At 62.6% G+C, this 56,096-nt stretch carries 54 protein-coding genes and 1 pseudogene (2 of these 55 cut by a window edge); 27 read left to right on the top strand and 28 right to left on the bottom strand.

Annotated features, from left to right (window positions below; all coding sequences use genetic code 11):
- On the top strand, window positions 1-1,065 hold the 3' portion of the coding sequence (gnd, locus tag NKI08_RS06360; RefSeq protein WP_352767855.1) for an NADP-dependent phosphogluconate dehydrogenase. Its footprint begins 360 nt before the window's first position; 1,065 of the gene's 1,425 nt are visible here — the last part of the coding sequence; its start codon lies off the left edge, out of view; it ends in the stop codon at window positions 1,063-1,065.
- 187 nt (window positions 1,066-1,252) lie between these two features.
- Window positions 1,253-1,483: a hypothetical protein gene (locus NKI08_RS06355; protein WP_352767853.1), complete on the top strand. Its 231-nt coding sequence runs from the start codon at window positions 1,253-1,255 to the stop codon at window positions 1,481-1,483.
- A gap of 178 nt (window positions 1,484-1,661) precedes the next feature.
- Here the strand turns inward: NKI08_RS06355 and NKI08_RS06350 are convergent, their stop codons facing one another.
- From NKI08_RS06350 to NKI08_RS06320, 7 genes are all read right to left on the bottom strand, one after another.
- Window positions 1,662-2,294: a hypothetical protein gene (locus NKI08_RS06350; RefSeq protein ID WP_352767851.1), complete on the bottom strand. Its 633-nt coding sequence runs from the start codon at window positions 2,292-2,294 to the stop codon at window positions 1,662-1,664.
- A gap of 49 nt (window positions 2,295-2,343) precedes the next feature.
- Window positions 2,344-2,634, bottom strand: a complete 291-nt coding sequence (locus NKI08_RS06345) for a DCL family protein (RefSeq protein WP_352767849.1) — start codon at window positions 2,632-2,634, stop codon at window positions 2,344-2,346.
- 9 nt (window positions 2,635-2,643) lie between these two features.
- Complete coding sequence (locus tag NKI08_RS06340; RefSeq protein WP_352767847.1) at window positions 2,644-4,590, bottom strand: AAA family ATPase; 1,947 nt, start codon at window positions 4,588-4,590, stop codon at window positions 2,644-2,646.
- Complete coding sequence (locus NKI08_RS06335; RefSeq protein WP_352767845.1) at window positions 4,577-5,098, bottom strand: ABC-three component system middle component 5; 522 nt, start codon at window positions 5,096-5,098, stop codon at window positions 4,577-4,579. Before NKI08_RS06335 ends, NKI08_RS06340 begins: the two co-directional genes overlap by 14 nt.
- Window positions 5,095-5,676 (bottom strand): ABC-three component system protein, encoded by a 582-nt coding sequence (locus NKI08_RS06330; RefSeq protein ID WP_352767843.1) that lies wholly within the window; start codon window positions 5,674-5,676, stop codon window positions 5,095-5,097. The genes NKI08_RS06335 and NKI08_RS06330 overlap by 4 nt, the downstream gene beginning before the upstream one ends.
- Before the next feature lie 26 nt (window positions 5,677-5,702).
- Window positions 5,703-5,873, bottom strand: coding sequence for a hypothetical protein (locus tag NKI08_RS06325; RefSeq protein ID WP_352767841.1), 171 nt, complete (start codon window positions 5,871-5,873; stop codon window positions 5,703-5,705).
- Window positions 5,874-6,206: 333 nt separating this feature from the next.
- Window positions 6,207-7,256 (bottom strand): LacI family transcriptional regulator, encoded by a 1,050-nt coding sequence (locus NKI08_RS06320; RefSeq protein WP_352767839.1) that lies wholly within the window; start codon window positions 7,254-7,256, stop codon window positions 6,207-6,209.
- Window positions 7,257-7,650: 394 nt separating this feature from the next.
- On the opposite strand from NKI08_RS06320, the gene NKI08_RS06315 reads away from it, so the two are divergent.
- From NKI08_RS06315 to mgrA, 7 genes are all read left to right on the top strand, one after another.
- A complete protein-coding gene (locus tag NKI08_RS06315) occupies window positions 7,651-8,889 on the top strand; it encodes an ABC transporter substrate-binding protein (RefSeq protein WP_352767837.1) in 1,239 nt (412 codons plus the stop codon).
- Between the two features lie 107 nt (window positions 8,890-8,996).
- On the top strand, window positions 8,997-9,890 hold the full coding sequence (locus tag NKI08_RS06310) for a carbohydrate ABC transporter permease (protein ID WP_352448363.1): 894 nt from the start codon (window positions 8,997-8,999) through the stop codon (window positions 9,888-9,890).
- Window positions 9,883-10,812: a carbohydrate ABC transporter permease gene (locus NKI08_RS06305; protein WP_023675222.1), complete on the top strand. Its 930-nt coding sequence runs from the start codon at window positions 9,883-9,885 to the stop codon at window positions 10,810-10,812. Before NKI08_RS06310 ends, NKI08_RS06305 begins: the two co-directional genes overlap by 8 nt.
- A gap of 5 nt (window positions 10,813-10,817) precedes the next feature.
- Window positions 10,818-11,930, top strand: coding sequence for an ABC transporter ATP-binding protein (locus tag NKI08_RS06300; protein WP_352448362.1), 1,113 nt, complete (start codon window positions 10,818-10,820; stop codon window positions 11,928-11,930).
- Between the two features lie 85 nt (window positions 11,931-12,015).
- Window positions 12,016-12,762, top strand: a complete 747-nt coding sequence (locus NKI08_RS06295) for a sugar phosphate isomerase/epimerase family protein (protein ID WP_023675224.1) — start codon at window positions 12,016-12,018, stop codon at window positions 12,760-12,762.
- Window positions 12,763-12,774: 12 nt separating this feature from the next.
- Window positions 12,775-13,923, top strand: coding sequence for a Gfo/Idh/MocA family protein (locus NKI08_RS06290; protein WP_352767835.1), 1,149 nt, complete (start codon window positions 12,775-12,777; stop codon window positions 13,921-13,923).
- 129 nt (window positions 13,924-14,052) lie between these two features.
- On the top strand, window positions 14,053-15,099 hold the full coding sequence (gene mgrA / locus NKI08_RS06285; RefSeq protein WP_352767833.1) for an L-glyceraldehyde 3-phosphate reductase: 1,047 nt from the start codon (window positions 14,053-14,055) through the stop codon (window positions 15,097-15,099).
- Between the two features lie 129 nt (window positions 15,100-15,228).
- On the opposite strand, the gene NKI08_RS06280 is transcribed toward mgrA, so the two are convergent.
- Window positions 15,229-15,594: a hypothetical protein gene (locus tag NKI08_RS06280; protein WP_352767831.1), complete on the bottom strand. Its 366-nt coding sequence runs from the start codon at window positions 15,592-15,594 to the stop codon at window positions 15,229-15,231.
- A 535-nt stretch (window positions 15,595-16,129) separates the two neighbouring features.
- On the bottom strand, window positions 16,130-16,429 hold the full coding sequence (locus tag NKI08_RS06275; protein ID WP_352767010.1) for a DUF2934 domain-containing protein: 300 nt from the start codon (window positions 16,427-16,429) through the stop codon (window positions 16,130-16,132).
- A gap of 190 nt (window positions 16,430-16,619) precedes the next feature.
- On the opposite strand from NKI08_RS06275, the gene NKI08_RS06270 reads away from it, so the two are divergent.
- A complete protein-coding gene (locus NKI08_RS06270; RefSeq protein ID WP_352767829.1) occupies window positions 16,620-16,970 on the top strand; it encodes a hypothetical protein in 351 nt (116 codons plus the stop codon).
- Between the two features lie 67 nt (window positions 16,971-17,037).
- On the opposite strand, the gene NKI08_RS06265 is transcribed toward NKI08_RS06270, so the two are convergent.
- Window positions 17,038-18,126 (bottom strand): S1 family serine peptidase, encoded by a 1,089-nt coding sequence (locus tag NKI08_RS06265; protein WP_352767827.1) that lies wholly within the window; start codon window positions 18,124-18,126, stop codon window positions 17,038-17,040.
- A gap of 390 nt (window positions 18,127-18,516) precedes the next feature.
- Here NKI08_RS06265 and NKI08_RS06260 point away from each other — a divergent pair, with 390 nt between their 5' ends.
- On the top strand, window positions 18,517-19,599 hold the full coding sequence (locus tag NKI08_RS06260) for a trypsin-like serine peptidase (protein WP_352613081.1): 1,083 nt from the start codon (window positions 18,517-18,519) through the stop codon (window positions 19,597-19,599).
- Window positions 19,600-19,683: 84 nt separating this feature from the next.
- On the opposite strand, the gene NKI08_RS06255 is transcribed toward NKI08_RS06260, so the two are convergent.
- The 3 genes from NKI08_RS06255 to NKI08_RS06245 form a co-directional block, all read right to left on the bottom strand.
- Window positions 19,684-20,286 (bottom strand): DUF4760 domain-containing protein, encoded by a 603-nt coding sequence (locus NKI08_RS06255; RefSeq protein ID WP_352767825.1) that lies wholly within the window; start codon window positions 20,284-20,286, stop codon window positions 19,684-19,686.
- A gap of 97 nt (window positions 20,287-20,383) precedes the next feature.
- The gene (locus NKI08_RS06250) at window positions 20,384-20,764 is read right to left on the bottom strand and encodes a hypothetical protein (RefSeq protein ID WP_352474870.1); all 381 of its coding nucleotides are present in this window, start codon (window positions 20,762-20,764) and stop codon (window positions 20,384-20,386) included.
- A gap of 102 nt (window positions 20,765-20,866) precedes the next feature.
- Window positions 20,867-23,068 (bottom strand): caspase family protein, encoded by a 2,202-nt coding sequence (locus NKI08_RS06245; RefSeq protein ID WP_352767822.1) that lies wholly within the window; start codon window positions 23,066-23,068, stop codon window positions 20,867-20,869.
- A gap of 211 nt (window positions 23,069-23,279) precedes the next feature.
- On the opposite strand from NKI08_RS06245, the gene NKI08_RS06240 reads away from it, so the two are divergent.
- Window positions 23,280-23,684, top strand: a complete 405-nt coding sequence (locus NKI08_RS06240; protein ID WP_023675234.1) for a Fur family transcriptional regulator — start codon at window positions 23,280-23,282, stop codon at window positions 23,682-23,684.
- A 67-nt stretch (window positions 23,685-23,751) separates the two neighbouring features.
- Here the strand turns inward: NKI08_RS06240 and NKI08_RS06235 are convergent, their stop codons facing one another.
- Window positions 23,752-24,033, bottom strand: a complete 282-nt coding sequence (locus tag NKI08_RS06235; RefSeq protein WP_352448351.1) for a type II toxin-antitoxin system RelE/ParE family toxin — start codon at window positions 24,031-24,033, stop codon at window positions 23,752-23,754.
- A 292-nt stretch (window positions 24,034-24,325) separates the two neighbouring features.
- Window positions 24,326-27,274 carry a DNA polymerase I gene (polA, locus tag NKI08_RS06230; protein WP_352469411.1) on the bottom strand — a complete coding sequence of 983 codons (2,949 nt, stop codon included), beginning with the start codon at window positions 27,272-27,274 and terminating at the stop codon, window positions 24,326-24,328.
- Between the two features lie 442 nt (window positions 27,275-27,716).
- Here polA and NKI08_RS06225 point away from each other — a divergent pair.
- The 6 genes and pseudogenes from NKI08_RS06225 (at window position 27,717) to NKI08_RS06200 (ending at window position 35,008) form a co-directional block, all read left to right on the top strand.
- A pseudogene (locus NKI08_RS06225) lies at window positions 27,717-29,092 on the top strand (M20/M25/M40 family metallo-hydrolase).
- Window positions 29,093-29,195: 103 nt separating this feature from the next.
- Complete coding sequence (locus NKI08_RS06220) at window positions 29,196-29,816, top strand: ribonuclease D (RefSeq protein WP_254816792.1); 621 nt, start codon at window positions 29,196-29,198, stop codon at window positions 29,814-29,816.
- Between the two features lie 202 nt (window positions 29,817-30,018).
- A complete protein-coding gene (locus NKI08_RS06215) occupies window positions 30,019-30,270 on the top strand; it encodes a hypothetical protein (RefSeq protein ID WP_352767819.1) in 252 nt (83 codons plus the stop codon).
- A gap of 479 nt (window positions 30,271-30,749) precedes the next feature.
- The gene (locus NKI08_RS06210; RefSeq protein ID WP_352767817.1) at window positions 30,750-33,002 is read left to right on the top strand and encodes a transglycosylase domain-containing protein; all 2,253 of its coding nucleotides are present in this window, start codon (window positions 30,750-30,752) and stop codon (window positions 33,000-33,002) included.
- 438 nt (window positions 33,003-33,440) lie between these two features.
- Window positions 33,441-34,193, top strand: a complete 753-nt coding sequence (locus NKI08_RS06205) for an SDR family NAD(P)-dependent oxidoreductase (protein ID WP_023718933.1) — start codon at window positions 33,441-33,443, stop codon at window positions 34,191-34,193.
- Window positions 34,190-35,008 (top strand): hypothetical protein, encoded by an 819-nt coding sequence (locus NKI08_RS06200; RefSeq protein ID WP_352767814.1) that lies wholly within the window; start codon window positions 34,190-34,192, stop codon window positions 35,006-35,008. Before NKI08_RS06205 ends, NKI08_RS06200 begins: the two co-directional genes overlap by 4 nt.
- On the opposite strand, the gene NKI08_RS06195 is transcribed toward NKI08_RS06200, so the two are convergent.
- On the bottom strand, window positions 34,989-36,797 hold the full coding sequence (locus NKI08_RS06195; protein ID WP_352767812.1) for a cation:proton antiporter domain-containing protein: 1,809 nt from the start codon (window positions 36,795-36,797) through the stop codon (window positions 34,989-34,991). The genes NKI08_RS06200 and NKI08_RS06195 overlap by 20 nt on opposite strands.
- A 227-nt stretch (window positions 36,798-37,024) precedes the next feature.
- Window positions 37,025-37,474 (bottom strand): baeRF12 domain-containing protein, encoded by a 450-nt coding sequence (locus NKI08_RS06190; protein ID WP_352767810.1) that lies wholly within the window; start codon window positions 37,472-37,474, stop codon window positions 37,025-37,027.
- A 440-nt stretch (window positions 37,475-37,914) separates the two neighbouring features.
- Here NKI08_RS06190 and cysG point away from each other — a divergent pair, with 440 nt between their 5' ends.
- From cysG to NKI08_RS06160, 6 genes are all read left to right on the top strand, one after another.
- Window positions 37,915-39,366 (top strand): siroheme synthase CysG, encoded by a 1,452-nt coding sequence (gene cysG / locus NKI08_RS06185; RefSeq protein WP_352539422.1) that lies wholly within the window; start codon window positions 37,915-37,917, stop codon window positions 39,364-39,366.
- Window positions 39,363-39,668: a DUF2849 domain-containing protein gene (locus NKI08_RS06180; RefSeq protein WP_352469417.1), complete on the top strand. Its 306-nt coding sequence runs from the start codon at window positions 39,363-39,365 to the stop codon at window positions 39,666-39,668. Before cysG ends, NKI08_RS06180 begins: the two co-directional genes overlap by 4 nt.
- 73 nt (window positions 39,669-39,741) lie before the next feature.
- Complete coding sequence (locus NKI08_RS06175) at window positions 39,742-41,412, top strand: nitrite/sulfite reductase (RefSeq protein WP_352767807.1); 1,671 nt, start codon at window positions 39,742-39,744, stop codon at window positions 41,410-41,412.
- Window positions 41,387-42,151, top strand: coding sequence for a phosphoadenylyl-sulfate reductase (locus NKI08_RS06170; protein ID WP_352448339.1), 765 nt, complete (start codon window positions 41,387-41,389; stop codon window positions 42,149-42,151). The genes NKI08_RS06175 and NKI08_RS06170 overlap by 26 nt, the downstream gene beginning before the upstream one ends.
- A gap of 202 nt (window positions 42,152-42,353) precedes the next feature.
- Window positions 42,354-42,890 carry a DUF934 domain-containing protein gene (locus NKI08_RS06165; protein WP_352767805.1) on the top strand — a complete coding sequence of 179 codons (537 nt, stop codon included), beginning with the start codon at window positions 42,354-42,356 and terminating at the stop codon, window positions 42,888-42,890.
- Window positions 42,891-43,027: 137 nt separating this feature from the next.
- Complete coding sequence (locus tag NKI08_RS06160) at window positions 43,028-43,648, top strand: DJ-1/PfpI family protein (RefSeq protein WP_352539419.1); 621 nt, start codon at window positions 43,028-43,030, stop codon at window positions 43,646-43,648.
- Between the two features lie 147 nt (window positions 43,649-43,795).
- Here the strand turns inward: NKI08_RS06160 and NKI08_RS06155 are convergent, their stop codons facing one another.
- Window positions 43,796-44,818, bottom strand: coding sequence for a fatty acid desaturase (locus NKI08_RS06155; protein WP_352469420.1), 1,023 nt, complete (start codon window positions 44,816-44,818; stop codon window positions 43,796-43,798).
- A 126-nt stretch (window positions 44,819-44,944) separates the two neighbouring features.
- Window positions 44,945-45,148, bottom strand: coding sequence for a hypothetical protein (locus NKI08_RS06150; protein WP_023675249.1), 204 nt, complete (start codon window positions 45,146-45,148; stop codon window positions 44,945-44,947).
- Between the two features lie 236 nt (window positions 45,149-45,384).
- Here NKI08_RS06150 and grpE point away from each other — a divergent pair, with 236 nt between their 5' ends.
- Complete coding sequence (grpE, locus tag NKI08_RS06145; protein ID WP_352502644.1) at window positions 45,385-46,020, top strand: nucleotide exchange factor GrpE; 636 nt, start codon at window positions 45,385-45,387, stop codon at window positions 46,018-46,020.
- Window positions 46,021-46,130: 110 nt separating this feature from the next.
- On the opposite strand, the gene olsB is transcribed toward grpE, so the two are convergent.
- From olsB to NKI08_RS06110, 7 genes are all read right to left on the bottom strand, one after another.
- Window positions 46,131-47,006: a l-ornithine N(alpha)-acyltransferase gene (gene olsB / locus NKI08_RS06140; RefSeq protein ID WP_023675251.1), complete on the bottom strand. Its 876-nt coding sequence runs from the start codon at window positions 47,004-47,006 to the stop codon at window positions 46,131-46,133.
- Window positions 47,007-47,155: 149 nt separating this feature from the next.
- Window positions 47,156-49,444, bottom strand: a complete 2,289-nt coding sequence (locus NKI08_RS06135; protein ID WP_352767802.1) for a PAS domain-containing hybrid sensor histidine kinase/response regulator — start codon at window positions 49,442-49,444, stop codon at window positions 47,156-47,158.
- An 88-nt stretch (window positions 49,445-49,532) separates the two neighbouring features.
- Complete coding sequence (acuI, locus tag NKI08_RS06130; protein WP_352767800.1) at window positions 49,533-50,522, bottom strand: acrylyl-CoA reductase (NADPH); 990 nt, start codon at window positions 50,520-50,522, stop codon at window positions 49,533-49,535.
- Window positions 50,523-50,573: 51 nt separating this feature from the next.
- Window positions 50,574-51,050: a signal peptidase II gene (gene lspA, locus NKI08_RS06125; RefSeq protein ID WP_352454178.1), complete on the bottom strand. Its 477-nt coding sequence runs from the start codon at window positions 51,048-51,050 to the stop codon at window positions 50,574-50,576.
- A gap of 26 nt (window positions 51,051-51,076) precedes the next feature.
- Window positions 51,077-51,940 carry a TrmH family RNA methyltransferase gene (locus NKI08_RS06120; RefSeq protein WP_352767797.1) on the bottom strand — a complete coding sequence of 288 codons (864 nt, stop codon included), beginning with the start codon at window positions 51,938-51,940 and terminating at the stop codon, window positions 51,077-51,079.
- Window positions 51,941-53,002 carry an RsmD family RNA methyltransferase gene (locus NKI08_RS06115; protein WP_352767796.1) on the bottom strand — a complete coding sequence of 354 codons (1,062 nt, stop codon included), beginning with the start codon at window positions 53,000-53,002 and terminating at the stop codon, window positions 51,941-51,943.
- 88 nt (window positions 53,003-53,090) lie between these two features.
- On the bottom strand, window positions 53,091-53,576 hold the full coding sequence (locus NKI08_RS06110) for a DUF1772 domain-containing protein (RefSeq protein ID WP_352539414.1): 486 nt from the start codon (window positions 53,574-53,576) through the stop codon (window positions 53,091-53,093).
- A 107-nt stretch (window positions 53,577-53,683) separates the two neighbouring features.
- Here NKI08_RS06110 and NKI08_RS06105 point away from each other — a divergent pair, with 107 nt between their 5' ends.
- On the top strand, window positions 53,684-54,367 hold the full coding sequence (locus NKI08_RS06105) for a helix-turn-helix transcriptional regulator (protein ID WP_352684488.1): 684 nt from the start codon (window positions 53,684-53,686) through the stop codon (window positions 54,365-54,367).
- Between the two features lie 86 nt (window positions 54,368-54,453).
- Window positions 54,454-54,822, top strand: coding sequence for a VOC family protein (locus NKI08_RS06100; RefSeq protein WP_352469426.1), 369 nt, complete (start codon window positions 54,454-54,456; stop codon window positions 54,820-54,822).
- A gap of 104 nt (window positions 54,823-54,926) precedes the next feature.
- Here NKI08_RS06100 and lhpI read toward each other — a convergent pair whose 3' ends face one another.
- Entirely contained in the window at window positions 54,927-55,895 is a 969-nt protein-coding gene (lhpI, locus tag NKI08_RS06095) for a bifunctional Delta(1)-pyrroline-2-carboxylate/Delta(1)-piperideine-2-carboxylate reductase (protein WP_352767037.1), read from the bottom strand.
- 33 nt (window positions 55,896-55,928) lie between these two features.
- On the bottom strand, window positions 55,929-56,096 hold the 3' portion of the coding sequence (locus NKI08_RS06090; protein WP_352767039.1) for a DUF1049 domain-containing protein. The gene runs 165 nt beyond the window's last position; only the last 168 of its 333 coding nucleotides appear in the window; its start codon lies off the right edge, out of view; the stop codon is at window positions 55,929-55,931.

Below are 56,096 nucleotides of genomic sequence, written 5' to 3'. Positions count from 1 at the left end.
GGCCTGACCTTCATCGGCATGGGCGTGTCCGGCGGCGAGGAGGGCGCACGCCACGGTCCCTCTATCATGGTCGGCGGCACCGAAGAGTCCTGGAAGCGCGTCGAAAAGGTGCTGACCGCGATCTCGGCCAAGTTCAAGGGCGAGCCTTGCGCGGCGTGGCTTGGCACCGACGGCGCCGGCCATTTCGTCAAGACCATCCACAACGGCATCGAATATGCCGACATGCAGATGATCGCCGAGATCTACGGCATCTTGCGCGACGGGCTCGGCATGGGGCCGAAAGAGATCGCTGAGGTGTTTTCCCAGTGGAACACGGGCCGGCTCAATTCGTACCTGATCGAGATCACCGCCAAGGTGCTGGCCGCCGACGACCCCAAGACCGGCAAACCGGTGGTCGACATCATCCTCGACCGCGCCGGCCAGAAAGGCACCGGCAAATGGTCGGTGATCGAGGCGCAGCAGCTCGGCATCCCGGCCACCGCGATCGAGGCGGCTGTGGCGGCACGCGTACTGTCGTCGATCAAGGACGAGCGGCTTGCCGCCGAGAAGGTCTATGGCGGCGGCGTGAGCAAGATTTCCGGAGACAGGGACGCCCTGCTCGCCGATCTCGAGCTGGCGCTGTTTGCCGGCAAGATCGCCGCCTACGCGCAAGGTTTCGCGGTGATGAGCGGCGCGTCGAAGGAATTCAACTGGAACCTGCCGATGCCGGTCATCGCCAAGATCTGGCGGGCCGGCTGCATCATCCGCTCGCAATTGCTGGATACGATGGCGGAGGCCTTCGGCGGCGGCGGCGCAGCCACCAACCTGTTGATGGCGCCGGCTTTCGTCTCATTGATGCAGGAGGCACATCCGTCGCTTCGCCGTGTCGTCGCAAGGGCGGCCGAATCCGGCTCGCCGGTGCCGGCCCTGTCATCTGCACTTGCCTATTTCGACAGTTACCGGCAGGGCCGCGGCACCTCGAACCTGATCCAGGCGCAGCGCGATTTCTTCGGCGCGCACGGCTTCGAGCGCATCGATGGGCAGGGCGCTTTCCATGGTCCTTGGGGAAGTGGGGTGGCGGGTTAGCGCCGCGACTTGGACCTAGAGTCCAATTTTGCGGTTGCCAGAAAGCAGACATCTCCAGCCACCAACTGGGTGTCGGGTCGCGCCAGGAACCTGCTATGCCGGTAGAGACGATTGACGGTCTCATCGGTATCGGCGGGGCCGCGAATCTGTGGTAAGCCGCCGCTCAACCAACCAAAGGACGACACCTGTGAACGAACCGACCGTGGCCCAGGCGACCGAAAGTATCTATGCCTCGCTGCGGGCGGATAATGCCGACATCGACGCACATATCGCGACGCTTAAAGCGGCGCTGACACGAGAAGGGATAAAACACGCGGTGTTCGATCCGACCAAGTTGGCGCAGAACAACCGCTCGGGGCGCAAGTTGATGCAGGCCTATTTTCGGCAGCGCGGCGTGAGCGTGAGGTTTTCGGACTAGTAGAGCCGCGCGCGGGTGATCTCAAGCGCGCCGTTTCTCGGTCCCGGTCCGGCGGTTCGCCATCTGGACGTCGGGACTGCGCCCATAGTCGGTCGTTTGGTCTATATTGAACTTTGTCTTAAAGCAGGCATCACCTACGCGTACCAACTAGGTCTTCGAAAAGTAGGCCGCATCCCCATTAAGCGGCTAGATCGTTAAACTTCCTGATGAAGGCGCGCTGGAGCGATGCGTCGGCCGTCAAAGCCAAGCCGTAATCGTTGATGTAGCCTTCGATAGTGGTCTGGAAGCTATCACGATAGACGATTTTCTTGTTACAATCGACGGGAACTGCGCCGCTAACCCAAATAATCCAGCCGTCCTTCGTTCTCGCCTCGTGCAGGAGCGCGCAGCGAACACTGGTGTAAAAATCTCCTGCGTCTCCTTCCGAGAATAGCTTGTCGAATGGTGCGGTCTGGAAAAGGAAATCGACAAATAGTTTGTGGCTGTTTTGATATTCGTGCGGAGACTGAGCGTTCCTGTGCCTATATTTTTTCCCAGCACGCGTCGCCGCAAGGAACTCGATCAGCGCACACTGAATCGAAACGATGGTGAAGCCTTCGCCTTCCCATTTGCCTTTATCTCGCAGCATCCCTATAGGCCTGAGATAACGGCTCTGCAGTCTGGCGAGAAGATAGGTGTTGAAGGCTTCAGCCCAAACATTGGCATCGCCGCCAGGCACGAGAAGCTTGGCGAATTTAGTCCAATCATTTTTCGTCTTGCCGGGAGCGATAAACTCGGACCGAGCGCTGGCAGCGGCGGCTATTTGGCGCAAGGCTGATCTCCTGACTGGCCGCTCAAGCGCTCATGCCCCGTCATGGCCGCTACACGCAGCTCTTGTAAGAGAACCGCGCCTCGGAGCCGTCTATCCGCAATACCCAAAAGCACTTAGTTCCATAGTCGGCCGACCGCACATCAAAGCTGCGTATACCCGGCCCTATCTTGGTTCTGGCCTCAGGATGACGTTTCAGCGCTTCCGCGAGAAACGCCCCGTCAGCCGCGCTTACAGCTTCCCCCGGGCGATAGCGATTGAGCATGACCTTCATGAATGCCAGCGCATCTGTCTTTCGTTCAAATTGGTGCCCTGCGATATCAATGGGTTGCGCATTCGCCATCGACGTCTCCTAGGCTTCCGTAGAGCCATCGACTTTGCGCGGAAGAAAACCCAGCGTTCCTTGCTCTCGCGTAGAATGTCTCCCGACAAACAGCTCTGGCCTTATACTAGGCCAGGGCATCGCGGTGGCAAGGATGATCTGGTGCTCGACGGGCGCCTGGTCAGAAATCTCGATAACCTGTTTCTGGAAGTTATGGCTTCTTGCCTGCTCAATCCCCTTGTCCTCAGTAATATCGATCATAAGGAATCGAGGGTGGCGGAACTGCCGATCATAAAGAGCCGCCTTGAGGAAGCCGACCAGAAACGCGGCCTTCAGCACAACGCGGGAGCTGGCAGAGAAATAGGTATGCTCGTCTACCGTGATCGTGTTTTTCGCGAAGGAGAATAGCACATGCTCCGGGTTCTCGAAGGAATCCTGGCGTTTCAGATCGCCACGGAGTATTTCGATGATGTTCTTTTCAATACTGGCCTTTGCGGTCCGAAGGCGATCGGTCTGGCTAAGCTGGAGGCCACTGATGCGAGTTCCAAGCGCCTGAATGTCCTGATCCAGCTGCGACTTTCTGGCTGATAGATCGCCGATTTTGTTGGCAAGTTTCACTTGCGCTTCTATGTCCTCGATCGATTTGTCAATGTAACCAAGCCTTCGCTGCATCTCACGAATTTCCTCGCGAGCTTTCGATGTTGGCACTGAGCTGAGATCGGCCAGCTCCTTTGCCTTAAGCCGCCAAGCTGCTTGCAGTGCGTTTAGTTGAACTTGATGGGTTTTGAGACGCTCGGCTCTGATGTCCTGCAGCCGCTCGGACTGTTTTACTTGTATCGAAAGCTCGTTTATTATCCCAACGACCCGCTCTCGCCCACGTTCAGTGTCGATCGGCGTCTTGCAGAGATGACACGCTTCAACCTCATGGTCATGATCAATGACCTCAGCGTAACACGCCGGGCACGTTCCAAAGCGAACGGTGCCGACGACTTCGGCGGCAAGGTCAGCGTCGCGCAAAGCCTCAAGGCGTGCGTTTAGGGTTTTTATAAAAGCAGCTGAATCCGAGAGCTCGAATTCCACGGAATCCACGTCGGCCTGCTTCTGGCCGATGTCCACTTGCAGCTTCTGCACCTGCTTGTAGACGTCCCTTTGAGCATGAAGTGTAATCTTGTCAGACGACTGACTGGAATAGAAGCGTTCCTCGGCTACCACGAGCTGGGCTGAGACAGCATCCCGCTCTTCGAGCAACCCTTTGCGGCGTTGCTCGATCCATTCGAGCGTCATGCTTTCGTCGCCACCACCAACTACCCTGAATATGCTTTTTAACTCAGCGGAGATATCTGTAAATTCGCGTTCCTTTGTTCGTTTCAGCTGTTGCAGTTCGTAGATTTCGGTGTCGAACGCACCGCATAGCAGGTTGCCTACAGCCTCACGTAGGTTCTCAGGATCGTAACCCTCAAACCGGAAAAGGCTCTCGGTCGGCGAGAGCTGATCGGCGTACAGAAGGCGGAGAATCTGATGAATAGTGATACTGGCCGTGCCTTCCACGGCGACGTCCGGCATGTCGAGGAGGCGATAGATTGCCTGAGAGAAACTCTCCTGGTTCTTTGAGCGAGCGTAGGAGTATCGATGCCACGCCTCGATTGGGGCCGAGACAGCTTGCTCATAGCGCCCGCCGAAGATTTCCATTGCAGACTGTGATGAGACATCGATCTGACGGCGAAGGACGGCCGGATTGCCATTGAACTCCGCCTCCAGCCACACATGCTCACACAACAGTGCATGCTCACTCCAAGCCGAGCGGTCGAGATCGCCCCCTAGCCCAAAGAAAACAAAGTTCATAATCGTTGATTTGCCCGAGGAGTTGTCTCCGCGGATAACGTTGACGCCGGTATGAAACACCTCGTCGTAGAGGATCAAGGCTCCGCGCTTCACGATCAGGCGCTTAACGATGAGACAGGGATCATACCGAGTCATATCGGTACTCCAAAAGCCCTGTTCTATCCTTCAGTCCGTCACGGCCTCCGAGAGGGTAACGCGCCTTAATCTGGCACAGGATGTCTACGACATCTTTCATGCGGGTGTTCAGTTCTGAACAGCGCACCTTCACCGTTGCGGGAAGCGCATCAGTAGTGAATTTAATCTCGTTCGAGTCCCATGCATCGGAAGCGAGGTAGCCACTGTGGACGAGGCTGGCCGCCGCCGCCCTCTGGAAAGGTTCCATTCGGGCAAAAATGGTGGTGTCGTCCGGCATCGCGCCGTATGGAGCCTGGTCGTCATAGGATCGGCTTATCTTTCTCCAGCCCGTATCGATCGAGAAAAGCTTCATCGCTTGAAGCCGGAATGGGAAGAGAAGATAAAAGTCCAAGATGCGCAAAGTGTCGAACGGCAATTTGGCGCCGATATCGCAGGCGAGATGAAGTCTTAGGAATCTGAAGACGGCATGGTAAGGGTCAAAAGCCTCGTTGTAGGTGAGCTGCGTCATGCCGCCACCGCGCCCTGATGCCACTTGATGAAACACTGTTCCGCCAGCCAGTACACCATTCCCTGAACGAGGTTATGGTTCACGGACATCAGATCGCCGCCGCATTCTTCAACAATTGGATTCACAATGCGGTCGATCACGAGAGCATTTATTTCTTCGAGAGTCCTCTTCGGAATTTGACTATAAATCACCTGAGTAAACTCGTTCTCGGCCCTGGCGAGGATGTGAACGAAAATCTGCTGTGCCGATGAATATAGAGACCACCTCTCCAGCAGCTTCGCGAACATTTCTTTCTTCTCGATTGCCTCATCATAGTAATCAAAGCGCCCGCTCGCTTTGAGTTTGGCTTCGAGTCCGTGAATCCCATCGGCGGCACGGCGGGTATGGTATCGCGCCAACTCGTCCATAGCCGTCTGGGTCTGTTCGCTGCAGTCGTACTGTTCCTGCAACTTGAGAAGCAGTTTTTCGACCAAACCCTTTTTAGGTTCGAAGTTGTAGTAGTCACGACCTGCAATGTTACCGCCTGCTTGGGCGCCTTGCTGGTTGGAAATCGTGCTGTCTTGGTCCGCGATGTTCATTGATGTGATATCGTGCCGTCAGCAAGCTAGCGCTTGTCCCGGCCCACAATGTCTCCACCAGCACGCGCACCGGACTGGTCGGTCGCCGTACCATGGCGGTCAGCGCGCACGTTCTTGGTGAAACGAAAGGTCAGCAGAGAGCCGCCAATCGTGCCTGCAAGCAAACCGCCAAGAAAATTCCAAATATCAAAAGCCATTTGATTCCCCCAAAATCCGGTCCCTAACCACGTGTGCCCGCCTTTTTGCTTCCTTGCAACAGTTTAGGGTTGTGCACCGCATCACAGTAGTAAGTCGCGGGAGGGCGTCGGGAGCCCTTCATGTGCGTAAAATGAACCGGCGGCAGGGTTCAATGCCGTGACATGTTTCGACAGCTATCGCGTCCATGCTGCCGAAAGCTGCCGTCCGCTCCCGGCACCAAGGTTGCCAGTCAACAGCGCGCATTTTTGCAGCCAAGTGGAATCACTTGGCGTCGCAGAAATGCGGCTAAGACAAATAGATGGAGCGGGATGCCCAGTTCAACGTATCCCGCTCTAGTCGGGACGGCGATAGGCCTGCACTTCGCCCGGCTCGCTCAGGCTTTGCAGGGTGCCGGGTGCGGCGCCGCCGATCCAGCCCAGCACCGAGCGGGCGAGTTCGGCGCCGGCCAGCCGGAAGTTCTCGTTGACGACCAGCAATTCGCTGCGAAACAGGTGCAGAAGCTCCGACGATTGTTTGGACACCACATCGACATCGCGGCCAAGCTTGAGGCCGGCGTCTTCGATGCCGGCGACGATGGCGAGCGTCGCGGCGGCGGCGCTGCTGATGAAACCGTCCGGGCGGCTTTCGCGGCGCATCAGCTGCGCGGTCCGCATTCTGATCTGCTCGATCGAATGATCGATCGAAACGGTGTTGAACGGGATTTCGCTGGCGCCGACCTCGCTCAGCGCATCGGCAAAGCCGGCGAGCGTGTGGCCGTGATAGGTCAGCTCGACCGGCGGCGCCAACAGAGCCAGGCGGCGGCGGCCGAGGCCGGCCAGATGGCGCACCGCCTCGGCTGCGAAAGCGTAATTGTCGAAATCATGGTAGGGATGGATCAGCCCCATATCGGTGCGGCCATGCGTGGCAAAGGGGATGCCGCGCTCCAGCATATAACGGGCCCTCGGATCGTTCGGCTGCGTGCGCGAAATGATGACGCCGTCGGCTGAACCGGTTTCCACGAGGTAGCGGATCGGGTCGAGCGGATCCTGCGAGCGCGAGTAGGGTGTCACGATCAAATGGTAGGGCGTGTCGGCAATGACTTCGGAAACGCCGTAGATGATATCCGAGACAAAGCTCATGATCTCGTGCTCGGTGTTGAGCACCAGGCTGATGACATTGGTCTTGCCGGTGCGCAGGCGGACGCCGGCACGGTTGGGCCGATAACCGATCTGCTTGGCGACAAGCTGGACGCGCCGCCTGGTCTCGGCGCCGATCTCGGGCGCATCCTTCAGCGCGCGCGACACGGTGGTGACGCCCAGCCCGGTCATGAAGGCGAGCGTCTTCAGTGTCGGCCGGCCCGGGCCCGACGCTTCGTCGGCCTTCTCTTTTTGATGCCTGTTCATTCATCCCGCCCCGTCAGGCGCATAGCAGTTGCCGGGCAGGCCGGCAATCGGCGGGCCGCGGGTACGCCGCGGGCCTTCACCGAATGAGACCGCTATATACTGAAACGTTACAGATTGTCACTGCCGTGGCGATATCACTGGTGACAGGCGCAAAACGAGCGGCACTCCGGTCGGCGCAAAAAAGAGCGACAGAAGGAGCTTTTCCGGTTTTCTGGCGTCGCAGCATTGCATTTTGCAGTGCAACCCCTCTTGTTGCGATGCGGTAGGCCGACGAGCCGCGCGATTTTATTCGCGCTTCGAAAAAACTTGATGCCACCTTCGCCTGAGGGGTTGCGCGCCTCAAGCAATTGCCGTATCGAAAATCTGTAACGTTTCAGATTCTGGGAGGAACGAAATGCGATACCAACTCATGACTGCTGCGCTGGCTGCGACGGTCGCGCTGCAATTTGCCGGCCCGGCGGCCGCGACGGATCTGGAAGTCACCCATTGGTGGACCTCCAGCGGCGAGGCGGCAGCGGTCGCCGAACTCGCCAAGGCTTTCGACGCAACCGGCAATCACTGGGTTGACGGCGCCATCGCCGGCTCCGGCGGCACGGCGCGGCCGATCATGATCAGCCGCATCACCGGCGGCGACCCGATGGGCGCGACCCAGTTCAATCACGGCCGGCAGGCGGAAGAATTGGTGCAGGCCGGGCTGATGCGCGACCTCACCGATCTCGCCACCAAGGAAAAGTGGACGGAAATCGTGCAGCCGAAGAGCCTGCTCGACGGCTGTACCCTCGACGGCAAGATCTATTGCGTGCCCGTCAATATCCACTCCTGGCAGTGGCTGTGGCTGTCGAATGCGGCCTTCAAAAAGGCCGGCGTGCCGGTGCCGAAGAACTGGAATGAATATGTCGCTGCGGCGCCCGCGCTTGAAAAGGCAGGCATCCAGCCGCTAGCGGTCGGCGGCCAGCCCTGGCAGGCCTCCGGCGCTTTCGACGTGCTGCTCGCGGCGGTCGGCGGCACCGACGCCTTCCTCAAGGTCTACAAGGACAAGGACGCGGAATTCGCCGCCGGGCCCGAGGTCGCCAAGGTCTTCAAGGCCGCGGACGATGCCCGCAAGATGGCCAAGAACACCAATGTGCAGGACTGGAACCAGGCCACCAATCTGGTCATCACCGGCAAGGCGGGCGGCCAGATCATGGGTGACTGGGCGCAGGGCGAGTTCCAGGTTGCCGGTCAGGTCGCCGGCAAGGACTATACTTGCCTTCCGGGCCTCGGTCTCAACGAGATGATCGCCACCGGCGGCGACGCTTTCTACTTCCCGCTGCTGAAGGATCCCGAAAAATCGAAGGCACAGGAAGTGCTGGCCCACACGCTGCTCGATCCCAAGACGCAGGTCGCCTTCAATCTCAAGAAAGGTTCGCTGCCGGTACGCGGCGACGTCGACCTCAAGGCGGCGAACGACTGCATGAAGAAGGGGCTCGAAATTCTCGCCAAGGGCAATATCATGCCCTGGACCGACCAGCTGCTTTCGCAGGATACGCAGAAGCAGAAGGAGGATCTTTTCTCCGAGTTCTTCGCCAAGCAGGACATGACCGTGGAAGATGCGCAGAAGCGCTTCGCCGCCATTGTCGGTTCGGCCGATTGAGCGATCGACCGACCGCCTCACTCCCGCCCCTGCAAACGCAGGGTCGGGAGCTCGGGTCAAGGCCTCTTGACCCTCCGGCCCTTACCCGATCCAAAGCGGCTGTGCAGATGAGCAAGAGCGAACGCCCTAGCCAACTCTTTCGCAACCTCAATGCGAAGATCGCCTCGATCCCAATGATCCTCACAGCGCTGGTGATCTTTGTCGGCGGCAGCGCGTGGACGGTGCTTTATTCCTTCACCAGTTCGAAGCTCCTGCCACGGCTAAATTTCGTCGGGCTCGACCAGTACTACCGGCTGTGGTCGGTGCCGCGCTGGCTGGTCTCGATCGAGAACCTGCTGATCTACGGCGTGCTGTCGCTGCTGTTCTCGCTGGTGATCGGCTTCCTGCTTGCCGCCCTGCTCGACCAGAAGATCCGGTTCGAGGACACGTTCCGGACCATTTTCCTCTATCCCTTCGCCCTCTCCTTCATCGTCACCGGCCTCGTCTGGCAGTGGTTGCTCAACCCCGAGTTCGGGATCCAGGGAGTGGTGCGCAGCCTCGGCTGGACGAGCTTCAGCTTCAATCCGCTCTATGATTCCAGCATCGTCATCTACGGCATATTGATCGCCGCTCTCTGGCAGGGCACCGGGCTCATCATGTGCCTGATGCTGGCCGGCCTGCGCGGGATCGACGAGGATATCTGGAAGGCAGCGCGGGTCGACGGGATACCGACCTGGAAGACCTATCTGTTCATCATCATACCGATGATGCGGCCGGTCTTCATCACCACGCTTGTCATCATCGCTGCCGGTATCGTCAAGATCTATGACCTGGTTGTCGCCCAGACCAGCGGCGGGCCCGGCATCGCCTCCGAAGTCCCGGCCAAATATGTCTATGACTACATGTTCTTCGCCCAGAACCTCGGTCAGGGGTTCGCCGCCTCGACGATGATGCTGCTGTCGGTGATCATCGTCATCGTGCCGTGGGCCTATCTCGAGTTTGGAGGCAAGAAGCGTGTCTGACCATACCGTTTCCTTGCCGGCCGGCCCCGGCACGCTCGAAGCGTACGGGCCGAGCGGGCCGAAGCCGCGGCATATGTTCTCGCGCCGCAACATCTTCCTCTACGGCACGCTCATCGTGGTGGCGCTCTACTATCTTTTGCCGCTCTATGTGATGGTGGTGACGTCGCTCAAAGGCATGCCCGAGATACGCCTCGGCAACATCTTCTCGCCGCCGATGGAGATCACCTTCGAGCCATGGGTCAAGGCCTGGTCGAGCGCCTGCACCGGGCTCAACTGCGACGGGCTGTCGCGTGGCTTCTGGAATTCGGTGCGCATCACGATCCCGTCGGTGATCCTGTCGATCGCGCTCGCCTCGGTGAACGGCTATGCGCTTGCCAACTGGCGCTTCAAAGGTGCCGACACCTTCTTCATCATCCTGATCGTCGGCGCCTTCATCCCCTATCAGGTGATGATCTATCCGATCGTTATCATCCTGCGCGAAGTCGGCCTTTACGGCAGCCTCAGCGGCCTGGTGATCGTCCATTCCATCTTCGGCATGCCGATCCTCACACTGTTGTTCCGCAACTACTTTACCTCCATGCCGGAGGAGCTGTTCCGGGCAGCGCGTGTCGACGGCGCCGGCTTCTGGGGCATTTATTTCCGCATCATGCTGCCGATGTCGCTGCCGATCTTTGTCGTCGCCATCATCCTGCAGGTGACCGGCATCTGGAACGACTTCCTGTTCGGCGTCGTCTACACCCGCCCCGACACCTATCCGATGACGGTGCAGCTCAACAACATCGTCAACTCGGTGCAAGGCGTGAAGGAATACAACGTCAACATGGCAGCCACCATCCTGACCGGCCTGGTGCCGCTGATCGTCTATTTCCTGTCCGGAAAATTGTTTGTGCGCGGCATCGCCGCCGGCGCGGTGAAAGGATGATGGCGATGAACGCAAACGGCAGCATTGCGGCAAACGGCACCAGCGTCTCGATCCAGAACCTGTCGCTGAATTTCGGTGCGATATCGGTGCTGCAGACGCTCAACCTCGATGTTGCCGAAGGCGAATTCATCGTGCTGCTCGGTCCGTCCGGCTGCGGCAAGTCGACCTTGCTCAACTGCATTGCCGGGCTGCTCGACGTTTCCGAAGGCCGCATCTTCATCAAGGGCAAGAACGTCACCTGGGAAGAGCCCAAGGATCGCGGCATCGGCATGGTGTTCCAGTCCTACGCGCTCTATCCGCAGATGACGGTGGAGAAGAACCTGTCGTTCGGGCTGCGCGTTGCCGGCCTCGCCAAGGACGAGATCGCCAAGCGCATCGCCCGGGCCGCCGAGATCCTGCAGATCGAACCGCTTTTGCATCGCAAGCCGGCGGCGCTGTCCGGCGGCCAGCGCCAGCGCGTGGCGATCGGGCGCGCACTTGTGCGTGACGTCGATGTCTTTCTGTTCGACGAGCCGCTCTCCAACCTCGACGCCAAGCTGCGCGCGGAATTGCGCGTCGAGATCAAGCTGCTGCATCGCAAGCTCGAGAACACCATGATCTACGTCACCCACGACCAGATCGAGGCGATGACGCTGGCCGACCGTATCGCGGTGATGAAGGGCGGCGTCATCCAGCAGCTCGATGCGCCGCAGACCATCTATAACCGGCCGGTCAACCGGTTTGTCGCCGGCTTCCTCGGCTCGCCGGCAATGAACTTCCTCGACGGCAGACTGGAGCAAGCGGCAGGCGACTGGCACTTCGTCGCCGAGGATGTGCGGATACCGCTTGCCACCTATGCTTTCGAGAAGGACCCGGTGCCAGGGCCGGCCGTGTTCGGCATCCGCCCCGAGCACGTGGCGTTCAACAGCGGCACGGGATGGCCGTTCGCAGCCACGGCAAATGTCGAGGTCGTCGAGCCCATGGGTTCCGACACGCTGGTCTGGCTGAAGCTCGCCGGCCAGAATTTCACCGTGCGGGTGACGGCCGAGCGCACGCCAAACAACGCCGAGGCGGTCGGCATCGGTTTTGACCCGATGCGCGCCTCGCTTTTCGACGCCGCCACAGGTAACCGCCTCTAGAGCATGATTTAGCCTCCCAAGACTCTTCTACTCCCGCAAGACTCATCCCCCAAACTAACCATCCACAAGAAAACGGACAGAGACGATGAACTGGTCATTCCAACTTTACAGCGCCCGCAATTTCCAGCCCTGGGAGGGCGTGCTCAAGATGCTGGGGGAGCTTGGTTACAGCCAAGTCGAAGGGTTCGGCGGCGTCTATGACGATCCCAAGGCGTTCCGTGCCGAGCTCGACAAAAACGGGCTCGCCATGCCGACCGGGCATTTCTCGATCGACGCGCTCGAGAAGGATTTCGACGGCGTGCGCAGGACGGCCGACGCGCTCGGCATCACGCTGCTCATCTGCCCGTTCCTGAACGCCGAGTTCAGGCCGGCCGACACAGCCGGCTGGCGCGGCTTCGGCGAACGCCTGGCCAAGGTCGGCGAGACGGCCAGGAAAGCCGGCTATGGCTTTGCCTGGCACAACCATGATTTCGAGTTCAAGGCGCTTGCCGACGGTTCGGTGCCGCAGGACCATATCCTGTCCTCCGCGCCCGACATCGGCTGGGAGATGGACGTCGCCTGGGTGGTGCGCGGCGGCGTCGATCCGCTGCCCTGGATCGAGAAGCACGGCAAGCGCATCGTCGCCGTCCATGTCAAGGACCTGGCCAAGCCGGGCGAGGGCCTCGACGAGGACGGCTGGTCCGACGTCGGCCACGGCACCATCGACTGGCCCGGCCTGATCAAGGCGCTACGCGCCAAAAGCGCCGCGAAATACTACGTCATGGAACAGGACAATCCCAATGATATCGAGCGCTTCGCCCGCCGCTCGATCGCAGCCGCCAAAACCTATTAGGAGCACACCAGCATGGCAACAAAACTTGGCATCGGCGTCATCGGCTGCGGCAACATCTCGAAGGCGTATTTCTCGCTGGCACCGCTGTTTCGCGGCATCGAGATGCGCGCCTGCGCCGACATCAACATGGAAGCGGCGAAAGCGCGGGCAAAAGAGTTCAAACTGCGCGCCGAGACCGTCGAGGGGCTGCTCAAGGCCGACGATATCGACATCATCGTCAACCTGACCATTCCGGCGGTGCATTACGAGGTTTCGAAGCAGATCCTCGACGCCGGCAAGCACGTCTATTCGGAGAAGCCCTTCGTGCTGTCGGTCAAGGAAGGGCTCGACCTGAAAAAACGGGCGGAAAGCAAGGGGCTGCGCATCGGTTCGGCGCCCGACACCTTCCTCGGCGGCGCGCACCAGCTTGTCCGCGACCTGATCGACACCGGCAGGCTCGGCAGGATCACCAGCGGCACCTGTCATGTGATGAGCCATGGCATGGAGCATTGGCACCCCAATCCGGACTTCTTCTTCCAGCCGGGCGCCGGGCCGGTGCTCGATATCGGACCCTATTACATCACCAACCTGATCCAGCTGATCGGGCCGGTGAAGCAGGTCGCGGCCTTCGCTTCAATCCCGATGACGGAACGCATCATCAGCTCGAAGCCGCGCGCCGGCGAAAAGATCCCGGTCTCCACGCCAACGACGATCCACGGCGTGCTGGAATTCGAGAACGGCGCCGTGGTGACGCTCAACACCAGCTGGGATGTCTGGAGCCACGGCCACGCGCCCATGGAGCTCTATGGCGAGGCGGGCACGGTGTTCGTGCCGGATCCGAACTTCTTCGGCGGCGAAGTGCGCTACACCGAAGCCGCCAAACCGGTGAAGAAGCTGCCGAAATGGCCGCATCCGTTCGGCGTGCCCAACGAGATGCATTCGCAAGGCATGATGGCCAACTACCGCACCGCCGGTTTGGCCGACATGGCGATCGCGATCAGGGAAGGCCGGCCGCACCGCTGCTCGATGGAACTGGCGCTGCATGCCGTCGACGTCATGACCGGCCTGTTGCGTTCGGGCGAGACCGGAAAGTTCGTCGCCATGCAGACCAGCTGCGAGCGGCCCGCGGCACTCGGCGTCAAGGCGGCGAAGGAGCTGCTGGCGAAGAAGAAAACCAAGTAGGCGGCGCACCTCCCAAGCACCGCAAAAAGCCTCTCCCCGTTTGCGTGGGGAGAGGCTAAGGGTGGCAAGCTCGACTGCCCCACTGTCGCGGCGGCAGCCGTCGGGCTCGTTTCGATTTGAGGATTTCCCATGCCGTATGTCCCCGCCGAAAACCGCTATGACAAGATGGTCTACAATCGCTGCGGGCGGTCCGGCCTGAAGCTGCCGGCGATCTCGCTTGGGCTGTGGCACAATTTCGGCGACGACACGTCGCATAGAACCAAGCAGGCGATCACGCGCAGGGCGTTCGATCTGGGCATCACGCATTTCGACCTCGCCAACAATTACGGCCCGCCGCCCGGCTCGGCGGAGCGGGCGTTCGGCGAGATCCTGCGGACGGACTTTGCCGGTTATCGCGACGAGCTGATCATCTCGACCAAGGCCGGCTACGAAATGTGGGCAGGGCCTTATGGCGAGTGGGGCGGCCGCAAATATGTGCTGGCCAGCCTCGACCAGAGCCTGAAGCGGATGGGGCTCGACTATGTCGACATCTTCTATTCGCACCGCTTCGACCCCGACACCCCGCTGGAGGAAACGATGGGCGCGCTCGATCACGCGGTGCGCTCGGGCAAGGCGCTCTATGCCGGCATTTCCTCCTATAATTCGCAGCGCACCCGCGAGGCCGCCGACATATTGAAGCAGCTCGGCACGCCTTGCGTGATCCATCAGCCGAGCTATTCGATGCTCAACCGCTGGGTCGAGGATGATGGCCTGCTCGATACGCTGGAGGGGCTTGGTGTCGGCTCGATCGTGTTCTCGCCGCTGGCGCAAGGCATGCTGACCGACAAATATCTCGGCGGCATCCCCGATGGCAGCCGCGCCAGCCAGGGCAAGTCGCTGCGCCCGGCATTCATCAACGACAAATCGATCGCCAATATCGAGGCGCTGAACGTCATCGCCCGTCGCCGCGGCCAGACGCTGGCGCAGATGGCGCTGGCCTGGGTGCTGCGCCGAGGCAGGGTCACATCGGCGCTGATCGGCGCCAGCCGGCCGGAACAGGTCGAGGATTGCGTCGGCGCGCTGAAGGCGCTCGACTTCAGCGATGCCGAACTCGCCGAGATCGACACCTTTGCCCGCGAGTCGGACATCAATCTCTGGGCGGCATCGGCCGAGCGCAAGGGGCCGCCGAGGAAGTAGGCGATGACGGCATCCACGACTCAGACCGGGAACGACGATGCGAGCATTTGAGCCACGCGGTCAATCTACACAACGACAGCCGGGCGAACATAGTAAAGAGTGCACTGTCACCGTAATTTCTGCCGGGCTTCAGGGAAGGTGTTCGAGTGTATCTGGCTTTGTGCGGCGAAAGCTAACTTGCTCCAACTTTCCAATTTCTAGTTCGACAGAGATGCGTACGCCGTCGTTGAGCTCTATTTCGAGGGCGTCTTGATCGAATTTTACGGAAACTATGCTCATACCTATTAATTTCCAAAGAATTGGAAGTGATCCGTTGTGTTTTACGACATCGTACTTTGAGAGCTCATCTGAAATATAGATTTTAAAATCGCTATTTATATCTATCGATATCCTATCTCCCATGTCTAAGGACAAAGCTTCAATCACAACCGAATACAATTCGATTCTAATCAAAGTTACTTCGGTATTCTCAATCCACGATATCCGATTACTCATTACGGAAACCTCAATGAATTGAATGGATTTACAGCATAGTAGGCAAGATCGCTATCATTCAGTACAGTCCGCCCGGTAACTGGTGAAATTTAATTACGGTGACGGTGCACCTTTTTGAGCCGCGACATCCGTGTCGAGCAAATCGAACAGCCCGTCGACGATGGCAGCCGGTCCTTCATCGGTCTCAGATCCACAACGCCGTCGAGTTGATCCGTCAGATGCGCCCGGGCGCTTGACCAGGCCAATCGGCCGCCTGCCTCACCAGTCCCGCGCGCACAGGGTCCAACCCGACATCGCGCACTGCCGACAAGAGGTGGACGGTACCTCAATACATCTTCCTCTACTCTCCAGTACATCTGCAATCCTTATCAAAATTTATTTCGGCATCATAGGCCAGCGTCCTGGCGCCGACCGCGGTCGGCGCATGCGGACGCGGCGATGATGCCGTGGGATACAATAAGTCCGGCAACTCGCGTGCGCGGGGTCAGATTTGCCACTTCAGTTGGCAGCCGTCTTCGACCTCGACAGCCAGCGGCTAGCTTTCGGCTGCCTTGAGGTTCCGCGCGGCTTCCTCCAGCGTCGCCCTGTCGTTGCCAAGCCTGTCGATCAGCTCTTGCGCCTGATCACCGGTTATCCCGGTGCGCATCGCTAGTGCCTCGACCGTCAGAACGTCGGAACTGGCGATCGTTCCCGCCGCAACGCGGTCCGCGTCGTCGAGACCAAGCTCATGTTTTGCCTGCTGCCAATGACGCTCATGTTCGCCGTGCGGACGCCCCTCGCGCACCCAGATTTCATAGGCTCGCTGCCGAATTTTTTCATGCCGATCGTCATCCATGGCGGTTCCTCCCTTGTGGCGTTTTCACCAACGCGGGGAGCGCCGGAACGATCCGATGTTGATGCCGAATTCGCAGACATGCCGGACAAAAGCCGGTTTCTCACCGAACAAACACCGGACATACGCGTTTTGCGGAGGAACCTGCACAGTGGGCCGGCCGTTGAGCCGAGCCTGAGCAAAGGAGATTACCATGGCCGACGAACCGAACGAATCCGCAGCACCGAAGATGACTCAACGTGAAGCTCAGGAAGCCCTGGAGAAGCAGGTCGCGCAGCTGAGGCGCGAGATCAGCAAGATCAATCGGACCTTGGCCGAACGCGCGGAAGAGGCGATCGAAGACGCCGGCGGCTGGTATGACAACGCTGCCGAGCGCGCCTCTCGGACAGCACAAGCCCTGCGCAACAGGGCGCAGACGGTGTCGGGCGTGGTCCAGGAGAATCCCGGCACAATATCGTCCGCCTTCATACTCGGAGCGGCCGTAGGGGCGCTACTGGGCCTCGCCTTGGCCGCCACAGACCAGCGCCGCGATCGCTGGTTTTAGTCCCAACCTAAGGTTCCGGGCAGAAACGGCGGGATTGCTCCCGCCGTCATTCAGCAAATGACACCGGTCAGGGCGTGGCGGGCTTCTGCGCCGTGCCGAGGGCTTTGGGCGCTGCGGGCGCTGCCGTCCTCATCTTCTCCTCGATCCAGCCGGTGTAATTGGCCAGCCGCGTGTAGATGCCGTAGGCGTTCTTGTGGCCGCAGGCGGTGCCGCCGTCGGCCGGCCCTTCGCCCCAGCTGACGACGCCGACCTGCACCGGACCATCGGCGCCGGTCATGAACAGCGGTCCGCCGCTGTCGCCATTGCAGGCGTCGCGCTCGCCGCTGGCCGTGCCGGCGCAGATCATGTTGCCGGTCAGCGGATCGGCCATATCGGCCGCAATCGCGTTGGCGGCCGCCTCGATGCCCCTTTCCGAATAACGCATGCGGCGGGCGAGTTCGCCGAGCGCTGCCTTCAAATCATGCGCATAAATCGCCTTGATGCCGCTGTTGCAGGTTGCGTTCGGCTGGAGGTCCAGGTCGGCGACCATCAGTGCGGTGGGAAACGTTCCGTCCTGCATCTTGCCCCAGCCGGTGACCGTCGTCTTGCCGGCGTCTGGTGTCGGCTCACGGGCAATTTTGATGGTCGGGGCATCGGCCGGCGCGGCCAGCCGGATCAAGCCGAGATCGTTGTCCAGCGTCTGCTCGCTGTAGCCCTCGTTGACGATGATCTCCACCGCCTTGTAGCGCTTGCCCTCGCTCAGATCGGTGGCGCCGGTGAGCACGGTGACCACATCAGGCGAAATCGGCTCGCCGTCGTCATTGAGGCAGTGCGCCGCCGTCAGCACCCATTGCGGCGCGATCAGGCTGCCGCCGCAGAACTGCGCATTCGCCTGCGAGGCCGGGCTTTTGTCCAGTTTGCCGGTGGTCAGCAATGCCACCTGGAACGGGTAAGCGCCCTTCTCGGCCTCTTTGCCGCCGTAGACGCGATCGGCGCCGTCGGGGTTCTCCGCCCTGGCCTTGGCCCTGGCCTCGGCCACGCGTTTCATCGGCGAGATCGCCGCCTCCGGCCGAGCGGCCGCGTCCCTGGCATGAACGGATTTGACGGCCGGCAAGGCCGCCGCGATGCCGAGCAGCGCGGCGGCGGCAATCGGTCTGAACCTATGGATGATCTTCACCTCGAACCCCCTGAGACGATGTTCCCGACAGGTCAGTCGCCGACGCATGGTCCACTGAAATGGAACCGGCCGGTGAGATCATGCTCCACGGCGAAGCACGATCCGTCACAAAGCCGAGCACCATTTCTGCTAGTCGTGCTGTCGAGCCAACCCGCCCAAAATCCTATAGCCCCCCACGGGCTATGTGGAAGCAATTTGTCGTTGCCAATGTTGGATTATTTTAGGCAGTATACCGTTGCAGGCATTTTTGGCGGGGACCTAAACTGGCTGCACTGAATAATGGCCCGGTAAAGGCACCGGTAACCAATTTCATTTTTTTGCGCCACCACGATCTCGACAATATTTCTGTATCTTGATCCAGTCCTTGCTGACTTTTGGGAGAGTCTCACCATGACAAAACTGACACATAGCATTATTGCGTCCGCGTTGCTTTCCACCGCAATGTGGGCGGTTCCTGCCTTGGCTGCCGATCCAGGTTCCGCCAATGCCGGCAACGGCGAAAGCATGCGGGATGTAACATCGGGCGATTACAAGCCCGGCCGGGCGAAACCAATCGCCCCGCCGAAACTGACCGACGACGAGGCCAACCGCGCCGCGCCGCTCACCGACGAAGCAACGGCCGTCAAATCCTATGGCATCGTCGGCCGCTCCGCCGATGGCAAGGACATCAAGATTGACCCGAACGAGGCGCTGAAGGACCTTGTCATCAAGGACATGAACGCGCCCGCCGACGGGCAGAAGTCCGACAATTCCGGACTGAGCGGAGGCGAAGAGGCCGGCCGTCAGGTGTTCGGCACGGACGACCGCGAGCAGATCAAGAATACCAAAACCTACCCGTTCACCGCGATCGGCTATCTCGAAGGCAAATCGAAGAGCGGCAGTTATGGCAGCTGCTCGGCGACGCTGATCGGCCCGCGCACGGTGCTCACCGCGGCGCACTGCCTCTACAGCCACGAGGACAAGGCCTGGCTCGACGATATCCTGTTCGTGCCGGCTCTCAACGGCAAGACTGCCGACGACGCGCCGTTCGGCGCCTTCACCTATGAAAGCGCTTATGTCATCCAGGGCTTCATCGACAATTACCAGGGCTTTTACGGCTCGGTCGTGCCGTGGGATCTCGGCATCGTCACCCTGAAGCAGGATGTCGGCACCAACCTCGGCTGGCTCGGCTATGCCAATTATGACGACCTCGGCGATTTCACCGCCAACATCATCGGCTATCCCGGCGACAAGCCGATGGGCACGATGTGGAAGGCGACCTGCGAAGTGCATGCCGAAAACATCGCCACCGAGTATTTCCAGTACGACTGCGACACCTATCCAGGGTCGAGCGGCAGCTCGGTCTATGCCTATGACAATGGCTCCAAGCAGCGCGTCATCACCGGCGTGAACGTGGCCGAGAGCCCGGATGCCAATACCGCCGTGCGCCTGAACGCCATCAACGTCCAGTGGATCAACAGCCTGTACAAATAGGCCTGCAGAGTTTCCGCCGCGATCGTCGCGGAAAACCGGCCGGCGGCGGAGCATTTCCGTCGCCGGCTTTCGCATTTTCGGGAATTATCTGGACTGGGCCGAGGGTGGCGCCTGGCGCACATAGTTCTCGATCGGCTGGGCGAAAGTCGGTGAACCGGCCTTGCGCTCCTTATCGATATAGCCGGCAAAATAGCTCCAGAAGGAAGCGGCATAGTCGCGGAAATAGGAGTCGGCGACGTCGCGCGAGCACAGCCTGCCTTCGACGCAGAAGGAAAGGCGGTTGAGGAAATAGACGACGCGGTCGAAATTGTCGCTGAAGTCGGCAAGCGGCATGTCGCCGCCGGTAGCGCTCATCGCTTCGATGCCGATGCGCTGTCTGAACACCTGTTCCTCGGTCGGCGTCGGATTGGCACTGAGCAGATTGCCGTATTTGGCGTTGAGCGCCGCCAGGCGTTGCTTGAGGGCCCGTTGCGCCTGCTGGTAATCCTTGCTTTCCCAGAGCTCGACCAGCGACATCGTCTGCTCGACGCGCTTCTGCTCCTGGTTCGCCAGGAACTGGTAGACCGAAAAGATCAAGGTGAAGATGATCGCCAGGCGCACCAGCAATCCGGACCAGGCATAGACGAGCATGCGCCAGTCGCGATCGGTGAATGGGTTCGCCTCCTTCTTGACCTCGTGATTGCTCACCCACGGCAGCCTTCGACGGTTTCCGGCAGCGACACCGGCTTCTTTTGCGGTACCGGCGCCGTCACTGCCTGCTGCGTTGCGTTGCCCCCCGCTTTCGTCATCCGCAGCTGTCCAGTTCTATGGTGGCGGACGGGTCGAGCACGATGCCCGGCGTCTCCAGCTTCTTCTTCAGGCAATCCAGCTGCGTGCGCGAAACGATGAACTGCACGTCAGGCTCCACCTGCGCCTTGCCCGGCGACGGCAACGGCTCGACCACGCCGCGCGACGCGCAGCTGCTGAGATCGACGACAACGGCGGTGTTGCCGGTTTTGGCGATCCGGTCGTACTGGTCGAGAAAGCAGCTCGCCAGTTCGGAGTTGATGACGACCTCCTTGGCGCAGAGGCCGCAAGCCTCGTCCGCCGAAGCATTGGCGGCCAGCAACAGCCCGGCGACAAGGCCGGCGGTTGTTGCGCGCCACGAAAATACGATCCTGTTCACGAACGCCCTCACCCGTTCCGTTCGGCCGCCGACAGCGGTGGTCGAAGAATGTTCCTTATCAGCCGATTAGGCAAGAGGCCCGGCCGGGCACCTGACCGCGCCTCAGGCGCGCGGCACCGTCTCCATCGGAAAAATCATCACGGCGCCCTTCGACCCCTTGTCGTCGGTCAGCCGCATGGCCGACCGCGTCGCCGGGGCCATGCCGATATCGGCCAGCATGTCGGCGAAGCTTGGCTGTCCCAGTCCCCGCGTTACCGAGACAACCCCCTCTTGCGCCAGGAAGCTCAGATCCTGCTTCTCGCTCTGCGGCGGCGCCTCGGTCAAGACGGCGATCATCCGCTCCATGCCGAAGCTGGTGTCGGTGAATTTGAACAGGCCTTCCTCGAGCACGGCGCCTTCGGTCAGGCGCTCGGCAAGAAAATGCTGGATGGAATAGTCGGAGCCGACGTAGAGCACGTTGATGTCGACCAGGTTGGTCGAACCGTTCCTGGCCAGTACGTGGACCTGATCGTCGGGCGAAACACGCGGCACCGTCGACGCTTCGATCGGCTGCAGCGTGTCGCTGTCAAAACGCTTGATCCGGAACTCGACGCTGACCTTTTCCGGCCGATAATCGGAGGCGGCGGCCAGCCTCGACAGGCCGATGGCGCGGAAGATTTTCGTCAGATTCCCTGCGGCGGCCTCGATCAACTTTTCGCGGCCGTCCGGATGAATGACGATCGACGGCGGCTTGCTGCCGTCCTTGAGCGTCATGTCGCCCGAAGCCGGCAGGAACCACAGCGCCGGCGTGTCGGTGGCATCTGCTGCGGTGCCGGCAATGGCGTTCTCGCGCAGCACTGCGAGACGCAGATCTGCGCTCTTGCCCGGCTCGACCAGCGCGATGTGAAACCCTGAGCTCTTCCTGGCCGCCAGTTCGTCGAGAACCGAGTTCGCCAGCGCGGCCTCTTTCTCGAGGCCTTTGGCCGCTGCCGGCCGCGCGACCACGAGCTTGTAGTCGACGGCGAGCTCGGCCAGCCGTGCATAGGCATTGGCGGGGATATCGGCCAGCTTGAGCGCCGGCTTGCCGCCGAACTCGACCGGCTTGACCCGGCTTTCCAGGTTTTTCGCCGACTGAACCTGGAGATAGCCAAGCGCCTCGGACAGCGGCGACGGCGCCGACGGCAATATTGCGAGCCTGCTGCCCAGGGTGAGGCGATGCAGCAACCCGCCGCCAATCGTGGCTTTGTCGTTCTCGATGACGATCGGCCATTGCATGACCGCGTCTGTCTTGTCGGTGCCGAAGACGCGTGCGTCGAGTTCTCCCTCGAACAGCGGCGTTGGCCGGGTGCGGCCGTCCGCCGAATATTGCTGCAGCACGGCCTGGCCGAGCTGGCGATAGGTGATGTTGGGGTTCTCGGCCAGTTTCGACAGGATGGTGAAGGTGAACAGGCCGAAACGCGGTGCATCGGCCGTGCCCTTGGGCAGCGGCATCTCGGGCGTCGTCTCCACCGTCTGCGCCGCGTAGAAGGCGACCAATTTGCCCTTGGTGGTCGGCTCGGCGCCGGTCGGCGTCAGCTTGAAGGCCGGCTTGCGCTGCCCGTCCTCGTCAAAGCCGCGTGGCGCGGCCGACGCAATCTCGTCATAGGCTCTCACCGCAGCCGCCCTGGCAGCGTCGTCGCCGCCGACCAGATCGGCGAACTCGACCTTGCGTTCCAACTCGTCGTCGACCTCGGCGGCGCGCGTCGCAGTGCCGGAATGGCAGCAGTCGAATACGGCCCAGACAAAGGCGCCCTTGTCGCGGATAGCGTCGAGCGCGGTGCCGATCTCGTTGTCGACCAGCGCATTGGGCACGCCCTTTTCGCGGTTGACCCATTTGTCGATGTCGGACGGCAAGAAAATCTCGTCGAGGCCGTCCGTCTCGTCGCCCTTGTTCGCTGCCGGCTGCTGCGCGCCGTGACCGGACAAATGCAGGTAGACGAAATCGTCGCGCTGGACCTTGGCGGCAAGATCGGCCAACGCCGCCTTGATCGCCGCATGTGTCGGCGGTCCGTTGGCGCCTTCGACATCCTTGGCGAGCAGCGTGACGTTTTCGGCCAGGAGTTTTACCGGCGCGGGCGTGTTCCCCAGGAGGTAATCGCGCACCAGGCCGGCATCGTTTTTCGGTCCGATCAGCCAGTTTTTCTTCGGCAGGTTCGGGTAATCGGTGCAGGCAACAAGCAGCGCATGGTAGGTGCGCGCCGCTGCGAATGCCCGAAACGGCACCAGGCCGGCAGCGGCCAGCGCGGACGTGCCGGCAAGCAGCGTCCGCCGCGTCACTTTGATCATGATTGCTTCCCCAAGCCCGATCGAATTTCCAAGCACGGCCAGCCTGGCCGAGGATTTTGTCAGTATTTTGAATATGGCGTCGCCGGCCAGCCGACCACCGGCTGCGAATACAAACAGTAGCAAAAAAGGCAGTTCGTCGCTATCTCAGTGGCAGAGGCCGGTTTGTATGCCTAATGGCAGCGATCGGCACGGAGCGGCTTGGAACGGGATCATGGCGGCAAGGGATGTACTGACGAAGAACCAGCTTTGCGTGCTCGAGAAACTCGAGGCCGCCAGCGGCCCGCTCAGCGCCTATACGTTGCTCGACCAATTGCGCGAGCGCGGTTTTCGCGCGCCGCTGCAGGTCTACCGGGCGCTCGACACGCTGGTGAAATCCGGCTTCGTGCACAGGCTCGAAAGCCTCAATTCCTTCGTCGCCTGTGCCGAGCCGCACGACCACAGCCATTCGATGACGGCGTTTGCCATCTGCGACACCTGCGGCCAGGTGACCGAGTTCTCCGACCACGATGTCGGACACCGGCTCGACGAATGGGTGCGCTCGACCGGCTTCGCCGCCAAGAAGGCGGTGATCGAGTTTCGTGGGACATGTGCGAAGTGTTTGGCCGAGGCGGCTTGAGGCCGGAGCAACGCGGCGAAGGCGGAGCAAGGTTTTCCGAGCCCTCGCCGGGTGTTCCCGGATCGGCTCAGTAGGGAAAGGGTCTCCTTGAGGTATGCCGGATGTGCAGGATCTCAATTGCGTCGGCACGGGCACGATAGAAGACCTTATAAGGGTAGCGGCCTATGAAGAGGACGCGAACGCCAGGGATGTCGGTCGCGTGACCGCTTTCGGGAAATTCGGCAAGTCGCGAAATCCCAGCGTGGATCCGAGAAATGACTGAAAGGGCGCCCTGAGGCGCCCGCTCTTCGAGGTAGTTGAAAATCGCCTCGCGTTCGGCAAAGGCTTGCCGCGTAAATCGGACCTTCATAGCCTGCGGCGGGTGTCGGCCGCGCGAACGGTATCCTCATCTACGAAAGTGCCGTGATCGGCCTCTGCTAGGCCCGCTGTGACCGCGCTGCGCTCTGATTCCGACATCGCATACACGCCAGTCCGCCGCGCCTCGATGACGCGGGCGTAATCAGCAAGCTCCTCCTGGTCTTCGCGAGGCCAAGCTTCCGCATGCCTTACCAGATTCTCAAGTGCCTTGGTGATCATACGGGCACTATAGCATACCGCTGCTGCTCGTGAACCTTGAACCGAACATGGCTCTGTGGCCCGCCCTAATGCGCCTCTTCCCAGTTGTTGGCTGCGCGGGCGTCGACGTGCAGCGGCACCGACATCGATACCGCCGGCATGGCGGCGTTCTCCATGACGTGGCAGACGACCGGGATCGTCGCCTCGACCTCGGCTTCGACCGTCTCGAAAACCAGCTCGTCATGCACCTGCAGCAGCATGCGGGCAGAAAGCCTGGCTTTTTCCAGCGCCTCGTCCATACGGATCATGGCGCGACGGATGATGTCGGCGGCGGTGCCCTGCAGGCGTGCGTTGATCGAGGCGCGCTCGTTGAACGCCCGGACCGAAGGATTTGACGATCTGATTTCCGGATAGTGGATGCGGCGGCCGAAAATGGTCTCGACGAAGCCGTGCTCGCGGGCATAGGCCTTGGTCGCATCGATATAGTCGCGGATGCCGGGGAAGCGCTCGAAATATTTCTTGATGTAGTCGCCGGCTTCCTCGCGCGCGATCGACAGCTGGTTGGCAAGGCCAAAGGCCGAAATGCCGTAGATGATGCCGAAATTGATCGCCTTGGCACGGCGGCGCACTTCCGAAGGCATGCCCTCGACCGGCACGTTGAACATTTCAGACGCGGTGATGGCGTGGATGTCGGCGCCATCGGCGAAGGCCTGCTTGAGCTGCGGGATTTCGGCGACGTGGGCGAGCACGCGCAATTCGATCTGGCTGTAGTCGGCGGAAACCAGCTTGTTGCCCTTGTCGGCGATGAAGGCCGTCCTGATCTTTCGACCCTCGACGGTGCGCACCGGAATGTTCTGCAGATTGGGATCCGAGGACGACAGCCGCCCGGTCGTCGTCGCGGCAAGCGCGTAGGAGGTGTGGACGCGCTTGGTGTCGGGATGGATGAAGCCGGGCAGCGCATCGGTATAGGTCGATTTCAGCTTGGTCAGCTGGCGCCAGTCGACGATCTTGCGCGGCAATTCGTGGCCTTCGGCGGCGAGGTCTTCGAGAAGCTGCGCCGAGGTCGACCACTGGCCGGTCTTGGTTTTTGAACCGCCGGGCAGACCCATCCTGCCGAACAGGATGTCGCCGAGCTGTTTTGGCGAGCCGATGTTGATGCGTTCGCCGACCAGCTGGTAGATCTCGTCCTCGAGCCGTGCGGCACCCTGTGCCAGTTCGCCGGAGAGCCGCGACAGGATCTGCCGGTCGACGGAGATGCCGCGCTGCTCCATCCGTGCCAGGACCGGCACCAACGGCCGTTCAAGCCGTTCATAGACCGAGACCAGGCCCTTGGCGGCAAGCCGTGGCTTCAGCACCTGCCAGAGCCTGAGCGCGACGTCGGCGTGCTCGGCCCCGTAAGCCGTCGCCTTGCCGAGGTCGGCCTGATCGAGGCCGACGAAGCTTCTTCCCGAACCGGCCAGTTCCTTCAGCGGAATGGTCGCGTGGCCGAGCCATTTATCGGCCAGCGCCTCCAGGCCGTGGCCACCGTGGGTTCCGGCCTCGAGCACGTAGGAGATCAGCATGGTGTCGTCATAGGGGCCGATCTCGATGCCGTGACGGCTCATGACGACAAGGCGGTATTTCATGTCGTGCACGATCTTGAGGACGGATTTGTCCTCGAGCAGCGGCTTGAGCAACGCCAGCGCGTCGCGGATCGGGACCTGGTTTTCGACCGCGCCGCCGCCGAGCAGGTCGCCATTGCCGTTTTTGTGGGCAAGCGGCACATAGGCGGCGTGGCCGGGCGCGACGGCCATGGCAAGGCCGATCAGTTCGGCCCGCATCGGATCGGGCGAGGACGTCTTAACGTCGAAGGCGACGATGCCTCTCTCCATCGCCTCGGCGATCCAGGCCTTCAGCGTCGCGGCGTCGCGGATGCAGGTGTAGGCGCCGGTGTCGATCTTGCGGGCGGTGGCAGCCTCCAGGCGAAGCGCCGAAAGCAGGGATGGGGTGTCGCCTTGCTTGGCTGCGGCCGGAGCTTCGAGTGCCGCTTCGTCCGACGGCGGTGCGCTCTCGGCGGCCGCGGGCACGCCAAAACCCATATCGGGGCCATGCGCGGTATCGGCACGCTCTATGGTGACGGGGGTGGCTGGAACGTCGCCCGCGTCGGTTCCGGTCGCTTCGGCCACGCGGCGGGTCAGCGTCGAGAATTCCATGGTCTTGAGGAAGCCGATCAGCCTGGGGCCGTCCGGCGCATGCAATACGAATTCGTCAAGCCCTTCGGTCACCGGCACGTCGTTCTTCAGCCTCACCAGGTCACGCGAAATGCGTGCCTTGTCGGCATTGGCGATGATCGATTCGCGCCGCTTGTCCTGCTTGATCTCGCCGGCGCGGGCGAGCAGCGTGTCGAGGTCGCCGAACTGTTCGAGCAATTGCGCTGCCGTCTTCGGCCCGATGCCGGGCACGCCCGGCACATTGTCGACCGAATCGCCAGTCAGCGCCTGCAGGTCGATCATTTTCTGTGGCGGCACGCCCCATTTCTCGATCACCTCGGGAACACCGATCTGGCGGTCCTTCATCGGGTCGTACATGGCAACCGTTGGGCCGACCAGTTGCATCAGATCCTTGTCGGAAGAGATGATGGTGGTGTCGGCGCCGGCTTCGCAGGCAAGCCGGCAATAGGTGGCGATCAAATCGTCGGCCTCGTAGCCTTCCGTCTCAAGGCATGGCAGGTTGAAGGCCCTGGTCGCCTGGCGGATCAGGCCGAATTGCGGGATCAAATCTTCCGGCGGCGCCGAGCGGTTGGCCTTGTATTCGGGGTAGAGGTCGTTGCGGAAGGTCTTCGACGAATAGTCGAAAATCACGGCGAAATGCGTCGGCACGATGCCGACATCGGTGTTGCGGGCGTCCTGCGTCAGCTTCCAGACCATGTTGCAGAAGCCGAGCACGGCACTGGTCGGCAGCCCGTCGGACTTGCGGGACAGCGGCGGCAGCGCGTGATAGGCACGGAAGATGTAGCCGGAGCCGTCGACAAGGAAGAGATGATCGCCTTTTTTCATGGCACGAGGGAATAGCGCGGCGCAGCGCCGCGGTCCATGCCAAAGGCGGCTTCCGCCAAGGGTTCCGGCAACACCCTGACAAATGGCGTGCGAGCTTGGCCTGCCATGCGGCCTGGCCGGAGCTTTGTTCGCTCACGCCTATGTTACAAAAGTGTAATTTTTGTGCCCTTGAATCGCCACGTTCGCAGACACAGATAAACGCCATCGGCAGTTTTCGCCGAAGTCCGGAGCAAGGCCCGTCCCCCGCCTATCCCGGACACTTGCGGCAGCCTATCCCCCCTCTCCGGGCTGCCGCATCGTTTCGAGTAAAGGCCGCCGTGGTTCCCTCCACCACGGCGGCATTTTTTTGCCTTTGGACAGGAAGCTGTGGCCCAACGGTCGCGGGCTTTCCGTTTCGCAACATGGGCTCTAGATTCGCCGCCAGAATCGAAAGGCCCGCCAGATGTCCGCAGTTTCCCCTGTTCTCGACCGCCTCGACAAGAACTTCGACCAGAGCCTGGAACGCCTGTTCGGCCTGCTCGCCATAAAGTCGATCTCCACCGATCCGGACTACGCCGCCGACTGTCGCAAGGCCGCCGAATGGCTGGTCGCCGAGCTCAAGCTGATCGGCTTCGACGCCAGCGTGCGCGACACGCCGGGGCATCCGATGGTGGTCGCGCATCACGACGGGCCGGCGGGCGCGCCGCATCTGCTGTTTTACGGCCATTACGACGTGCAGCCGGTCGATCCGATCGAGCTGTGGGAAAGCGACCCGTTCGCACCGGCGGTCAAGGAGATCGAGCCCGGCCACAAGGTGATCACCGGCCGCGGCGCGGCCGACGACAAGGGCCAGCTGATGACCTTCGTCGAGGCCTGCCGCGCGTGGAAGCAGGTGCATGGCGGATTGCCGTGCCGAATCACAATCCTGTTCGAGGGCGAGGAGGAGTCCGGATCGCCGTCGCTGAAGCCGTTTCTCGAGGCGAATGCGGATGAGCTCAAGGCCGATTTCGCGCTGGTCTGCGACACCGGCATGTGGGACCGCGATACGCCGTCGATCTGCGTCTCGCTGCGCGGGCTGGTCGGCGAGGAGATCACGGTGACTGCCGCCGACCGCGACCTGCATTCCGGGCTCTATGGCGGTGCGGCCGCCAATCCGATCCGCATCCTGGCAAAAATCCTGGCCGACATCCACGATGCGGATGGTCACGTCACCATTCCGGGTTTTTATGACGGCGTCGAGGAAACGCCGTCGCAGATATTGCAGTCGTGGCTGTCGCTCGGTGAGACGGCCGAGACCTTCCTCGGCCCGATCGGCCTGTCGATCCCGTCCGGCGAAAAGGGCCGCTCGGTGCTCGAACTGACCTGGGCGCGGCCGACGGCCGAGTTCAACGGCATCATCGGCGGCTATACCGGCAAGGGCTTCAAGACGGTGATCGCCGCGCAAGCCTCGGCAAAAATCTCCTTCCGCCTGGTCCACAAACAGGATCCGGAAAAAATCCGCGCCGCCTTCCAGGCATTCGTCAGGCAGCGGGTTCCGGCCGACTGCTCGGTCGAATTCCACCCGCATGGCGGCTCGCCGGCGATCCAGCTTTCCTACGACTCGCCAAGGCCAAGCAGGCGCTGTCCGACGAATGGCCGAAGCCGGCGGTGGTGACCGGCAGCGGCGGCTCGATCCCGGTGGTGGGCGATTTCCAGACCTATCTCGGCATGGAATCGCTGCTGGTCGGTTTCGGCCTCGACGACGACCGCATCCACTCGCCGAACGAGAAGTACGAGATGAGCTCCTTCCACAAGGGCCAGCGCTCCTGGGCGCGCATTCTCGAGGCGCTGACACGCTGAAATTGCGCCAGACTCAAGTTTTTGTTGATTTTTCGCCGGATCGCGGCAAGGACGGGCACGGTCCGTCGCGCATCGCTGCACGGGGCCGCGACCGGAGAAGACGATGAGCGACATACGTTTCCACAAAAACGATCTGCCCGGCCTGCTGCATTACGATGTCGGGGCGGTCGCCATCGACACCGAGACGCTGGGGCTGAACCCGCATCGCGACCGGCTCTGCGTCGTGCAGATCTCGCCGGGCGACGGCTCGGCCGACGTCATCCAGATCGCGCCCGGCCAGAAGAAGGCGCCGAACCTCGTCAGCCTGCTCAAGAACCGCAGCATCACCAAGCTGTTCCATTACGGCCGCTTCGATCTCGCCGTGCTCTACAACGCCTTCGGCGTCATGCCGGAGCCGGTGTTCTGCACCAAGATCGCGTCGCGGCTGACGCGCACCTACACCGACCGGCACGGGCTGAAGGACATCTGCTTCGAGCTTCTCGGGATCGGCCTGTCGAAGGCGCAGCAATCATCGGACTGGGCCGCCGAGACGCTGTCGCCCGAGCAACTCGAATATGCCGCCTCCGACGTGCTCTATTTGCACCGGCTGCGCGACGTGCTGAGCGCGCGTCTGGCGCGCGACAACCGGACCAGGGAGGCCGATGCCTGCTTCCGCTTCCTGCCGACGCGTGCGAAACTCGACCTGATGGGCTGGGATGAGGAGGATATCTTCGCCCACAGCTAATGGCCTTCATGATAATTCTACTCCGGCGGCCATCTGGCGCAGTTTTCTCCGCTTCCGGTGCTCACGGACCCAAATGTCCGCTGCGCTCCGGTTCTCGAAAACCACGCCATATGTCTCGCCGGAGCGAATTCTCCTAAAGGCCTTCGGCCAGGAACCGGACGCTTGTCCCGGCGTTCCGTTCGCTTCACCGGGAGAAATGAAAATGGCTGCCCGAAAACCAATCGAAACGGCACCGAAGGACGGTTCTAAGGTCACCGTCTACTGGCAGGACAGCGACGGCGTGATAAACGAGAGCATCGCGCAATACCGTTCGCTCGACCGGCTGAAGGCGGCCGGCGGCGACTGGGACGAAAGCGACGCCGGCTGGTGGGCCTATACGGACGGCCATACGCAAAGGAAGATCGAGCCGATCAGCTGGCGGCCGGCCTCCGACGATGCGGATGCCGACGACTGAGGGGGCTGGTCTCGGGCCGGCGGGCTCGTGGCGAATTTTTTCCTCCTCAAAGTTTGTGTTGCATAGGTTTTTCATCCGATCTCGGCGCTGCCCCTCAACCCCCTGCCGGGACCTTCTCCCCGTAAAGAACGGGGAGAAGGGGCTTGGCCGCGACGCTGGCGACCCCTCTCCCCGTCCTTCACGGGGAGAGGTAAGGGTGAGGGGCAGCGCCGACCTGAAGTGATTATTCTGAGGCAAAGCGTATTTTGTTCTTGCTTTGTGCCGGCAGCTATGCTACTAATTTCGCTATGGTGCTCATTGGCTCCAACGACCCGCCCGCCGAGGCGGGTTTTTCATTTCTGGCGCTGTCGCGGGCCGCGCCTGCTCCGCAAGCGATTGAATACAGTTTGCTTTGATTTTTCCCGACTTAACCCGCCTTTAAACCGCCGCATCTAGTCTTCAACCCCAACGCCATAGGCATGGGGAAGACAGCACAGCGCATGGCGAACCGGAAAGACAGCCGCATCGAGCCCAGCTTCGAGGCATCGCCGGGGGCGAGATCCTCGGCCGGTTTTTCGGTAAGCGAGGAGGACCGCGTCGTGCCGAGCAACCGAAAAGCCGCTGCAAAGCGCAAATCGTCCAAGGCCAAGCCGCCGCGCGGCGGGCGCGGCAAAAGCCGGCGCGGCGTGTTCGGCGTGCTTGCCCGGCTGTTCTACTGGTGCTTCGTGCTGGCCATCTGGGGCGGCATCGCCACTGCCGGCATCGTCGTCTATTACGGCGCGAAAATGCCGGCGGCCACCACCTGGGCCATTCCCGATCGCGCCCCCAACATCAAGATCGTCTCGGTCGACGGCCAGCTGCTTGGCAATCGCGGCATGAGCGGCGGCGAGGCCGTCGGCCTGCACGAAATGTCGCCCTATATTCCCGAGGCCGTCATCGCCATCGAAGACCGCCGCTTCTATTCGCATTTCGGCATCGACCCGATCGGCCTTTCCCGGGCCATGGTGACCAATGTGCTGGGCGGGCATTTTTCGCAGGGCGGCTCGACGCTGACCCAGCAGCTGGCCAAGAACCTGTTCCTGACGCCGGACCGCACGCTGGAACGCAAGGTGCAGGAAGTGCTCTTGGCGCTGTGGCTGGAGCACAAGCATACGAAGGACCAGATCCTCGAAATGTACCTCAACCGGGTTTATTTCGGCTCTGGCGCCTATGGTGTCGAAGCGGCCTCGCGCCGCTATTTCGGCAAGAGCGCGCGTGACGTCACGCTGTCGGAGGCCGCCCTTCTCGCCGGCCTGCTCAAGGCGCCGTCGCGGCTGTCGCCGGCGCGCGACCCGAAGGCGGCCGAGCAGCGCTCGCAGCTGGTGCTCGCCGCGATGCGCGACGAGGGCAAGATCAGCGCCAAGGAGCAGACCACGGCGATGAGCGCGCCGGCGACACGCGCGCCGTCCTACTGGACCGGCTCGGAAAACTACGTCGCCGATACGATCATGGAAGAACTGCCCGACCTGATCGGCGACGTGCGCCGCGATATCGTCGTCGACACGACTGTCGACCTGACGCTGCAGAAACTCGCCGAGCAATCGATCCGCCGGCTGATCGATCAGAGCGGCAAGAAGCTCAATGTCAGCCAGGGCGCGCTGGTGTCGATCGACAATTCCGGCGCGGTGCGCGCGATGGTCGGCGGTTACGACTATTCGACCAGCCAGTTCGACCGCGCCTCGGAGGCGCGCCGGCAGCCGGGCTCGGCGTTCAAGCCGTTCGTCTACATGGCGGCGCTGGAATCCGGCCGCACGCCCGACAGCGTGCGCAACGACGCGCCGATCAAGATCGGCAACTGGACGCCCGACAATTACGGCGGCAAATATTTCGGCAAGGTGACGCTGGCGACGGCGCTGGCAAAATCGCTGAACTCGGTGGCCGCGCAGCTGACCATGGAAGTCGGGCCGAATGCGGTGGTCGAGGCGGCGCACCGCATGGGCATCCAGTCCGAGCTGACGGCCAACACCTCGATCGCGCTCGGCACCTCGGAAGTGACGCCGCTGGAACTGACCTCGGCCTATGTTCCCTTCGCCAATGGCGGTTACAAGCCGGACATCCATTTCATCCGCCGCGTCACGACGAGCGACGGCAAGGTGCTCTACGAAAACAATGGCGGCGGTGCGCCGCGGGTCGTCAATCCCGATGTTGTCGGCATGATGAACTCGATGATGACCGGCACGGTCGAGATCGGCACGGCCAGGAAGGCGGCGTTCGCCTGGCCGGCGGCCGGCAAGACAGGCACCAGCCAGAACTCGCGCGACGCGTGGTTCATCGGCTATACCGCCAACCTCACCACCGGCGTCTGGTTCGGCAATGATGACGGCAGCGCGATGAAGAAGGTCACCGGCGGCGCATTGCCGGCGCAGGCCTGGCACGAGTTCATGGTCGCCGCGCATGAGGGCGTGCCGGTGCGGCCGCTGCCTGGAACCTGGAAGTCGACGCCGCCCGACACCATCGTCCCGGACGACATACCGTCCGATACGGCGCCGCCGGCGCCGGTCGCTTCCGTCGGCCAATCGGCGCCGCCTGTGGCAGCTACCCAGTCGGCTTCGCGTCCCGTGCGTCCTGCCGAGACGGTCGATGCCGGCGGCCTTGCCATGCCGGGCGTCGATAGCGCCACCGGATCGATCAAGCATCCGGTGCCGCCCGGCAATGTCGGCGGCCCGGTCAAGAAGCGGCAGACTTCGATCCTCGATATTCTGGGCGGAGGTTAGGCAATGTCCGGGTGAACCGGCCAAGCCGGCTGATGTCAAAGGATACAAGCGTCTAGGCACGTGGCAGTGGCTCTTGCTGCTCGGGATGACTGTTTGTGTCGTGGTCATTCGGCATCTGCCATATCTCTATTTCCCCAATCCGGCATACCTCGATCAGGAAAGAATCGGAGCGGTATACGGCTCCGTCATCATGGGGCTTTTGTTGCCTTATGGGGTGGCCTGGGGCGTTGCGCGTCTGGCCGGGCGCTCGCGTGGCGTTCTTAGGGGCTATCTGGACGTTGGCGGCTCTGGTCTTTGTTGTCAATCTCGGCCTGCATGCGCAGTGTCCGACCTGCTATTGAACGGTTGCCATCAGCCACGCGACCGGCCCTGTGATCTTCTGGCGGCCTCTCGTCATTGTAACCATATTCGGCTAGATCACGCGCCGGAGACCGCGACATGGCTGAACCCGACACCAGAAAGACCATCGTGCTGACCGGCGCCAGCCGTGGCATCGGCCATGCCACGGTCAAGCGCTTTTCACGCGAAGGCTGGCGCGTCATCACCTGCTCGCGCCAGGCCTTTGCCGAGGACTGCCCGTGGCCGGCCGGCCCGGAAGACCACATCAAGGTCGATCTCGCCGACCAGGAGGATGTCGGCATCGCCATCTCCGAGATCCGCCACCGGCTCGAGGCGCATGGCGGGCAGCTGCATGCGCTGGTCAACAATGCCGGCATCTCGCCGAAGCTCAAGGACGGCAACAGCCGCATGAACTCGATCGACACGCCGATGCATGTCTGGCGCGACGTCTTCCAGGTGAATTTCTTCGCGCCGATCATGCTGGCGCGCGGACTGTTCAAGGAGCTGGCATCGGCCAAGGGCTCGATCGTCAACGTCACCTCGATCGCCGGCACCCGGGTGCACCCCTTCGCCGGTACCGCTTATGCGACGTCGAAGGCAGCACTCGGCTCGCTGACACGCGAGATGGCGCATGATTTCGGCCCGCACGGCATTCGCGTCAACGCGATCGCACCGGGCGAGATCGACACCGCGATCCTGTCGCCGGGCACCGAAAAAATCGTCGAGACAATCCCGCTGAGAAGATTGGGCACCACGGCAGAAGTCGCCGACATCATCTTCTTCCTGTGCTCGCAGCAGGCGTCCTACGTGACCGGCTCGGAAATTCACATCAATGGCGGCCAGCACGTTTGAGCGAGCAGACCGATCGATATGCGCGTTTCACCGAAACCAACGTGGTTGGATCGCTTATTATCTACGAATGGGCCGCCAGTTTAGATATTTCCGGCGCGCGCGACATACTGGATCGCATAGTCGAGGTCCTCGGCTCTGAGCCTGATATCGCCACGGTCACCGACGAAAAGACGGGCAAGGATTATCTCTACCGAAACTTTGCGAAACGCGACGTCATAACCAAGAAAGATTGGCAGTCGGTCGGGTACTTGTGGAAGAGAAGTCCGGATGTGCTATCGGATTTTTCCATAGACATTGGTTGCTCTGTCGATCGTTTCAGGCTCTTCGAGATTCACATCGATCGAGCTGCTAACGCAGACGCGAAAAAAACCTTCGAAAGAATCATCAAACTGCTCGTTCAAGAGCTTCAGCCGATCTATGGCATAGGATTGTCCATGCTATATTTCTGGGGCCCGAGAGCGTTTGCGCATGGCTCAACGTCTTCCCGCTTCGCGACCGTCGACAAAACGTTCTATGGCCCGCCAGAACAGCTGCGGGCCCAATCCTTTGTTTTCGGCCGGACCTTTCATGCGCGAAGTGATGAACGGCACCTCGACGTAAATCTCCGTGATGTGTTCCCATTCAACTTGCTGTCCCAGGGGCATTTGGAACGTCGGATCGACCGCAAGCGGTTGCAGAATTGGATTCAAGACAACGCCTATGGTGTCTTGCGGCAACTGTCGCCTGTGTCATGGCGGTGGGATGTTCCGCCCGAAGACATTCAAAAAATCAGAAAATTTCTGATCGATGCAGGAATCACGATTGTGAAAGAGTAGCCGTCGTAGCGGTGTCGGCAGCCAAAGCCGGCTCGATCCTGCTCGCCGTCACCACCTCGACGATTCCACGGGCGATCTCGCGTTCGCCCATGATGACGGTGTCGGCACCAAGGTTTTTGAGGTGCTCGACCTCGGCATCGGAATGGGCGCGGGCGATGATTTCGATTGCCGGATTGGCGGCGCGGGCGCGCAGAACGACCTGCCCTGCCTCGAAGGCGTTGGGAATGGCCAGGATCAGCCGCTTCGCCCCCTCGGGATTGGATGCGGCGAACACGTCGCCACTCGCCGCGTTGCCGGGTACGGTTTCGACGCCTTCGGCCTTGAGCTTCGCCAACGTCTTGTCGGCATCCTCGATGACGAGGAAGGGCAGGGCGGCCTGCTTCAGCGCCGTGCCGACGAGGCTGCCGACGCGGCCGTAGCCGATCAGGATGGTGTGGCCGGTCAGCCTCGTCCTGGGCGGTGGGCCATCCTCGTTAGCAGGCGCCGCGACCGAAGCCACCTGGCCGGGCTCGGTCGCCGGGCCGATCGGCCTTGCTTCGCCGGACGGCGCCGTCCTGCCGGCGCGTGCTTCCAGCCAGGGTTTCATCCGGTCGACGGCAAGAAACATCAGCGGATTGAGGACGATCGACAGGATGGCGCCGGCGAGGATGAGGTCGCGGCCTTGTTCGGGCAGCAGTTTCAGCCCGACGCCGAGTTCAGCCAGGATGAACGAGAATTCGCCGATCTGGGCTAGGCTTGCCGAAATCATCAATGCGGTTGCCACCGGATAGCGGAAGACGACGACGATGACGAAGGCTGCCAGCGACTTGCCGACAACGATGATGGCCAGCGTCGCCAGGATCGGCCAGCCATTGCTGATCACGCTGAACGGGTCGAACAGCATGCCGACCGAAACGAAGAACAGCACGGAAAAGGCGTCGCGCAGCGGCAGCGATTCCTCGGCCGCCCGGTGGCTGAGCTCGGATTCGCTCATGATCATGCCGGCGAAGAAAGCGCCGAGAGCCAGCGACACGCCGAACAGCTTGGCCGCCCCGAAGGCGACGCCAAGCGCAATCGCAAGCACCGCCAACCGGAACAGTTCGCGCGATCCGGTATGGGCGACGTAGTGCAGGATCCAGGGGATAAGCCGGCGGCCGACCACCAGCATGACCACGACAAAGGCCGCGACCTTGGCCAGTGTGACGGCGACGACGCCCCAGACGCCGTAGCTCGCCGGCAGCGACAGCAGACCGCTGGAGTGCACCTCCACCTGCTCTTGGCCGCCGAGCACGCCGGCCAACGCCGGCAAAAGCACCAGCGCCAGCACCATCGCCAGATCCTCGACGATCAGCCAGCCAACGGCGATGCGGCCGCGCTCGGTCTCGATCAGCCGCCGCTCCTGCAGGGCGCGCAACAGCACCACGGTCGAGGCCACGGAAAGCGCCAGGCCGAAGACCAGTCCCGCACCGATCGACCAGCCGAGCATCCAGGCAAGGCCGGCGCCGAGGGCTGTCGCGAAGCCGATCTGCACAATGGCGCCGGGCACGGCGATGGCGCGGACCGACAACAGGTCCTTCAGCGAGAAATGCAGGCCGACGCCGAACATCAGCAGGATGACGCCGATCTCGGCAAGTTCATTGGCGAGGCCGGCATCGGCGACGAAACCCGGCGTGTTCGGTCCAACCAGAACGCCGGCGATGAGATAGCCTACCAGCGGCGGCACGCGAAAACGGTTGGCAAGTGCGCCGAAGACGAAAGCCAGCCCCAGACCGGCGACGATGGTGGCGATAAGGGGCGTGTCATGCGGCATTGTCTATGGAGCGCCTTCAGGAATCGCGATGTCGGATATGCGCCGTCCAATGGCCGCCGCCTTGGCAGTATGGAGGCTGGGACAGTCGCGAGACAACCCGCAATCCCCATGAAATCGATGGCAAGGCGGCAAAAAGGCGTTGAGCCGGCAAGCGTTGCCACCCGGCGCGGCCTGCTCCAGGCAGGCTATTGCTACGGAAACGAAAGTTGCGCGCCGCCGATGCCCGATCAGGTCGCCTGCAGCAGGCTCTCGATATCGGGTATGCTGTGGTTGGTCAGCGTCTTTGGAATTTCGGCTGTTATCTTGTCGGTGACCTCCTTGTGCAGCTTCCTGCGCATGTCGCCCAGCACCGGCGGCGGCGCGATCAGCACGATCTCCTTGAAGCTGCCGCGGTGCGCGAGCGTGTAGAGCCTGTCGGCAATCTCTTCGGCAAAACGCTCCTTGCCGAGACGGTGCCAGTCGGTGTCCTCGACCGCACTGCGGTGGACGGAAGGGCCGTCGCTGTAGCGGCCGGGGCGGTCCGTGCCTTGCTCTCGGGTTGCCGGATTTTCCTGCTCCATCTCGTGCACGACCTGAAGGTCGGGATATTGGACGTCTCCACGGTTCTCGAGGAACAGCGCCTTTTCGCCATCTGCCACCACGATCCACAGTCCGCGTTTCAGTCTGACGTTGCTCATGGGGCGCTCCTTTTTTGATTTTTCGAACCCATCGCCGGGCCTTTGCCGCAGGGGTGTGACCGGGCCTGGGTCCATAGGGCAAACGCGTGCCGAGGCGGGAATGTTCCGGCACTCGGACCCGGTGCTCCGACAGGGGTCGGCGAGAGTGCGGGGCTGCCGTCGATCGCTCGGTCAGCATCCGGCGGCTTAATCTACTAAATTGATAGAATTTAGAAAAATCTGTTTTGTGGTTAGCTCCTCCGGCCGCTAAAAAGGCAGCGGATCAAGGGCTGCAACAGCAGCTTCAATCTGCCCCGCATTTGAATGTGGAATATTTTTCTCTTGGCCTTCATGCTTGCAGAAAAGAGATTGCCTGCTACGAAGCGATGCGCGAGTGGGTGCCTTCTGGTTTTTCGCGCCCCCGCGTAGAACTGACAAACGGTTCCAGGATTCCGCTCGTCATGCCGCAAGCCACACCCAAGCTCAATGCCTTTCCCGTCTTCATGCGGGTCGAGGGCGAAGCCATAGCCATCGTCGGCGGCGCAGAGGAAGCGCTGGCCAAGGCGCGGCTGCTCGCGCAGTCGAGCGCTGTGCTGCGCATCGTCAGCGATGAAACAAGCCCGGAGCTGCTGGCCTTTATCGCCGAGACGGGGGCCGCCCACATCGCCGACGTCTATGATGCAGCACATCTCAATGGTGCGGTGATGGTGTTTGCCGCCAGCGGCGACGAGGCGCTCGATCGCCGCGTTGCCGGGGATGCGCGCCGGCTGGGCATTCCGGTCAATGCCGTCGACCGGCCGGAGCTATGCGATTTCTTCACGCCGGCACTGGTCAACCGCGCGCCGGTCGCCATTGCCATCGGCACGGAAGGTGCCGGCCCGGTGCTGGCGCAGATGCTGCGCAGCCGCATCGACCGCATGCTGGCGCCCTCGCTCGGGCCGCTCGCGGCGCTCGCCGCATCTTTTCGCGACACCGCCGAAAGACTGCTGCCGAAGGGCAATGCCCGCCGCCGCTTCTGGAGCGATTTCTTTGGCGGCGCGCCGGCCCGCGCTGTCGAGGCAGGCGAGCTTTCGCAGGCGCATGATGCGGCCGTCGGCCTGCTGCTTTCGACAGAACCGGCATCGGGCCATATCGCGCTTGTAGGCGCCGGTCCAGGCGCCGAGGACCTTTTGACGCTGCGCGCCCATCGCCTGCTGATGGAAGCCGACGTGATCGTCCATGACGCGCTGGTGCCGGAGGCGATCGTCGCAATGGGCCGTCGCGATGCCGAGCGCCTGCCGGTCGGCAAGCGCAAGGGCTGCCATTCCAAGAGCCAGGCCGAGATCAATGCGCTGCTGGTCGAGCTTGGCCACGCCGGCAAGCGTGTCGTGCGGCTGAAGTCCGGCGACCCGCTGGTGTTCGGCCGGGCCGGCGAGGAGATGGCGGCACTTCGCGATGCCGGCGTCGCCTACGAAGTGGTTCCGGGCGTCACCGCGGCCTTCGCCGCCGCCGCCGATTTCGAACTGCCGCTGACGCTGCGCGGCGTGTCGTCGTCGATGGTGTTCACCACCGGCCATGACCTCAAGGGAAATTCGCTGCCCGACTGGGCAAAGCTCGCCATTTCCGGCGCGACGGTCGCCGTCTATATGGGCCGCTCGGTCGCTGCAGAGGTCGCCGGCCGGCTGATCGAAGCCGGCCTGTCGCCGGATACGGCCGTCGCCGTGGTCGAGAATGCCAGCCTTGCCAACCGCCGCCGTTTCCACGGCACGCTCGCCGACCTGCCGTCGCTGGAGGCGCGCGCCGACCTCAGCGGCCCGGTGATGACCATCATCGGCGACGCGGTCGCCGGCGCCAATTTCGAACGGTCCGAGCCGCTGGCGGCACACAGGCAGGAAAGCGTGGCGAGTGCTGCCGCGCAAGGAGTGAGCCAATGAAAGTCCTGACCGCGAACCGCCTCGCCGACGGCATAGCCGTCTGGTACGCCAATGGCGGCTGGGCCGAGATCATCGACCATGCCGACATCGCCCATGACAAGGCGGCCGAGGACCGGCTGGAGGCGATCGGCGCCAAGGCCTCCGCCAACAACGAAGTGGTCGACGTCAACCTGATAGACGTGACCGTGGCCAACGGCACGGTCGAAGCGGTCCGGCTACGTGAAAAGATCCGTGCCGCCGGCCCGACCACCCGCAACGACCTGGGCAAGCAGGCCCGTCCGCAAGCCGCACGCGCGGCATAGATGACACAAGCATGATCCCGATCATGCTCGAACGAAGAAAATAACGGGCGGACGCGCCCGGAAAGACCTGAATATGTACCGTTACGATGAGTTCGACCACGATTTCGTCAAGGCACGCGTCGCCGAGTTCAGCGACCAGGTTGCGCGGCGCCTTGCCGGCGAGATCACCGAGGACCAGTTCCGGCCGCTTCGGCTGATGAACGGCGTCTATCTGCAACTGCATGCCTATATGCTGCGCATCGCGGTGCCCTACGGCACGCTGAACAGCAAGCAGGTGCGCATGCTCGGCCACATCGCCCGCAAATACGACAAAGGTTACGGCCATTTCACGACGCGCCAGAACATCCAGTTCAACTGGCCGGCGCTGTCGGACATCCCGGCGATCCTGGCTGATCTGGCAAGCGTCGAGATGCACGCCATCCAGACCAGCGGCAATTGCATCCGCAACGTCACCGCCGACCACTTCGCCGGCGCCGCCGCTGACGAGGTTGCCGATCCGCGCCCCTATGCCGAAATCCTGCGGCAATGGTCCTCGGTGCATCCGGAGTTCTCGTTCCTGCCGCGAAAATTCAAGATCGCGGTGACCGGCGCCGAGCGCGACCGCGCCGCCATCCAGACGCACGACATCGGCCTGCACCTGAAGAAGAACGCCGCCGGCGAGCTCGGTTTCGCCGTCTATGTCGGCGGCGGCCAAGGCCGCACGCCGATGGTCGCCAAGAAGATCCGCGATTTCCTGCCCGAAGCGGATCTGTTGTCCTACTGCACGGCGATCCTGCGCGTTTACAACCTCTACGGCCGGCGCGACAACAAATTCAAGGCGCGCATCAAGATCCTGGTCCATGAGACCGGCGTCGAGGAGATCACCCGCCAGGTCGAGGCCGAATGGCAGGAGTTGAAGGACGCCGAGCTGAGGCTGCCGGAAGAAGACATCCGCGCCATCGATGCCTATTTCGCGCCGCCTCCGCTTGTCGACCGGCCGGAAGGCGACGAGGCGGTCAAGCTTGCCCGCCTCGACTCCAAGAGCTTTTCCGAATGGCTGGATCAGAATGTGGTCACCCATCGCCATCCCGACTACGCGGCGGTGACCATCTCGCTCAAGGGCATCGGCGAGACGCCGGGCGATGCCTCCGACAGCCAGATGGAAGCGGTCGCCGACATTGCCGAAAAATATTCATTCGACGAGCTGCGCGTCAGCCACGAGCAGAACCTGATCCTGCCGCATGTGGCGCGTGCCGACCTCAAGGCGGTCTATGACGCGCTTGTCGATATCGGGCTGGCGACGGCCAATTCCAACCTGATCAGCGACATCATCTCCTGCCCCGGCCTCGACTATTGCGCGCTGGCAACGGCGCGTTCCATTCCCGTGGCGCAGGAAATCTCGCGGCGCTTTGCTTCGCTGGAGCGCCAGCGCGACATCGGCGAATTGAAGCTGAAGATTTCCGGCTGCATCAATGCCTGCGGCCATCACCATGTCGGCCATATCGGCATCCTCGGGGTCGAGAAGAAAGGCGCCGAGCTCTACCAGGTGACGCTCGGCGGCTCGGCCGACGAGAACACCTCGGTCGGCGAGATCATCGGCCGCGGCTTCAGTTCGGAAGAGATCACCGATGCCATCGAGCAGATCGTCGAGACCTATCTCGGGCTTCGGCTGGACAGAAACGAAAGATTCATCGACGCCTACCGCCGAGTCGGTCCCGCGCCGTTCAAGGAGGCGCTCTATGCTGGCGAAGCCAAGGCCGCTTGACCGTATCGTCGACGTCGAGGCCGGCATCGCCGCCCAAGCAGCGGGTCTCGACGCGCTCTACGGCCATCTGAAGCCGCTGGAGATCATCGAGCGGTCGACCCGGGAGTTCTTTCACGGCGAAATCGCCGCCGTCTCGTCCTTCGGCGCGGATTCGGCGGTGCTGCTGCACATGATCGCCGAGATCGACCGGACGCTGCCGGTGATCTTTCTCGACACCGGCAAGCATTTCGAGGAGACGCTCGGCTATCGTGACGCGCTGGCCGCCGATTTCGGGCTGAGCGATATCCGGGTGATCAGGCCCGACGATGCGGCGCTGGCAAGGATCGACCCGACCGGCAATCTGAACGAGACCGACACCGACGCCTGCTGCGACGTCCGCAAGGTCGAGCCGCTGGCGCGCGGCGTCGAGCCGTTCCGCGCCTGGTTCACCGGCCGCAAGCGCTTCCAGGCGGCGACCCGGGCAGCGCTGCCGGTGTTCGAGGCGGTCGGCTCGCGCATCCGCATCAATCCGCTGGCGCACTGGACGACATCGGACCAGGCCGGCTACATGCGCGCGCATGCGCTGCGTGAAAACCCGCTGGTCGCCTATGGCTATCTGTCGATCGGCTGTTTCCCATGCACGCAGCCGGTGCAACCGGGCGACGATGCGCGCAGCGGCCGCTGGGCCGGGCATGCCAAGACCGAATGCGGCATCCATTTGTCGGGGCTGGAAAGATCGCTGACGGACGCCTCGCTTTAGGGTATATTGATATTCAGCCGGCCTGCAAACGGCGGCTTCCTGTGCTTCCGGCGCTCACGTACCCAAAGTACGCTCAGCTCCGGTTCTCGGAGGCCACACAGTTTGGTCGCTTCGCGCCCGCCTTCGGCTCGGCCTGACCTGAATCTCAACGCACCCTGAGGTGTTTTGCACTTTAGAATCTTTGGACTTGGGAATTTTCTTGATGAGCGACTTGATAGCCGAAAACACCATGCGGCTGTGGACACCGGATGGGTTCCGCGAGGACGAGTGGGTTCATGCCGAAAGCGCCGAGGCGCTGGTCGGCAATGGCCGTTTCATCCTGCCCTTGCAGGCGTTTCTCGGCCTCGATCCGGAGGTGCGGCGGTCGGCGAAGGAGCGCATCGGTGTGCTGCTGCAGCCCGGCGATCAGCTCGAGAAGATCGCAGGCCTGCTCGATCAGCTGTCGCTGGTGGCGCTGGCGTTTCCGGCGTTCAATGACGGCCGCTCGTTCTCCAAGGGCGAATTGCTGCGCAGCCGTTATCATTTTTCAGGCGCTATGCGCGCCACCGGGCAGGTGCTGATCGATCAGTTGCCGCATATGCTGCGCGTCGGCTTCGATGAATTCGAGGTATCGCACCCGGTGCTGCTGAAGCGGCTCGAGCAAGGCCGCACCGGCGGACTTCCGCTGTTCTATCAGCCGGCGGTGAAGCCGGAGGCCAAAGGCCCGAAATATTCCTGGCGGCGGGTGCGCGCCGGCTGATCCGCTCCAGAGGGCCAGAAGCCCTATCTGGTCGGACCACATTCCCGATTCAGCCTTTTATTTTGCGCCTCTCCGCCTTAGGATGGGCCCATTATTTCGCGATCCGAATAAATGTGGCCACAAGGGAGGAACCGGGTATGGCTGGCAAGAAGATATTGATGCTCGTTGGCGAGTTCAGCGAGGAGTACGAGATTTTCGTCTTTGAACAGGCCATGCATGCGGTGGGCCACACCGTCCATGTCGTTTGCCCCGACAAGAAGGCCGGCGATATCCTGAAGACCTCGCTGCACGACTTCGAGGGCCACCAGACCTATACGGAAAAGCTCGGCCACGACTACATCCTCAACAAGACGTTTTCCGAGGTCAATCCGGCCGACTACGATGCCGTCTACGCGGCGGGCGGGCGCGGGCCGGAATATATCCGCATCGACAAGCGCGTGCAGGCGCTGGTGCGGCATTTCCATGAGACGGGAAAACCGATCTTCACCATCTGCCACGGCGTGCAGATCCTGATCGCGGTCGACGGCGTGGTGCGCGGCAGGGAAGTCGCGGCGCTGCAATATTGCGAGCCGGAAGTCACGCTGGCCGGCGGCATCTATATCGATGTTGCGCCGACCGGCGCCCATGTCGACGGCAATCTGGTGTCGGCCAAGGGCTGGCCGGGCCTTGCCGCCTTCATGCGCGAATGCCTGAAAGTGCTGGGCACCGAGATCCGCCAGGGCGAGATCCTGATGCGCGACCAGCGCCGGGCGGCTTAAGCTCGGAATGTGGAGCCCGCCGCACCCCTAACGCATGTCACGCAAAAGTGTCAGCGGTTTTGCGATAACGGCATGCATAAACAACAACCTAAAGCGCGTCGCATGAGGCCGGTCGAGCGCGACGCGCTTTAGGTGCGGCGGTATGCTTTACACGGCCATCCGCGCTTCGCGGAACGATACCAGCTTGCTGCGACTCTCGTCCCACAGCGCCAGCTTGACGCAGCGCAGGCTGTCGAGGAGTGTGACGCGGCCGATCTCACGCAGCTCCGGATAGTCCCTCAACACTTCCGGAAGCCGGTAGCATGGCACCTTGGCCGAGAGGTGATGCACGTGGTGGACGCCGATATTGCCGGTGATCCAGTTCAGCACCGGCGGCAGGTCGTAATAGGACGAACCGTGCAGGGCAGCGTGCTGGAATTCCCACTCGGAGTCCTTTGTCCACTCCGTCTCCTCGAACTGATGCTGGACATAAAACAGCCAGATGCCGGCCGATCCGGCGAGGATGACGATCGGCAAATGCACGACCAGGAACGCGCCGGGGCCAACGAACCAGATGAGCAGCGCGGCGATGACCGCGATGGCGAGATTGGTCGACATCGACGACACCCAGGGGGTGAAACCGCCCCGCATCATGCCCAAGGGCAGTCTCTGCTCGAAAATGAAGATCCATATCGGGCCAAGGCCAAACATCACCAGCGGATGGCGATAGAGGCGATAGGCGAGCCGGCCCCGCCATGACAGTTGCCGATATTCAGCGACCGTCAGTGTCTTGATGTCGCCGGTGCCGCGCTCGTCGAGATTGCCGGCGCTGGCGTGATGGGTGGCGTGGGCGCGGCGCCAGCAATCGTAGGGCGTCAGCGTCAACACGCCAAGCACGCGGCCGATCCAGTCATCGGCATAGCGGTTGGCAAAGAAGGAGCCGTGGCCGCAATCGTGCTGGATCATGAAGATACGCACCAGAAAGCCGGCTGCCGGAAGGATCAGGACCAGACCCCACCAATGGCCATAGGCATAGGCGGCCGAGGACAGTGCCCACAGCGTGGCGAAGGGGATGAGGGTGATGGCGAGTTCGACGGCGCTGCGACGCCTGTCGGGCTTTTTATAGCGCGACAGGATCTTCAACCAGGCGCGCTTGCTGTTTGCCACAGCTTCCGGGGAAATCATGTTCATCATGAAACATAGGCGGAGCGGCGCGCTGCCGCAAGGCGGAGATCACGCAAAGTTACTGCGGGTAAATGTCGCGCGATGGCGAGGAATTGCGGCCGCAATCGCAGGTCGCGTTGCTGGCGACGGTGTCTACCGACGGCGCCCGCCTGCGACCACCTTGGCTTCGACGCCGTCCAGGCGGTCGAGCAATTCCTTCAGACGGTCGGGAATATCGGACTCCGTGCGGAAGGCCGGTAAGGTGCGCAGAAAGCGCTTGGTCGCCTCGGTGCCGAGCTGGCGCCGGATATCGGCGGCGAGCCCGTCGCGTTTTTCGCCATTCCTGCGGGGCATCATCCAAAATCCTGTGTCGGCTTCGAAACTCTTCCAAGGGAGGAATGGTTCCCGCATTGTAGTGTCCCGGCAAGCAAAGCCGTCGGGTACGGTAAAGTTTGAATTAAAATCGAGAGGTCTGCGCCGTCCGCCATCAAGCAGCGACAGCGGCTGCAGTATCGCTTGCCCCTTGATTTTTGGCCGCTAAACCTCGATATCGGGCGCAAATCCACACCATTCGAAAATGACGGGAAACGGCGATGAGCGACCAGGCAAAAGACGAACGCGCGCCCGATGAAGCCGAGAAGACCGAGGCTGCCGCGGAGCCAAGGGAAGGTGGCGTCGACGGCGACTATGAAGCGCTTGTGCGGCTTCTGAAGGAAAACGAAGAGCTGAAGGATCGCGCGCTGCGCGTCGCGGCCGACATGGAGAATTTGCGTCGCCGCACCGCCCGCGACGTCCACGATGCGCGCGCCTATGCGGTTGCCAATTTTGCCCGCGACATGCTTTCGGTGTCGGACAATCTGCGCCGTGCGCTGGATGCCATCCCGGAGGAGGCCAAGGCGTCGGGCGATGCCGGCTTCAAGACGCTGATCGACGGCGTCGAGATCACCGAGCGCGCCATGCTGTCGGCGCTGGAACGCCACGGCGTGAAGAAGCTTGAGCCCGAGGGCGAGAAATTCGATCCGAATTTCCACCAGGCGATGTTCGAGGTGCCCAATCCCGACGTACCGGCCAACACGGTCGTGCAGGTCGTGCAGCCCGGCTATTCGATCGGCGAGCGTGTGCTGCGGCCGGCCATGGTCGGCGTCGCCAAGGGCGGCCCCAAGCATGTCGCAAGCGAAGCGCCAGTCGAGCCGGGGCCGGTCAACGAGCAGGCTGAGAAGGATGCGTAAGTTAGGGGAGTAGGGGAACAGGGCAGTACGGGAGTAGGGAATAGCGCTACGTCGGGTAAAGTAGCAATTGCCTACTCGCGCCCTTGCCTTCTCTCCGCCTACTCCCTTATTCAGGCCGCAAACCGCTGCGCTTCTCCGCCATAATAATTGACGTAGCGGGCACCGATCTCCTTGACCGGCATCACCACGAACACGTCGACCGTCGAGAATTCACGGTCGATGACACAACCGTCGCCAATGCGCGCGCCGACGCGCAGATAGCCCTTGACCAGCGGCGGCATCGCCGCGATCGCCGCCTTGGTATTGACGGCCTCGATCGGCATCAGATCCATTGAACAATAGCGCCCGGCGACGGCACGCACGTCCCATGATGAATTCGTCCGGCAGTGGTGGGCAAGATAGGTCAGCGCCTCCGCATGTGCCGCCGGCACGGTGCCGTGGAACGACGCGCAGCCAGTCATCACACCGATGCCGTAATGGTTGATGTAGGCCCAGATGCCTTGCCACAGCGCCTCGATGGTGCGCTTCGAGCGGTATTCCGGCAGAACGCAGGAGCGGCCGAGCTCGAGGAAGCGCTGGCCAGGATGCCGCGCGATCAGCTTGGTCAGTTCGAATTCGCCTTCGGAATAGAAGCCGCCGGCGGCCGCGGCAATCTCCTGCCGCAGCAGGCGGTAGGTGCCGACGATGCGGCGATGCTCTGGGCCGGAAAGCGAAGTATCGAAGACCAGGAGATGATCGCAGAGGGGATCGAAGCGATCGGCATCGCGGCGGTCCTGCATCTGGAACAGGTCCTTCCTGGCACCAAGCTCGTCGTAGAACACCCGGTAGCGCACTTCCTGCGCGGCAGCGATCTCGGCCTCGTTGCGGGCGAGCCGCACTTCGAGATTGCCGATGCGGCCGAGCGATGCGCCTTTTATGACGGCATCGGCGTTCCGGCCGACGAGCAAAGGCCCGCTGGCGTTCGGCCGAGCATCACATTCCGGCATGACTGTATGCACGAGTGATTCTCCTTCGAGCCATCCCTCTTGGCACGGGGATACGGTGTAGGTGCAACAGGATTGTGACAGTACCGTGATACGGCTCTGCGGGCAATACTTCGTCGGCTGGGCAATCTATCAACCGTCGATGTTGTGCCTCAGGCGGCCGCTTGCCCTTCGACCGCATGAACCAGGGCATCGGGGTCGAGCGGCTTGGTGACGAAGCCGCTGGCACCGTGAGCGAGCACGGCGTGGCGGGTCTTTTCCTGGCTGTCGGCCGACAGCACCATGATCGGCACCGGCGGCACCGCGGTCTCCTCCTCATGGCGGCGGATGGCGGCGATGGCGTCCAGGCCGTCCATGACAGGCATATGCAAGTCCATCAGCACCACGTCGTAACGGTGCTTGTGGCCGGTGCTGATGACCGCCTCGACGGCGGCCTTGCCGTTGCCGACCACTTTCACGCGATGCCCGGCCTTCAGCAGCGTGGCGCGGGCCAGCATGGCGTTGATGTCGTTGTCCTCGGCGATCAGCACCGACAGGCCGTGCTGGCGGGCGCCAATGGCGTGCCCCGTCTGCGCGCCGCGCCTTTGCAGTTGCGGCTCGGCGACGACCGGCGCGTGGCTGGTCAAAAGCACGCGCAGCAATGTCTCACCGCGCACCGGCCTCGCAAGGAAGGTGGCGTAACCATTGGCACGGAACTCGCCAAGCATGCCACGGTCGGTCGGTGCGATCAGCGTCACTGCCTCGCAATCGGCAAATCCGCTCTGGCGCAGGCGCCTGAGCAGCCTGCCGTCGCTTTGCTCCATGGCAGCATCGATCAGCAGCACGTCGCAGCTCTCGGCGAAAGGGGTGGCCTGGGCGGCGGCGGTGGCCAGATCGACCGTGCCGCCATTGGCGCGAATGGTGCGGGCGAGGGCTTCGGCCTCGACCAGGTTCTTCGACACGATCACCGCATGCCGGCCCGACAGCGCGTCCTGGCGGATCTGCGGCGCCTCGACGGCGGAAATAGCGGGAATCTCGAAGACGAATTCGGACCCCTGGCCAAGCCGGCTCGACACAGAGATAGTGCCGCCCATGGCGGTCACCAGGCGCTTGGAAATGGCGAGACCGAGGCCGGCACCGCCATGCGCACGGGTCGAGGTGCCGTCAGCCTGTTCGAAGTCCTCGAATATGCGCTCCATGTCCTCCTCGCGCAGACCGGGGCCGGTGTCGGTGATGGTGAAGCGGATGCGGTCGGTGGTTTCGGTGCGGACGCGGGCGATGCTTGCCAGGACGCCGCCGCTGTCGGTGAACTTGACGGCGTTGCCGATGAGATTGAGCAGCACCTGCCTGACCCTGCCGGGGTCGGCGGTGATCAGCTGCGGCACGTCGGGTTCGACATGACAGCCGAGGCCGATATCCTTGGCAAAAGCCCGCGCCGCCAAAAGCTCGATGACATTGTCGGCGATCTCGCGCACCGACATCGGCTGCGGTTCGGGATCGAAGCGGCCGGCCTCGATCTTGGAGTAGTCGAGCAGGTCCTCGATCAGCGCCAGCAGCGCGCTGGCCGAGGTCGAGATGGCGCCGACATAGGTCCGCTGCTCGGGCGAAAGGCTGGTGTCGGCGAGAAGCCGGGCCATGCCCATGATGCCGTTCATCGGCGTGCGGATCTCGTGGCTGACGGTGGCGAGGAAGCGCGATTTGGCCTGGCTCGCATATTCGGCCCGCTCGCGGGCGGTGATCAGCGAGGATTCGGCGCGCTTGCGAGCGGTGATGTCGCGGGCGATGGCGCGATGCGAAACGGCGCCGCTGTCCTTGTCGCGCACCGACAGCTCGATCCAAGAGAACCAGCGTGGGCCGTCCGGCGTGCGAATGGCGACGTCGGTGGAACTCAGGCATTCATGGTCGGAAAACGCGGCGTCGGGGACGATGCCGACATCGATGCCTAGTTCGGCCAGGGACTTGCCGGCAAGCTCGCGCTGGTCGGTTTCGACAAGGTCGGCGAAAACCTTGTTGGCGTAGACAATGTGGCCGTCGCGGTCACGATGGACGACGAGATCGCCGAGTGCATCGATCAGCCCGCGAAAGCGCTCCTCGCTCTCCTGCATCTCCCACATGCGGTCGGCCAGCGTCTCTATTTCGGCGCGGCTGCGGGCGGTCGTGGCATCGAGCAGGGCCACCGCGCGGCGCTCGGTGCGCCTGTTGCGCAGATGCATGGCGAGCCCGGCGATGGCTGTCGCCAAAAGGCCGATAGTGATGAAGATCGGCGCCCCGGTCAGATGCGAAAAGCCTGCCAGCACGACAATGGCGACGAGCGTCAGGAAGGGCAGGCCTTCGCGGTTGGAGGCCGGCAGTTCCGGCGCCAGCGGTGGCGCGGCGACAAGCTGCCGTCCTGGCGCCGCGGGGGCCGTCCCGTCGGCCCGTTCGGCTGGTTCCGCCTCTCTGATGCCGGGTTCCGCAATCATACGGAAATCCTGTCAGACAGAGCTTATCGAAGGTTGTGGTTGATCGCTCGAATTTTACCGGTCGCGCTCTTTTTTTTCCCTTGGGGGCTCACATATCCACCACCACGCGGCCGCGGATCTTACCCTCGACGATGTCATGCGCGGCGCCGATGATGCCGTCGAAGCCGATACTCGTCGACAGGCTGGCAAGCTTTGCGTGGTCGAGATCGGCGCTGATGCGGCGCCAGGCCTCGAGTCGGACCGCCTTCGGCGCCATGACCGAATCGATGCCGAGCAGCGAGACGCCGCGCAGGATGAAGGGGGCGACGCTTGCCGGCAGGTCCATGCCGCCGGCGAGGCCGCAAGCGGCGACGGCGCCGCCATAGGAGGTCATCGACAGAACGTTGGCCAGCGTGTGACTGCCGACCGCATCGACGCCGCCGGCCCAGCGTTCCTTGGCGAGCGGTTTTGCCGGCTGGGTGAGCTCGTCGCGTGAAATCACTTCCGCGGCGCCGAGGTCGATCAGATAGGGGCTTTCGGCAGCGCGGCCAGTCGAGGCGATGACATGATAGCCGAGGCTGGACAGGATCGAGACCGCGACCGAGCCGACGCCACCGGCAGCGCCGGTCACCACCACCGGGCCGCGATCGGGCACGATGCCGTGGCGCTCCAGCGCGATGACGCAAAGCATGGCGGTGTAGCCGGCGGTGCCGACCGCCATCGCATCATGCGGGCTCATGCCGTCCGGCAACGGCACCAGCCAGTCGCCCTTGACGCGGGCGCGCCCTGCAAAGGCGCCGAAATGCGTCTCGCCGACGCCCCAGCCGTTCAATATGACCTTGTCACCCTTGCGCCAGTCAGGATTGGAAGACGAGATGACGGTGCCGGCGAAATCGATGCCCGGCACCAGCGGCCAGCGGCGGATCACCGGCGCCTTGCCGGTAATTGCAAGACCGTCCTTGTAGTTCACCGTCGTCGCCTCGACCGCGACGGTGACGTCGCCCTCCATCAGGTCTGCCTCGGTAAGCTCGGTCACCGCGACCGACTGGTTTTTCTCCGCGTCACGCGAAACGAGGATGGCTTTGAAGGTTTCGGGCATTTTTTCTCCTCGGGCTTGCAGATCAGAATGTGCGGCGCCAGGCGAGTGAGGTCAATCGCTCGACGCTCCGCGCCGCCAGCCAATGAGTTCGTCGAAGACGACCAGCACCGCACCAACCGAAATGAAGGCGTCGGCGAGGTTGAAGATCGCGAAGGACCAGACCGGCGTATGGAACAGGACATAGTCGATGACATGACCGTAGATTGCGCGATCGATCAGGTTGCCGAGCGCGCCGCCGACGATCAGTGCAAAGCCGATGCGGGCAAGCAGGTGGCCGGGCGGCGTGCGGGCCGCAAGATAGAGCACGAAAGCGACCACCAGAACCGCGACGACCACCAGGCCGGTGTCGCCGAAGGACGAAAACAGCGAGAACGCGATGCCGGTGTTGTAAGTGCGGTACAGCGCCAGGAATGGAAGCAGGTCGAGCCGTTCCTGAAAGGCAAGACCGGTTTCGACTAGGTATTTCACCCACTGGTCGAGCGCTATCGCGGCGACGACCAGAAGAGCATACGGTCTCCAGGACTTCATGGTTTGCAGTTTCACGGTTTGAGATGTCACGTTCTGGCGTCCTCCGGGCCGAGCTTCAGCGCGCCGCGCCGGATCTCGAACAGCATGACGCCGGTGGCCACCGCAAGGTTGAGCGAATCGGCGCGGCCGGCCTGCGGTATCCGCAGCAGTTTGTCGCAGCTTGCGGCAAGCTCGTCAGGCAGGCCTTGCTGCTCGTTACCCATCATCAAAAGCACCGGGCCTTTTGAAAAATCGACCGAGCGGTAGTCGACCGCACCCTTCAGATGGGTGCCGGCGACGAGGCCGGGAAAGCTCGTTCGCCAGGCGAGAAAAGCTTCGGGCGACGCCTTGGCGACCGGCACGGCGAAAATCGAGCCCATGGTGGCGCGCACCGTTTCGACCGAAAAGGGATCGGTGGTCTCGCCGACCAGGATGACGCCACTGGCCCCGACAGCGTCGACCGTGCGGATGACGGTGCCGAGATTGCCGGGGTCGCGGACGCGGTCGAGCGCCACCCAGACGTCGCCGTCACGGGCGCGGATGTCCTTCAACGGCAGGAATTTCTGCGAGAACACACCGACGACCATTTGTGGATTGTCGCGGCGAGTGATGGCGACCAGCACTTTTTCCGAAACTTCAAGGACGGTGCCGCCGGCGGCGACCGTGCGCGCCGCGATCTTTTCAACCGCCGTATTGCCACGTCCGGCCTTGGCGAAGACCAATGTCCTGATCGACCAGCCGAGATCGAGCGCGTCGATGACCAGCTTCAGGCCTTCGGCCATGAAGGCATTCTGCTGGTCACGGAATTTCTTCAGCGCGAGCGCCTTGATGTCCTTAACCAGCGGATTGGCGAGGCTGGTGACTTCCTTCACCTGCCCTGGCGCGCCCGCGTGCCGTTCGTACGCACTCATTCAGGCCACCCAGCGCGAGAACAGCGAGGTCGAAAGCGCCCGACCGGCAGATTTCTCGCGGATGATCAATTCACCCGACTCGACCGTGCCGCCCATGCCGGCGAAGGTGTCGCGCATCAGGGCATGGATGGCGAAAAAAGAGGCGCGGATCGAATAGGCGGTCAGTACCACGGCGAGCGGCTTCGGCGTCAGGATCGTGCGGCAGATATCGGTCAGCGCCGGCAGGTCCTCGAACAGCTGCCAGACCTCGCCTTTCGGTCCGCGGCCATAGGCGGGCGGGTCGAACAGGATGATGTCGTAGCGGCTGCCGCGGCGCTCCTCGCGTTCGGCGAATTTCACGGCATCGTCGACGATCCAGCGGATCGGCTTTTGCGACAAGCCCGCCATTTGCTGGTTTTCGCGCGCCCAGCCGATCGCCTTCTTGGAAGCATCGACGTGGGTGACCTCGGCGCCGGCACGCGCCGCCACCAAGGAGGCAAGGCCGGTGTAACCGAACAGGTTCAACACCTTCACCGGCCGTTTTGCCGCCGCGATCAGTCCGGCCAGGTGGTCCCAGTGCGAGGCCTGCTCGGGAAAGACGCCGACATGGCGAAACGAAGTGAAGCGGCCGAGATAATCTATGCCGTCATGCTTCATCGGCCAGGTCTCGCCGAGCGGCGTCTTGGGGAAGCGCCAGCGGCCGATGCCTTCCTCGTCGGTATCGCCGGTGAAAATGGCGTCGGCGCGCTCCCAGTCCTTGGCCGGCAAAGCCTTTTGCCAGATCGCCTGGCCCTCCGGCCGAACGATGCGGTAGGGGCCGTATTGCTCGAGTTTTTCTCCGGCGCCGCTGTCGAGCAACGCGTAGTCCTGATTGGGGCCGACCTCGAGGATCAGCGGCAGATGTTCGGCAGGCAGCGCGCCATCGCGACGGGATAGAGGGCGCGGCGCGGCTTTCGGCTCGGACCGGTCCTGCAGTTTAGGCTCCGAACCGGCGGTCAGGCCGGCGTCGCGCCGCCGCGGCTGCTCCGCCCCGCCCTTCGGGGGCGGGCGGCTGTCGCGGCGTTTGTCGCGAAAAGGTTTCAAGAAGGCGCATCTCCGGACGGCGGCTCGCCGCTTCTGCCACAGCACATTGACCGGCGCAACAAAAGGGCTGCCGACGTGTGCAACCGGATCAGCCGCGCCTGATCGACAGCAGGCCGACTGCGAGCGCTATGAAACCAACGGCCTTGAAGCCGGTGACGACCATATGGCCGGTTTCCCAACTGCTCCGGATACTTTCGAAATTGTCCGGGATCGGTCCAGGCACCCAGGTGGCCAGGACATCGTTTGCCGGTTTGACCAGGGTAAACCACGCCACGAGGGCCATCAGATAAAGCACGGTGGCGGCCAAAATCCACCAGAATGCCGGGCGGTCGCTGCGCAGCATCCAGGCGAGAAGCCCCGGACAGGCGATCGCGGCCACGTCCAGCGGTGCGCCGACAATCGCGAAGAATTGGAACTGAGCGTTGAAGACAGTGGTTTCACGCCAGAGCGAAGGCGGCCAACTGGTCAGCCGCGGCACCGATTCCAGCACATGGGCGAAGGATGGTCCGAGGCTGAGCGCAGCGACGATGGCGGTCAAAACCGACCAGAACAACAGGAACCCGCGCATATCCATAGTGGCCAGACAACGGCGTCAGGACGCAGACGTTCCCGTCCGCCACCCATGTCGCTTGCCGCCGAAAGCGCTGGGGCTCTATCGTGATTGAAACCAGGTCATGATTCATGTCCCGTGCTGAACGCCTGCTCGACCTGATCCAGATCCTGCGCCGGCATCGCCGGCCAGTCAGCGGCCGCAGCCTTGCGGGCGAAATGGGTGTGTCGATCCGCACGCTCTATCGCGATATCGCCACGCTGCAGGGGCAGGGCGCGCCGATCGAGGGTGAGGCGGGGTTGGGTTACGTGCTCAGGCCCGGTTTCATGCTGCCGCCCTTGATGTTCACCGATGAGGAGATCGAGGCGATCGTGCTCGGTTCGCGCTGGGTGGCCAAGCAGCCGGACTGGCGGCTTGCGAACGCCGCCACCGACGCGCTGGCCAAGATCGCGGCGGTGCTGCCGAACGATTTGCGCGAAGAGCTCGACGCCTCGACGCTGCTGGTCGGGTCGCGCACCGAGGTCACCGAAGGCATCGATCTCGGCGTGGTGCGGCAGGCCATCCGCGAGGAGCGTAAGCTGAGCTTTGTCTATCGCGACGCCGGCGGCGCTGCCTCCGAGCGCACCGTCTGGCCGTTCGCACTCGGCTTCTTCGACAAGGTGCGCGTCGTCGCGGCCTGGTGCGAGATGCGCCAGGATTTCAGGCACTTTCGCGCCGACCGGATATCCGGCCTCAATGCCACCGAGATGCGCTATCCGCGCCGCCGTCAGGTGCTGCTCAAAGAATGGCGGGCGACGCTCGACACGCCAAGCTAAGGCTGCTGCTCAGTTGAGACTGCTGCCAGAATCTGGCAGTGGCGTACGGTATGCTCCTCCAGTCGAAACGATCTGGAGAGCAATTCATGACACCGCCCAATTTCGTCATCCTCTATGTCGACAAGCCTGAGCAAAGCGGCGCCTTCTATAGCGCGCTGCTTGGGCGGCAGCCGGTCGAGACCTCGCCGACCTTCGTGCTGTTCGTGCTCGACAACGGCTTCAAGCTCGGCCTCTGGTCGCGTCACACCGTGGAACCGGCCGCCGCGGCAGCAGGCGGTGGCGCCGAGATCGTCTTTGCGCTGGACACGCCGGAGGCGGTCGATGCCACCTACACCGATTGGGCCGGACGGGGTCTGAAAATCCTGCAGAGCCCGACCGACATGGATTTCGGCCGGACCTTCGTCGCGCTCGATCCCGACAATCATCGGCTGCGGGTTTATTGGCAAAGGGAGTAAGGCAGTAGGGCAGTAGGGGAGTACGTGACAGGAAATATAGCTGGCGCGGCGCCGCACGATCAGTGCGGTTTCCTACTGCCCTACTGCCCTACTGCCCTACTGCCCTACTGCCCTACGCTTGCGCGATACACGCCAATGCCGGCGGCGAGGTCCTCGAGGGCTGCGCCGACCGACTTGAACAGCGTGATCTCGTCGTCGTTCTGCCGGCCTTTTTTCTGGCCGCGCGTGAGTTCATAAAGGTCGGCGACGATGGCTTCCGGCTTCAACACGCCGGAGGCCAGCGGCTGGACGATGTCACCGGCTTCCTTGGTGGCGCCGGCGCGGGTGTCGACATAGACGCGGGCCCGCGCAACCGTGTCGTCGTCGCTTTCGCGCATCGCCGGAGTGAAGCCGCCGACGAGGTCGACATGCGTTCCGGGTCGCAACAAGGCGCCCTTGACCAGCGGCTCGGTGGTGATTGTCGCCGAGGAAATGATGTCGGCCTGGCCGAGTTCGGCGTCGAGATCGCCTGCGGCTTCGGCCGCAAAACCTTCCGCACGCAATCTTGCAGCGACCTTTTCGGCATTGGCCGGCGTGCGGTTCCAGATGCGGATGCTGGTGATCGGCCGCACAGCCGAATGCGCCTTCGCTAGGAACGGCGACAGCGCGCCGGCGCCTACCACGAGCAGCCGCGAGGCGTCCTCGCGGGCCAGGTAGGAGGCGGCCAGCGCCGAGGCGCAGGCCGTGCGCCACTGCGTCAGCCGCTGGCCGTCGATCATGGCCTGCGGCTCGCCGGTGGCGCCGTCGAGCAAGAGGTAAAGGCCCATCACCGCGGGTTTTCCGACAGCGTTGTTGTCGGGCGACACGGTGACGATCTTGATGCCGATGTGACCGCCGGCGGAGGTGCCAGCCGCGTTGAAGTCGGTCCAGGCCGGCATCAAAAGCAGCGTTGAAGCGGCGCCGTCGGGCCGCTCTATCGTATGATGGTGCCTGACCGGCTGTATGGCGCCATCGCGAAAGGCGGCGCGCAGCGTCTCGATCAGTCCGGGAAAGGTCAGCGCGCTGTCGACCTCGGCGGCCGAAATGGTCAGCATGAAAGGCTCCGCGAAAGATATGTCAGCGACGCTTCAGTTTGTCGCCTTCGGCAAAGCCTGGCCCCGAGGCGCGGCAGGCGCGCGGCTTACCGCCTGGCGCAGATTCTCGGCCTCGGCACCGCGCTGGCGCGCCAGCTTGCGATAGCGCCCTTGCTTGATCCAGGTCGCCAGGCTGCCGACGATCATGCCGATGGCAAGGGC

It is taken from the genome of Mesorhizobium sp. M0768 (genome assembly GCF_040320195.1).
In the GTDB taxonomy this organism is placed as follows: domain Bacteria; phylum Pseudomonadota; class Alphaproteobacteria; order Rhizobiales; family Rhizobiaceae; genus Mesorhizobium.
The sequence above is the reverse complement of the archived record's forward strand: the minus strand, read 5'-3'. Positions and strand labels throughout refer to the sequence as shown.

Bases quoted from the DNA above. Each gene is read 5' to 3' on its own strand.
- NKI08_RS06345 (WP_352767849.1), bottom strand. From the start codon at position 2,634: ATGGCGAATGCGCAACCCATTGATATCGCAGGGCACCAATTTGAACGA.
- NKI08_RS06340 (WP_352767847.1), bottom strand. From the start codon at position 4,590: ATGACTCGGTATGATCCCTGTCTCATCGTTAAGCGCCTGATCGTGAAG.
- NKI08_RS06335 (WP_352767845.1), bottom strand. From the start codon at position 5,098: ATGACGCAGCTCACCTACAACGAGGCTTTTGACCCTTACCATGCCGTC.
- NKI08_RS06330 (WP_352767843.1), bottom strand. From the start codon at position 5,676: ATGAACATCGCGGACCAAGACAGCACGATTTCCAACCAGCAAGGCGCC.
- NKI08_RS06325 (WP_352767841.1), bottom strand. From the start codon at position 5,873: ATGGCTTTTGATATTTGGAATTTTCTTGGCGGTTTGCTTGCAGGCACG.
- NKI08_RS06320 (WP_352767839.1), bottom strand. From the start codon at position 7,256: ATGAACAGGCATCAAAAAGAGAAGGCCGACGAAGCGTCGGGCCCGGGC.
- NKI08_RS06315 (WP_352767837.1), top strand. From the start codon at position 7,651: ATGCGATACCAACTCATGACTGCTGCGCTGGCTGCGACGGTCGCGCTG.
- NKI08_RS06310 (WP_352448363.1), top strand. From the start codon at position 8,997: ATGAGCAAGAGCGAACGCCCTAGCCAACTCTTTCGCAACCTCAATGCG.
- NKI08_RS06300 (WP_352448362.1), top strand. From the start codon at position 10,818: ATGAACGCAAACGGCAGCATTGCGGCAAACGGCACCAGCGTCTCGATC.
- NKI08_RS06295 (WP_023675224.1), top strand. From the start codon at position 12,016: ATGAACTGGTCATTCCAACTTTACAGCGCCCGCAATTTCCAGCCCTGG.
- NKI08_RS06290 (WP_352767835.1), top strand. From the start codon at position 12,775: ATGGCAACAAAACTTGGCATCGGCGTCATCGGCTGCGGCAACATCTCG.
- mgrA (WP_352767833.1), top strand. From the start codon at position 14,053: ATGCCGTATGTCCCCGCCGAAAACCGCTATGACAAGATGGTCTACAAT.
- NKI08_RS06280 (WP_352767831.1), bottom strand. From the start codon at position 15,594: ATGAGTAATCGGATATCGTGGATTGAGAATACCGAAGTAACTTTGATT.
- NKI08_RS06275 (WP_352767010.1), bottom strand. From the start codon at position 16,429: ATGGATGACGATCGGCATGAAAAAATTCGGCAGCGAGCCTATGAAATC.
- NKI08_RS06270 (WP_352767829.1), top strand. From the start codon at position 16,620: ATGGCCGACGAACCGAACGAATCCGCAGCACCGAAGATGACTCAACGT.
- NKI08_RS06260 (WP_352613081.1), top strand. From the start codon at position 18,517: ATGACAAAACTGACACATAGCATTATTGCGTCCGCGTTGCTTTCCACC.
- NKI08_RS06245 (WP_352767822.1), bottom strand. From the start codon at position 23,068: ATGATCAAAGTGACGCGGCGGACGCTGCTTGCCGGCACGTCCGCGCTG.
- NKI08_RS06240 (WP_023675234.1), top strand. From the start codon at position 23,280: ATGGCGGCAAGGGATGTACTGACGAAGAACCAGCTTTGCGTGCTCGAG.
- NKI08_RS06235 (WP_352448351.1), bottom strand. From the start codon at position 24,033: ATGAAGGTCCGATTTACGCGGCAAGCCTTTGCCGAACGCGAGGCGATT.
- polA (WP_352469411.1), bottom strand. From the start codon at position 27,274: ATGAAAAAAGGCGATCATCTCTTCCTTGTCGACGGCTCCGGCTACATC.
- NKI08_RS06220 (WP_254816792.1), top strand. From the start codon at position 29,196: ATGAGCGACATACGTTTCCACAAAAACGATCTGCCCGGCCTGCTGCAT.
- NKI08_RS06215 (WP_352767819.1), top strand. From the start codon at position 30,019: ATGGCTGCCCGAAAACCAATCGAAACGGCACCGAAGGACGGTTCTAAG.
- NKI08_RS06210 (WP_352767817.1), top strand. From the start codon at position 30,750: ATGGCGAACCGGAAAGACAGCCGCATCGAGCCCAGCTTCGAGGCATCG.
- NKI08_RS06205 (WP_023718933.1), top strand. From the start codon at position 33,441: ATGGCTGAACCCGACACCAGAAAGACCATCGTGCTGACCGGCGCCAGC.
- NKI08_RS06195 (WP_352767812.1), bottom strand. From the start codon at position 36,797: ATGCCGCATGACACGCCCCTTATCGCCACCATCGTCGCCGGTCTGGGG.
- NKI08_RS06190 (WP_352767810.1), bottom strand. From the start codon at position 37,474: ATGAGCAACGTCAGACTGAAACGCGGACTGTGGATCGTGGTGGCAGAT.
- cysG (WP_352539422.1), top strand. From the start codon at position 37,915: ATGCCGCAAGCCACACCCAAGCTCAATGCCTTTCCCGTCTTCATGCGG.
- NKI08_RS06180 (WP_352469417.1), top strand. From the start codon at position 39,363: ATGAAAGTCCTGACCGCGAACCGCCTCGCCGACGGCATAGCCGTCTGG.
- NKI08_RS06175 (WP_352767807.1), top strand. From the start codon at position 39,742: ATGTACCGTTACGATGAGTTCGACCACGATTTCGTCAAGGCACGCGTC.
- NKI08_RS06170 (WP_352448339.1), top strand. From the start codon at position 41,387: ATGCTGGCGAAGCCAAGGCCGCTTGACCGTATCGTCGACGTCGAGGCC.
- NKI08_RS06165 (WP_352767805.1), top strand. From the start codon at position 42,354: ATGAGCGACTTGATAGCCGAAAACACCATGCGGCTGTGGACACCGGAT.
- NKI08_RS06160 (WP_352539419.1), top strand. From the start codon at position 43,028: ATGGCTGGCAAGAAGATATTGATGCTCGTTGGCGAGTTCAGCGAGGAG.
- NKI08_RS06155 (WP_352469420.1), bottom strand. From the start codon at position 44,818: ATGAACATGATTTCCCCGGAAGCTGTGGCAAACAGCAAGCGCGCCTGG.
- NKI08_RS06150 (WP_023675249.1), bottom strand. From the start codon at position 45,148: ATGATGCCCCGCAGGAATGGCGAAAAACGCGACGGGCTCGCCGCCGAT.
- grpE (WP_352502644.1), top strand. From the start codon at position 45,385: ATGAGCGACCAGGCAAAAGACGAACGCGCGCCCGATGAAGCCGAGAAG.
- olsB (WP_023675251.1), bottom strand. From the start codon at position 47,006: ATGCCGGAATGTGATGCTCGGCCGAACGCCAGCGGGCCTTTGCTCGTC.
- NKI08_RS06135 (WP_352767802.1), bottom strand. From the start codon at position 49,444: ATGATTGCGGAACCCGGCATCAGAGAGGCGGAACCAGCCGAACGGGCC.
- acuI (WP_352767800.1), bottom strand. From the start codon at position 50,522: ATGCCCGAAACCTTCAAAGCCATCCTCGTTTCGCGTGACGCGGAGAAA.
- lspA (WP_352454178.1), bottom strand. From the start codon at position 51,050: ATGAAGTCCTGGAGACCGTATGCTCTTCTGGTCGTCGCCGCGATAGCG.
- NKI08_RS06120 (WP_352767797.1), bottom strand. From the start codon at position 51,940: ATGAGTGCGTACGAACGGCACGCGGGCGCGCCAGGGCAGGTGAAGGAA.
- NKI08_RS06110 (WP_352539414.1), bottom strand. From the start codon at position 53,576: ATGGATATGCGCGGGTTCCTGTTGTTCTGGTCGGTTTTGACCGCCATC.
- NKI08_RS06105 (WP_352684488.1), top strand. From the start codon at position 53,684: ATGTCCCGTGCTGAACGCCTGCTCGACCTGATCCAGATCCTGCGCCGG.
- NKI08_RS06100 (WP_352469426.1), top strand. From the start codon at position 54,454: ATGACACCGCCCAATTTCGTCATCCTCTATGTCGACAAGCCTGAGCAA.
- lhpI (WP_352767037.1), bottom strand. From the start codon at position 55,895: ATGCTGACCATTTCGGCCGCCGAGGTCGACAGCGCGCTGACCTTTCCC.